A 57,671-nucleotide genomic window follows, 5' to 3' on the forward strand; every position below is an offset into this window, starting at 1 on the left:
ACAAGGGCAGATAATACCGAGGAGATAGAAAAGATTATGGCAGCTGCCATTAAGATTTTTCGACGTCCGAAAATATCGCCTAAATATCCAGAAATACCAACTCCAATAATACCTCCAACCATAATACTTGAAATTACGAACCCTTCCATAAATGGTGATAAACCATACAGCTCTTGCAAGAAACCGATAGCTCCTGAAATAACAGCTGTGTCATATCCATATAGAAGCCCAGCCATTCCGGCAGCCATTGAAATGACAGCAATATACCAGACTGAATGTTTCATTACACTTTGCTGATTTCCCATTGTTCTTCCCCCTTTGTATACTTAACAATAATAAAGAGAAAACGCTTTCTTTGGAGTTGATTCTATAATTTATACGTATAAATGTCAATAGATAAAAAGTATGCATACAAAAAAACACCTATTAAAAAATAGATGTTTAATCTCTTATTTCTTTTGTTGATTCTCTGATGACAAGTTCTGGTGGGTATACAATCGATTCTACTTTTTTTGTAAGAGGTGCTTCAATAAGTTTTAAAATCATATTTGCTGCGTCAATTCCCATCTGTTCTTTTGGATGCTTTATCGTTGTCAATTTAACGTCTACAATCTTTGCGACCTGAGAGTCGTCATATCCAACAACTGATAAATCTTCTGGAATACTCAGGCCTAGTTCCTTAGCGATGCTCATCACAGTTAAAGCAACTTGATCGTTGTAGCATACAATACCAGTTGGACGATTTGAACTTGTTAAACTTGCTTTAATACGCTGGGGTAACTCTTTCTTTTCCTCGTTTGTTCCATATGTAATAAAATCTCCTGGAACGGCTAGAGAAGGATTTTGTTGATAAGCAGAAATAAAGCCATTCATCCGTTTTAACCCTTGGTGATCATCCGTTTTGAAAATTCCAAGGATTTTACGATGTCCAAGTGATAGCAAATGCTCAGTTGCCATATATCCGCCTTTTGTATCATCCATCATCAGCGAAGGGAAATTTGTGTCTTGATATGTAGAGTGAATCATAACACAAGGAACATTGCTTTTTTCTAAGTTTTTATAAAATCCAATGTTTTGACTAGGATAGGAGCTTTTCGTTGGCTCTACAATAATGCCCTCAATTGGATGCGAGAGTAAATTTTCTAAGCTTTTCCGTTCTAATAAAATGTCGTGATGTGTACTAGAAAGTAAAAGTGAAAAAGAATGTTCTGACAAAACTTTTTCAATGCCGACAATAATGCTTGGGAAAATATAGTCAGCAATATGAGTCGTTAGGACAGCAATTGTTTTGGTGAGTGTTTGAGTTTCCTGTTTTTCTCGCCAATTTGCAACATACATTCCGCCGCCTTGAATGCGATATAGATAATGTTCTACTTCTAAATCTCCAATCGCTCTACGGATAGTATGTCGACTTACATGAAATTTTTCCATAAGCTGTGTTTCAGTTGGTAATTTATCATGCGGGGAAAACTTATCACTCATAAGCCACGATTTAATTTCGTCTTTTACAGTTTTATATTTTGGTTGCATTGTAATCCCTCCATCAATCTTACTAACATCATAACCATTTTATAGGCTTCATACAAGAAAAGAGAAAATCGATTTATGAAAATAAATACTCATGAAAATAACAATTTTTATATTTGCACGTATAAATACTATAGTTGATTTATAGAAATCTCTTACATTGAAAAGGTGGTATAAAACAGGGAGCGAGCATTCAAATGGAGTTGATTTTGAAACTTTATTAACTCACTATCGAAGGAAAATCGTGTCTGAATGGGTAGTATCAAAGATTATATGAGTTTTAGATGAGAATGAGGAATTTTATATAAAAAGAAGTAGGGGCGATGAATAAAGAAAGATTTTGTTCATCGCTTTATTTTGTGAAAAAATATAAAGGAGAAGAAAGCATATTTAAATATGAAGAAAAGCGGAATTTTATGCTTTTATATTTAAAGTGAAAGGAAATATTTCTTATAGAAACCGAAACAAACATTCGATAGAATAAAAAGAATAGAGGTGACAAAAATGAAGCATAAAAAATCTTTAAAAGAGTTAATTGATAGATTAAGAAAGAATGAAAACATTGCCTATTGGCATGAAATTGAGCCAAAAGAAGCTAAAACAGTGAAAATGCCCGAAAGTATTGATGAGCGCATTAAGAGAGCACTGAAAAAACGAGGTGTTGAAGAGCTTTATACACATCAAGCAACAGCATATAAGGAGATTCAAGATGGGAAAAGTATTGTAGCTGTCACACCAACAGCTTCAGGGAAAACTATGTGTTATAACTTACCTGTTTTGCAGTCAATTGCTGAGAACGAAGAAAACCGAGCACTCTACCTTTTTCCGACAAAGGCGCTTGCTCAAGATCAAAAAAGCGAGCTTAATGAAATCATTGATGAGATGGGAATTGATATTAAAAGTTACACGTATGACGGTGACACATCTCCTCAAATACGGCAAACGGTTCGAAAAGCAGGGCATATTGTAATTACAAATCCTGATATGCTTCATTCGGCTATTTTACCTTATCATACAAAATGGGTCTCTCTTTTTGAGAACCTAAAATATATAGTAATTGATGAACTTCACACATACCGAGGTATTTTTGGCAGTCATGTTACAAATGTTATCCGAAGATTAAAAAGAATTTGCAACTTTTATGGAAGTTATCCGCTCTTTATATGTACATCTGCAACAATTGCCAACCCGCTTGAGCTCGGAGAAGGGCTCACGGGAGAGAAGATGACGTTAATTGATAATAACGGAGCGCCAAGCGGAAGAAAACATTTTGTTTTCTACAATCCTCCCATTGTGAACAAGCCGCTTAATATAAGAAAAAGTGCAACAGTTGAAGTGAATGAACTTGCCAAAGATTTCTTAAGAAATAATATTCAAACAATTGTGTTTGCAAGAAGTCGAGTGCGAGTTGAGATTATTTTAAGTCACTTAAAGGAGCTTGTGAAACGTGAGCTTGGACCAAAGTCGATCAGAGGATATCGAGGAGGTTATTTACCGAAACAGCGCCGAGAAATTGAAAGAGGCTTAAGAACAGGAGACATCATGGGGGTTGTGAGTACAAACGCTCTTGAGCTTGGTGTAGATATCGGTCAGCTTCAAGTGTGTGTTATGACGGGGTATCCTGGAACAGTTGCAAGTACATGGCAGCAGGCAGGAAGAGCGGGGAGAAAGCACGGAGAGGCACTCATTGTAATGGTTGGAAGCTCTGCTCCCATGGATCAGTACGTCATCCAGCATCCAGACTATTTTTTTGAACGTTCACCTGAGTTTGCGCGCATTAATCCCGATAACTTAGTTATTTTAGTTGATCATTTGAAATGCGCAGCATACGAACTTCCCTTTAGAAAAGGAGAAGTTTTTGGCGGAGTTGAGATTGAAGATGTTTTAGAATTTTTAGTGGAGGAAAGAGTGCTTTACGAGTCAGGAGAAAAATGGTACTGGGCTAATGAGTCCTTCCCCGCTACAAATATTAGTCTTCGTTCAGCATCACAAGAAAATGTTGTGATCGTGGATATTTCTGAAACTGGAAATCGACAAATTATTGGGGAAATGGATCGCTTTAGCGCTATGACTCTTCTTCATGAGGAAGCTATTTATCTTCATCAAGGTATTCAATATCAAGTTGAAAAACTTGATTGGGAAGAAAAGAAAGCATATGTGAGAGAAGTTGACGTTGAGTATTTTACAGATGCAAACTTAGCGGTTAATTTAAAGGTGCTTGAAATTGACGAAAGCATAGAAAATAAGCATTCAAATGTTCACTATGGAGAAGTAGCGGTTAATGCAATGCCAACGATTTTTAAGAAAATCCGCTTAAGTACGTTTGAAAATATTGGATCAGGACCAATTCATTTGCCGGAAGAAGAGCTTCATACAAGTTCGGCATGGTTTGAGCTACAAGATGTAGGAAAATTTGAAGAAAAAGCACTAGAGCAACTTTTAGCAGGTATTTCAAATGTCCTGCGTCACGTTGTACCTATTCATGTTATGTGTGATCGCAATGATATATATGTTGTTCCCCAAATTAAAGCAACATATACAGGGCTGCCAACAGTCTTTTTGTATGATCGATATCCAGGGGGAATTGGACTTAGTGAAAATGTATTTAAACGATTTGCTGAAATTAAAGAAGCAGCAAAGGATCTTATTGTAAGATGTCCATGTGAAGATGGCTGTCCGTCTTGTATTGGAACAGAAATTGATACCCAAAACGCTAAAGAAAGAAGCTTAGAGCTGCTTGATTTATTATAGAAGGTTACTTAATCGGAGTGAAAAAAATGTCACTTAAAAACAAACTGGCACGAATGAAATCGCATTTGAATGTAGAAGAGGGAAAAGAAAAACCAAAATTGCGCCCTCCTGTACAAAGTATTCCATATCTGGACGAATGGGAAAACTTTAATACGACTGTTTACAAGGGAACAGAAGGATTTTGTTTAATTCGAGAAGTAAAATACCCGCTTGATTATAAACATGGCTTATACACATTCAAGGAGCTTACTCATGTCATTGAAGGATGGAATGCAACGGATTATCATCATCCGTTATCATCAAAAGGATATAGTACAAGTGAACTCTTTTTCTTTGACACTGAAACAACAGGGTTAAGCACTGGAGCGGGCACCACGATCTTTTTGCTCGGATATGCGCGAGTTGAACGAGATGGAGTTATTTTTCGTCAGCATGTTTTACCAGATCAAAGTGGGGAAATTGCTTTTTATGAGAGTTTTTTACAGGAAGTGAACTATGAAGCTCTTGTTACGTATAATGGCAAATCTTTTGATTGGCCAATGGTAAAAACGCGTCATACACTGCTTCGTGAGCATCTGCCAAAGCTTCCTTCATTCGGTCACTTTGATTTACTACATGCTTCAAGACGGTTATGGAAGCGTAAGTTAGAATCTGTCAAGCTTGTTAATGTTGAGAAAGAAATTTTAAATATTGAGCGTCATGATGACATCCCGGGTTTTTTAGCACCAATGATTTACTTTGACTATGTGGAAACAAAAAAAACTGAGGGTCTTATGAAAGTAATGCAACATAATGAACAGGATATTTTGTCGCTTATTACGCTTTACATTCATCTATCAAAACATTTGTTGCAAAATGTTGATAGAACCTCTACAGAATCATATGAAGTAGCAAGGTGGTACGAAGCGCTTGGTGAAAAGGAAAGAGCAGTACGTCAATATGAAGAAGTAATTGATGGAGAGGACGAGGAAGCAGAAAAGGCGCTGTTTGCCTTAGGAATCCAGGCGAAGCGTGAGAAAGAGTGGGAAAAAAGTCGAGGATATTTCGGGAGAATCAAACGAACAAGAAAACTCATTATGCAAGCTCAAATTGAACTTGCTAAGCTTTATGAACATCAATTTAAAAAAATAAAAGATGCAACTTTTTATGCCGAAAAAGCGTATAGTTATATAGACGAAACAACAAATGAGCGTCTAAAACAAGAGCTTGAGAAAAGGTTGAAAAGATTGCGGGAAAAGGTTGCTCTGTAGCGCTTTTAAAAGGAATCACCGCCTTGTGAAAATGTAATAAAATATTGCTTGCTCATGTGATTTAGACTTGCTAAAATATTGCCATATCAAAAGAAAATAGAGAAAGATGGAGAGGTTTCAATGAGACAGATTTTACTAGTGTCTTTTTTTGCACTTGTTGGTTTAACTGTTGTTATATTCAGTAGTTTGAAAAATATAAACATGCTGTTTATGTGAAAAACTACTGAAATTAGGTGTTTATATTAGTACATGTAGTCCCCTTTCATCATAAGTTAGTATTGTACCAACAGAAAGGAAAGGGGAAATGAAAAATGTTTAAAAATCATTGTAATCGTCCGAAAGTATTGCCACCAATTGTTCATCCAACAAAATGTTGTACAACAAACAGCTATGAAGAAGTGATCGTACCACACATTCACCCATCGCACACAACACATGTTCATCACACAAATTTCAAACATCAACATTACTTCCCGCATACTCAGTCTACTGAAAATGTGGTAACGAACCAGCAATTTAACTACGGACAACGCCCTCCATACGGACAACGCCCTCCATTTGGAGGCCGCTTCTAGAAAAGGGAGAAGGAACTAGATCTAGTTCCTTCTTTTACATAGATAGGAGGATAAGCATTGAGTCATGTTGTAACGATAACAGGATACAAGCCGTTTGAGCTTGGCGTGTTTTCTTCTTCGCATCCTGGTATTGATTATATAAAAAAAGGAATAAAGAGACGCCTTTTGTCATTTATTGAACAAGGAGGCGAATGGGTCTTAATAAGTGGTCAGCTTGGTGTTGAGCTTTGGAGCGCTGAAGTTGTGCTCGATTTGCAACTTGAATATCCCGACTTAAAACTAGCGATTTTAACTCCTTTTCTCCATCAAGAAGAAAATTGGAATGAAGAAAATAAAGAGTTTTATGAGTTTATTTGCGGAAGCGCTGACTTTTTTGATAGCATTTCAAAAAAGAAATATGAAAGCCCAGCTCAGTTTAGAGCAAAGAATCAAATTTTTATGGCGAAAAGCGACAGTATGATTATTGTTTATGATGAGAATAATGAGGGAACACCACAGTATATGTATAAACTTGCTCAAAAGAAAGCAGAAACAGGAAATTATCCGATTGATGTCATTACAATGGATGATTTGCAGGAAATTGTTAATGAAGACAGTTATTAGCTTTTTGTAACATTTCTGTAAAAGAAAATTGACAAGTGCCTCATTTTTTGAAAAAATAGAGGCAAGAGTTCTTTACTAATTTAAAGAAAAACGTTCGCAAGAGGCACTACATAGCGATCCGGTACAGAAAGCAGTTATCATGAAAAGGGTTATGTATGAGGTGAAAAAATGATTTCAGATAAAATTCAGTTAACGGCAAAGGAAATTTTAGAACAAGATTTTAAAACAAGTATGCGTGGTTATAACCAAGAGGAAGTTGATCAGTTTTTAGACACTATTATTAAAGACTATGAAAACTTTCAGCAGGAGCTAGAAGCTTTGCGTCAAGAAAACAATCGTTTGAAACGTCAGTTAACAGAGATGCCAAAACGTTCAGCTCAGCAGCCTAGCAGCCAGCCACAGACGGCAACACAGCCACAAGCAGGTACAACAAATTTTGATATTTTAAAACGTCTTTCAAACTTAGAAAAACACGTGTTTGGCAGCAAGTTATACGATTGATGGTAACTTTAACAAAAAAAAGAAGTTGCAAAGTGCGGTTATTTTTATTATACTAAGCTTTGTCGCTATTCATGATGGCGTTTTAGGTAATCGCTGCATTACTTTGATAATGTAGAGGAAAGTCCATGCTCGCACAAGCTGAGATGCTTGTAGTGTTCGTGCCTAGCCAATTCATAAGCTAGGGTAGCCTTATAAGGGCTAACGGCGGGGAAATAACCTAAGTCATTCGATATGGTTGGAGTACTCTGAAAGTGCCACAGTGACGTAGTCTCCCTAGAAATAGGGAGAGTGGAACGCGGTAAACCCCTCGAGCGAGAAACCCAAATAATGGTAGGGGCATCTTCCTAAAGGAATCAAACGGAGGGAAGGACGAAAGCTACATGCTTTCGTAGATAAATGATTACCACCTGAGTACGAGGCTATATAGCCGTTTGCAGTACAACGGAACAGAACATGGCTTACGAAACGCTATTATGAACGGCTACACTGTAGTTTAAATAATTTCATTCCAACATCAGCTCTCCTAGCGTGGATTACTAGGAGAGTTTTTTTGTGGGAAATATTTTGATATGATATGAATGACTGAACATAATGAGGATGTGAACAATGAAAAAGCAATATACGCTAATTGCAACGGCTGCAATGGGAATTGAAGCAATCGTTGGTAAAGAAGTACAAGAATTAGGATATGAAGCAAACGTAAAAAACGGTCAAGTTGTTTTTAAAGGAGACGAGCTAGCTATCGCTCGTTCAAACCTTTGGCTTCGAACAGCGGATCGTGTGAAAATTAAAGTTGGTGAGTTTAAAGCAACAACATTTGATGAGCTCTTTGAAGGAACAAAAGCACTTGATTGGGGACGCTTTTTACCTGCTGATGCAAACTTTCCTGTGAGTGGAAAATCAGTAAAATCAAAGCTTTTTAGCGTTTCAGACTGTCAAGGTATTGTGAAAAAAGCCATTGTAGAGAAAGTGAAAAGCCATTATAGTGTAAGAAGCGGATGGCTTGAAGAAACAGGACCGCTCTTTAAAATTGAAGTTTCTCTTTTAAAAGATATTGCAACAATTACAATTGATACGTCAGGTGCTGGATTACATAAGCGCGGCTACAGAACAGGACAAGGGGAAGCTCCGTTAAAAGAGACGCTTGCAGCAGCTCTTATTAAACTTACAACATGGCATCCAGATCGTCCGTTCATTGATCCGTTCTGTGGGTCTGGCACAATTCCGATTGAAGCAGCTCTTATCGGTCAAAATATTGCTCCAGGTTTTAACCGTGAGTTTGACTCAGAGCAGTGGCCATGGATGTCACAGGAAGTATGGGATAAAGCACGCGAAGAAGCCGAAGATCTTGCAAACTATGATCAACCGCTTGATATTGCAGGATATGACATTAACCACAAAATGATTGATATTGCAAAAAATAATGCCATTGAAGCAGGTCTTGGAGATTTGGTTGAATTCAAGCAAATGCAGGCAAGTGACCTCACGTCAAACAAAGAATACGGAGTTATTGTGGCGAATCCTCCGTACGGTGAACGTATGCAAGAGCGCAAGCAAGTTGAACGTCTCTATGAAGAGATGGGTATATCTTTTAATAAACTTGATACATGGAGCGCATATATTATTACGTCACATAAAGGATTCGAACAGTTTTACGGAAAACAAGCAACAAAGAAACGCAAATTGTTTAATGGCTTTATTGAAACAAATTATTATCAATATTGGGGGCCGCGTCCACCGCGAAAGCCTCAATCATAAAATAAGGGTTGAAAAAGCAGTGCTTTTTCAACCCTTATTTTTATTGATCAGCCGGAAAAACAAGGCCAATTTGTTTTCTAATGTCTGTTAAAACTTTTGCTGTGATAAGTGAATTTTTATGGGAATTCACTTTTGACTCTAAATGCCCTTCCTTAATGAGCGTTAAGAATTCTTGGGTTTCAGCATACATTGCTTTTTCATTTTGCTCTACGCTAATATCTTCTTGTTCACCATTACGGTAATAAATGTGTGCTTTTTTCGGCGTATGAATTTCATCAATTACCATGTTTCCTTCTTCACCTTGAATTTCAGAAGGAAGAGAAGAATTGGTGATTTTAGAGTACGTAATAACAGCTTCCATATCTTCGTATGTAAGAATGATGCTTCCTTGTCCATCAACCCCTGAAGAAAGCATTGTTGCTTCTGCTTTTACGCTTTTTGGTTGCCCAAAGAGGACAACGAGAGGATAAAGGCAGTATACGCCAAGGTCCATAAGTGCGCCATTTGAAAACTTTGGATTAAATGCGTTTAAGACAGTTCCTTCTTTAAATGCATCATAGCGTGATGAGTACTGACAATAGTTCCCAACATAGCGGCGGACAGTCCCTAGTTTATGGACATTTTCTTTTATGTTTAGGAATGTTGGTAAAAGCGTTGCTTTCATAGCTTCCATAAATACTACTTTTTGTTCTTGAGCTGTTTTAATCATATTTTCTACTTCTGCTGCATTTGAAGCAAGGGGTTTTTCACATAAAACATGAATACCGTGCTTCATACAAAGAATAGCCTGGTCATGATGAAAAGAGTTTGGGCTTGCAATGTAAACTGCATCAATTTCATTGCTTTTTGCCATTTCTTCAATAGAAGTAAAGGTAAAAGAAGCACCTGTTTTATGAGCAAATTCGCGCGCTTTCTCTTCTGTTCTTGAATAGACAGACGTAAGAGAGAAATCATCGAGTTCTTTAGCTGCATCAATAAAACGCTCTGTTATCCAGTTGGTCCCAATAACGCCAAATCGTATCATTTTTGTTCCTCCTTCAACTTTCTATAGTAAGTATATCCTTTTATGAAAAAGACGACAATAAAAGAAGGCATAGAATGAGAATCCTTGAATATAGTAGAGGTATTCATGAAAAATATAAGGAGGAATGCTTGAATGAAAGAACGTATCAATTTTTCTCTCATCCAGCAAGCGTTGGAGAGAAGTTACAATGAGTTAAACGGAACAGGCGAAATGTCGGAGATTACAGCAACTGAGTTTGCGAATGCGAGAGAAGATTTACTTGCTGCTCAAAACTATGAAATGCTTGTTGGAAAACGATATTCCTATTATATCTCACATAAGTAAGTAGGGATGCTAAAATCAGCATCCTTTTTTTGTTTTATGATACGATAGGAATAAGTAACCAAAAGGAGTGTGCAGTGAATGGATATAAATAAACGAAAAGAGGAATTTCACGCATATGTTGAGAAAATGGGAGGATATGAAGAAGCTGTAAACGTAATGTATTGGGATATGCGAACAGGAGCTCCGAAAAAAGGAGTAAAGCAACGTTCTAACGTTTTGGCTATGCTCTCAAGCGATATTTTCTCAATGTCTATTTCAAATGAAATGGCGGGGTACATAAAGGATTTAGGAGACGAAGAAGTTAAAAAAGAGCTTGATGCTATTACGCTAAAAATGGTTGAAGAATGTAAAAAAGACTATGAGCAAAATCAAAAAATTCCAGAGCAAGAATATCGTGAATATGTAATGCTAACTTCTGAAGCAGGAAGCATCTGGGAAGAAGCAAAAGAGAAAAGTGACTTTTCTCTTTTCGAACCGTACTTGGAACAAATTGTAGCCTTTAATCAAAAGTTTGCAGAGTACTGGGGATATGAAGGGCATAAATATAACGCACTTCTCGATACATACGAACCAGGCGTTACAGTAGAAACGCTTGACCGTGTTTTTGGAGATTTAAAAGAAACGCTTTTAACTCTTTTACAAAAAGTCCAAAAAGCCGAGTCTCCTAAAACAGATTTTTTATATGAAGCATTTCCAAAGGAAAAACAAGAAGCATTTAGCTTAGAAATATTAAAAGAGCTTGATTATGATTTTGAAGCAGGCCGCCTTGATGAAACGGTTCATCCCTTTGCAATTGGACTTAATCCAGGAGATGTGAGAATTACAACCAAATATGATGAAAGTGACTTTCGCGTTGCTATTTTTGGAACCATTCATGAATGCGGACACGCCGTATATGAACAAAACATTTCAAAAGAGCTTGTTGGAACAAATCTTTGCACAGGAACGTCAATGGGAATTCATGAATCACAGTCTCTTTTTTATGAGCTTATGATTGGACGAACAAAAGCATTTTGGGAGCGTCATTATGAAGCATTGAAAGAACATGGAGGCTCTCAATTCCAAAAGGTCAATCTTGATGAGTTTTATCAAGCGGTAAATGAAGTAAAACCGTCACTTATCCGCATTGAAGCGGACGAATTAACGTATGTTCTTCACATTATTATCCGCTATGAAATTGAGAAAGCACTAATAAACGGAGAAATCGAAGTGAAAGACTTACCAACAATTTGGAATGACAAATATGAAGAATACCTAGGAGTTCGTCCAGCACACGATGGAGAAGGAGTGCTACAAGACGTACACTGGTCTGATGGAAGCTTTGGTTATTTTCCTTCTTATGCTCTTGGCTATATTTATGCAGCACAGCTAAAAAATGCACTTGTAAAAGATCTCCCAGACTTTGAAGAACGAATTCAACAAGGAAAAGTGACTGAGATAAGAGCATGGCTGACAAAACATATTCACCAATATGGAAAATTAAAAGATCCATTAGAATTATTAAAAGCAGCAACAGGAGAAGGATTAGAAGCTCGCTATTTAGTTGAACATTTAACAGAAAAATATAGCAAGCTTTATAATCTATAAAAGAGCAATAAAAAGAAAATTAAAATAATGACGAATATTCAAGCGTAAAACCTTTGTGAAAGTTCGACTTTTTTAAAATACCCTCTTTTCATAGGGAAGAATAGCTGTTATAATTCAACATATCATCTTAATAAAATAAGATTCATATGTATTGTAACTCATATAATTGCGAGAATATGGCTCGCTAAGTTTCTACCGGATTACCGTAAATAATTCGACTATGAGTAGGCAGCACGTTTTTTAATTTGCACAAAGGTTTTTTTAGGTTTCTTTGTGTAACGTCTAGAGAGTCATTATGAGCTCAGGACATCCGGTGCGCTACTCGCAAAAAAGAGAAGCGTTTATCGGAAGTTCTGGGCTCTTTTTTATTAACAGACTATGGAGGGTAACTCATGAAAGCTTTACAAGAAAAGATTGAAAAAGAAGGCGTTATTTTATCTGAAACAGTACTTAAAGTAAACTCATTTTTAAATCATCAAATTGACCCATTTCTTATGCAAGAAATCGGTAAGGAGTTTGCAAAGCGATTTCAGAAGGATGGAATTACTAAAATTTTAACGCTAGAATCTTCAGGTATCGCTCCATCAATGATGACAGCACTTGAACTGAACGTCCCGCTTGTTTTTGCTCGTAAAAAGAAATCATTAACATTAAATGAAGGTGTACTAACAGCGAAAGTTTATTCTTTTACGAAACAAGAAGAAAATGAGATTACCGTATCAGGAGAGTTTCTTCATAAAGATGACCGTGTACTTGTTATTGATGACTTTTTAGCAAATGGGCAAGCAGCACTTGGTTTAATTGATATTGTAAGAGAGGCAGGGGCAGAGTTTGTTGGCCTTGGCATTGTAATTGAAAAAGTATTTCAAAACGGTGGGCAAATGTTGCGTGAAAAAGGGATTCGAATTGAATCACTTGCACCAATTCGTTCACTTGAAAATGGCGAGGTTTCATTTGCTAAAGAGGAGGAGCTTGTTCGATGAATAACTGGAAAGTGTTCTCACTAGGCTTTCAACATGTTCTAGCGATGTACGGTGGAGCCGTTGTTGTACCCCTTATTGTCGGGGGAGCACTTGGATTAACAAGCGCTCAACTTACGTATCTTGTGGCTATTGATTTATTAATGTGTGGGGTTGCGACGCTTCTCCAAGTTTTACGAACAGGATATGTTGGAATTGGGTTACCGGTTGTCCTTGGGTGTACTTTTACAGCCGTCGGTCCAATGATTGCTATTGGCACTTCATACGGCATTCAGTCTATTTATGGTTCAATTCTTGTCGCAGGTCTTGTTGTTATTGTGATCGCCCAATTTTTCGGTAAGCTTGTGCGCTTTTTCCCTCCTGTTGTAACAGGATCTGTTGTTACGATTATCGGTATTACGCTTATTCCAACAGCCATGCAAAACCTTGGTGGTGGAGATGGAAGCAAAGATTTTGGTGCTCTTTCAAACATTGTATTAGGATTTGGTGTTTTACTTTTCATTCTTTGTATTTACCGTTTTGCAAAAGGGTTCCTTCGATCTGTTGCTATCTTGCTTGGTCTTGTTGGAGGAACTGTTGTCGCTTATTTCATGGGGAAAGTGGATTTATCAGCTGTGGCAGAAGCCTCTTGGTTCCATATGCCTCACTTCTTTTACTTTGGAGCTCCTGAATTTAATATAACAGCTATTATTACAATGGTTCTTGTTGCAATTGTAAGTCTTGTTGAGTCATCAGGAGTTTATTTTGCACTTGGCGACATTTGTAAAAAAGAAATTTCTGAGAAAGATCTTGCAAACGGATATCGTGCAGAAGGTCTTGCGATTCTTTTAGGAGGACTTTTCAATGCTTTTCCATACACAACTTATTCTCAGAACGTGGGAATTATCCAACTTTCAGGTATTAAGTCACGTAAAGTTATTTTCACAGCAAGCGGCATTCTAATTGTCCTTGGTTTTGCTCCAAAAATCGCAGCCTTTACAACAGTAATTCCAAACCCTGTTTTAGGGGGGGCGATGATTGCCATGTTCGGAACCGTAATTGCATACGGAATTAAAATGTTAAGTACTGTTGATTTTGCAGCTCAAGAAAACTTACTTGTTATCGCGTGTTCGGTAGGTATGGGTCTTGGTGTAACGGTTGTTCCAGATCTTTTTGCTAATTTACCGCAAAGTTTGCAAATCCTAACAAGCAATGGAATTGTAGCTGGAAGCCTTACAGCAATCGTATTAAATATTTTCTTTAATATTATTAAAGTTCGCAAAGCTCAAAATGTAAAAAGTTTGCATGAAGAGAGAGTTGTTTAACTAAGAAAAAACCCTAGCTTCTCTAGATAGAAGTTAGGTTTTTTTTTTTTTAGTTTAACAGGAATTTTTTGTATAAAAACAACCTTCTAGAAGAAAGATAAAAGTATTCTATGAAGGAGGTGGGTTCATTTGCCAAAAGTCATCTCAGTAGGGGTCGGTACACCACCTCATAAACTTTTACAAGAAGAAACACTCCGATTTGCACGAGAAATGTTTTCTTCTTCTTTCTCAGATATTGAGCGCCTTCTTAAAGTATTTCAAAATGGCGATATTAAAACCCGTTATTTCGCACAGCCGCTCGATTGGTACAAAGAAAATCATACCTTTGAAGAGAAAAATGAAGCTTTTATTCATAACGCCGTAGAGTTCGGAATAAATGCTATTAAAGAGTGTATAAGGGAAAATGAGTTTCTGGAAAAAACGGTGCCAGTAGAAGAAATTGATGCAATTTTTTTTATTTCAACAACAGGGCTTTCAACGCCGAGCATTGAAGCACGTATTATGAATAGGCTTCCTTTTTCTCCACATACAAAGCGCATACCTATTTGGGGGTTAGGCTGTGCTGGAGGAGCCTCAGGATTAGCGCGCGCATATGAGTATTGTCTTGCATATCCAAAAGCAAAGGTGCTCCTTTTATCTGTTGAGCTCTGCAGCTTAACATTTCAGCGTGACGATCAATCAAAAAGTAATCTTGTAGGAACGTCACTTTTTTCAGATGGTGTAGCATGTGTGCTTCTTACAGGAGATGAAGCAACAGGAATACATAGTAAGAAAAAAAGACTTCCTTCTATTAAGGGAGTAGAGTCAACACTTATGCCAAATTCCGAAGATGTGATGGGCTGGGATATCCGTAATAACGGGTTATATGTCGTTTTTTCAAGAGATATTCCTTCTATCGTTCGCTCGTGGCTTGGTGATCAAGTAAAAGGTTTTTTAAAGAAATATAGTCTTACTGAGCAGCATATCAAGCATTTTGTCGCTCATCCAGGTGGGAAAAAAGTATTAAAAGCATATCGAGAAACGCTGAACTTTAGTGAAGAAATGACCGAAATATCTTCTCATGTGCTTCAAAGTTTTGGAAATATGTCATCAGCAACTGTTCTTTATGTATTGAAAGAATTTTTACAAAAAGAAATAATTGAACAAGACTACGGAATTGTAACAGCACTAGGACCTGGGTTCAGCTCTGAGCTGCTTCTCCTGAAATGGGAGGTATAAACAATGTTTTTATTTCTTTTTCTTATTGTACAGCGTCTTGCTGAGCTCTTTGTAGCAAAGCGAAACGAGCGATGGATGAAGAAAAAGGGAGCAATTGAGCATGGCCAAGAACATTATCCACTTATGGTCGTTATTCATCTTCTATTTTTTGTTTCACTTGGTGGAGAAGCTTTTCTATGGAGGGAATTTCAAGGTCAGGTAATTGGTTTCCTTTTTATTTTATTTGTAGCTGTTCAAATTATTAGGGTTTGGGCTTTAGTTTCGCTTGGACGCTTTTGGAATACAAAAATTTTGATTTTAAAAGATGCAAACGTTGTATTAAAAGGGCCTTATAAGTACATTAAGCATCCGAATTACTTTGTTGTTACATGTGAATTCTTGCTAGTGCCGCTTATTTTTCATGCTTATGCAACTCTTGTTGTATTTTCGTTATTGAACCTGTGCATCTTATCTGTTCGAATCAGCGCTGAAGAAGAAGCATTAGAGAAGTGGACAGATTATGAAAGTGCTATGGAAAATAAAGGTCGCTTCTTCTTTTTTCGAAAAAGAGTGAATATTGATTAAAAAAGTAATTGAAAATGATTATCTTTAATGATACACTACTGATAAAGATTATCACTATCAATGTGAGGTGTTAACAATGTTAAGCATGATCATTGCAGGTGTTGTTGTAGCGTACGGTGCTGTAGCAACTTATATGTTAAAAGGTGTAAAGAAAGCACAGAAACAGATCCAATAAGAAAAAAGGCGAAGCAGATGCTCGTCTTTTTTTGTTTGTCCAAAAACTGTCTATTTTTCGTATAAATTTTCTGAAGAATCATTTAAAATGAAAGAAGGAAAGAGAAATAAAAGGGCAACTAGCCTACATAACGACAGTTTGATTTTACAAAAGGGGTATTGTGATGGTTATGGAAAAACAGCAGATTGAAAGATCTTTACAAAAAAAGTTAATGACAGCATACGCATTTTTTCAAGGACGAGAAGACAAAAGAAGAGTTGAGAAAATAAAAGATTTAGGAAGAAAGTTAGAAGAAAAAACATTTACCGTTGCATTTTGCGGTCATTTTTCAGCAGGTAAATCAACAATGATTAACAAGTTGATGAACCAGGAACTTTTGCCTTCAAGCCCGATCCCAACAAGTGCTAACTTAGTGAAAGTAGTGAAAGGTGCAGAACATGCAACAGTGTACTATAAACACGATGCTCCTGTTCGTTATACGGCTCCATATGACTTTGAAGCAATTAAACAATTTTGTAGAGATGGAGATGCGATTAAGGAGATTCATCTTTCAACAGAGAAGAGTACGCTTCCAGATCATGTTGAACTCATGGATACGCCTGGGATTGATTCAGCAGATGATGCCCACCGTGTTGCAACAGAATCTGCCCTTCACCTTGTTGATGTGATTTTTTACGTGACTGATTATAATCATGTGCAATCTGAAGTGAACTTTGATTTTGTTAAAAAGTTGCGTGAACAAGGAAAAACAGTTTATTTAATCGTTAATCAGATTGATAAACATCGGGAAGAAGAGCTCACGTTTGAGCAGTTTACTCATTCTGTTAAAACATCCTTTCAAAACTGGCGGGCAGAGCCAAACGGCATGTTTTTCACATCCTTAAAAAAAGAAGACCATGAAAGAAATGAGTTTGTTCTTGTAAAGCGAACACTCCAAACCATGTTTCAAGATTATGAAGAGCTTTTAAAGAACTCTGTGCAAAATACGCTACAAGCTTTAATAGAAGAATATATAAAAGAAGTGAGTGATGAGAAAGAAGAGGCAAAAGAAGAACTTTCTCTCGCGTTAGAAGAGATGGGAACAAGTGAAGCCCTTCCGTTTCGTAATATGATTCAAGAAACGAATGAAATGTTGCTGGAAAAAGAGCAAGAGCTTGCGGTATTTGAGGAAATGATTCGTAAAGAAATAAGTACGCTAGCTGAAAATGCGCAGCTTATTCCATATGAAGTAAGAGAGAAGGGGCGAGAATATTTAGAAAGTATTCAACCTCAGTTTAAAGTAGGTTTTCTTTTCTCGAAACAAAAAACAAAGGAAGTTCAAAAGCAGCGGCTTCATAATTTTGTAGAGGCTCTTAGAGAGAAAACAACAGCAGAGCTTGTTTGGCATATTACGCCCCTTCTTCATAAGCGGATGCGAGAAGAAGAGCTTTTTTCAGAGGAGCTTGTAGCAAAAATTGAAGGCTATGACATCGTGATTACAGAAGATGATATAAAAGGTATTGTAAAAAGCGACGTTGGCATAACAAATGAGTATATTTTAACGTATAGCAACGATGTCTCAACATTTATTAAAACAAAGGCTAAACAAAAAACATATCCTATTTTGTCCCAGCTAAAGCAAATGAAAGAAGAACAGCATAAGGAATGGCGAAATGGACAAGAAGAAAAACTTTTACAATATAAGAAGGCTGCAAAGCTCAAAGAGAGCGTTGGACATTTTCTAGATCGTAAGGAAGAAGATATTATCGAAGCAAGGCTTATTCAACGAGGCGAACGTTTTCAAGAAGAACCTGACTGGAGCCTGTTAATTCAACATGAGGAACATCCTGTTGTCAAAGAAGGGCTGAAAGCTTTTCAAGTTACGAAAGAAATGATGCCTGTTGAAGAGGAGATAACAGAGAGCCAAGAAAGTTATTCTATGGAGCAAACGATTGTTCATCTTGATAAAACAGTAGAAGCATTAGAGCCGTTTCCGCCGCTTGAGAAATTTATTCTTCCGTTGAAAAAGAAGATGGAAGCACTTGGTCAACATTCGTTTACAATTGCTCTTTTTGGAGCGTTTAGTGCAGGTAAATCGTCTTTTGCAAATGCTTTAATTGGTCAAAAACTGCTTCCTGTGTCACCAAATCCGACAACAGCGACAATTAATAAAATTTTGCCGCCAACAAAAGAACACAAACATGAGACAGTAAGAGTCCACGTAAAAAGTGAAAAAGAGATGTTTAGCGATATTTCCGCTTCCCTTCATATGTTTGGAATCAACCCGTCTTCTTTAGATGAAGCATTAGATAAGATTAAACAGTTAAAAATAACAGAGAAACTAGAAGGAAAAGAGCGTCTTCATTATTCGTTTTTGCAGGCGGTTGGTCGCGGCTATGAAGAGATGAAAAACCACTTTGATACTGTTTTAACGGTTTCGATTGAAGAATTTCCAAGCTATGTTGCAAATGAACAAAAATCTTGTTTTGTGGATGAAATTGAGCTTTATTATTCATGTGCTTTAACAGATATGGGGATAACGCTTGTTGATACACCTGGAGCTGATTCTATTAATGCCCGCCACACAGGCGTTGCTTTCCAATATGTAAAAGATGCTGATGCACTTCTTTTCGTTACGTACTATAATCATGCATTTTCTCGGGCTGATCGGGAATTTCTTATTCAGCTTGGTCGCGTTAAAGACATTTTTACGCTTGATAAAATGTTCTTTGTTATTAATGCAGCAGATTTAGCTCACGATGAGAATGAACTGCTTGACGTAAAGCGCTATGTTTATGAACAATTGCTTCAGTATGGAATTCGGAAGCCGCGCCTTTACCCACTTTCAAGTCATCGGGCATTAGAAAGCGGAGTAGAAGATGAGCAGTTTAATCAGTTTTGGACTTCTTTCTCTCACTTTATTAAAGAAGACTTAACAACAATGGTAACCGAATCAGCTTATGAAATTGTAGAGAGAGCGTACAAAGCGCTTCTTGATTTAAAAGAGCTTAGTCGGAAATCTAAGGAAGAAAAAAGAGAGCGACTTGCTCACATTGAAAAAGTAAAGCAAGCCCTTCATTTAACAGTTCAACAACTTAAGTTTGAAAGCGAGCAAAAACGAATTCGTCAAGAAACAGAAGAGCTTGTTCACTATGTAAAACAGAGAGTGATGATGAGGTACTATGACTTTTTTAAAGAGTCGTTTAATCCTTCTGTTTTAAAAGGAACCAAAAAGCAAGAACAAGAGAAGCTTCGAGGTTGTTTAAACGAGCTTCTTGAATTTCTTCAATTTGACTTTGTACAAGAAATTCAAGCAACAACACTAAGACTTGAAGCTTTTTCAAGTAAGCTTATTTATGGAGCGCATGAAGTTGTACTTCAGCGAATGAAGGAAATTCATGATTCATTTGCGCCTGCTCCAATTTCTATTCCAAAGGCTAAGGAAGTTAAGATTTATAAACCTTTCGAGCAGCAACATGACAGCTATGAAAAAGCCTTATCTCTTTATCGAAATGCGCGCACATTTTTCGAAGGAGACGAAAAGAAAAAAATGGTTGATGAATTGAAAAAGCCACTCTTAGAGGAAATGGATGAAGCAGGGATGAAGCAGACAGATTTCTTTAATCTCTACTATGCACAATGGATTAAAGACACGCTGTATTATTATCAGCATGAAATGAATACAAACGTTGAACAGCATATTTACAGACTTCAAAAAAGCTTAACAACTCCTGTTGATATAAGAGAAATTGAAAAGTCTGAAAAAGAACTAAGTGCGATTTTAACTCAAAGTCGCTATAATAAAGAAGACAAACAGTAAACAGCTAGAAGCATGTAGGAGGAATTAAGATTGAGCGTACACAAAGCCATTACAAAACACTCACAGTCACAGCATGAAAAGGTTAAAAAATTTGCTGAATTAGAAAGCATGAGAGAATTTGAAATTGATCAAGCTGTAAGCAAATGCAGAAATGGTGAAACATTTTCAGTTGATGCTATTAATGCGGTAACGAAAAGAATTAACGAGCTTGCGAAGAAAGGGATTGTGCCAACGCGTAAGTTAGTGACGAAAGAAATGGTAAAGGAATATGTTGAACGGCTAGAAAAGTAAAGCGAAAACTTGGCTGTTTTTTCACCATTTGCTATCTATAAAAAAGCGAGTAGTTCTCCATAATAAAGATGTGCACAACATTTGCACAACGATAAGGGGGAGATAGCAATGGGTCGTACGAAAAATGCTAACCGAAATGCTCAAATTAACAACAACAAAAAGGCACAGAAGGAAGAGTTTGCTTCTGAAATGCCAAGTATGCAACAAAAGAGCAAGAGCAGTATGAACAGCCGCTATGCGGAAGAATTCGCTTCTCAATATAACCCAAGTCCTGAGTATAAAGCGCGTCTTGATAAAGACAAAGCGCAAAAATATGCCGAAGAATACTCAGCTGAAAAAACGCCAAAAGGTGGAAGTAAGAAACACCGATTTGCTTCTTACGCAGAAGTGGAAGCTGAGAAAATGAACGAAGGCATTCAAAAGGATAAATAACAAAAAGCACCGCAAAAATGCGGTGCTTTTATTATGAACGAACAATCGCTTGACGAGCAAGCACATCGGCCGTTTTGTTTTGTTTTTCAGGAATCCATTTAATGAAAAAAAGATCAAGCTGATCAATTAACTGAACAGCTTCTTCTAAGAGAGGGGCATAGAGCTTATTCTTCACATATCTTGTATCAATCGCTTTTTCAACAAGCAGGGAATCTGTTTTACATGAGACTGTCTTAAATCCTTTATCAATGCAAACTTCAAGTGCTTTAATAAGAGCATGATACTCAGCTTCATGGTTTGTCATATGAGGAAGAGGGAAAGAAAAACGATGAACATCACCTTGTGTTTTAATAAAAACGCCTGCACCAGACGGACCTGGATTACCTGCGCTTGCACCATCAATAAATATCTCAATCATAAAGTATCCCTCCTTTTGTTCACAAAAATTATAGCATATAAATTTACGGAACGTATAAGGAAGAAAGCAGGAAAATATATTTTTCTTAAGAATAAGAAGAGAAGCGGTTGCAAAAATTATGAATAAATCAGAAAGTAGGTTTGAATTGATTAAACAAAAAACAAGTGATACGATAGTCGTTGTACTTTAACGAACTGTCAAAAAAGAAGTTAGTAGGAGGAGAGAAGATGGACTTTCAATTACGATGGACGTATAAAAGTCATGGAAGAAATCTTGATTTTCAATCTGCATTTACAAATGGTAAAGAAGCTCTCCTCATAGCGGAAGATCTTCTGAAAACAGGGCGATTAAAAGAAATTACATTTGTAGATGAAATGGATCAATCATGGACATTAAAAGAGATGAAGAAGCTTTTACAAGAAGTGAAAGAACAGCCTCACTATGTGAAAGCTTATTTTGATGGCGGATTTGACCTTTCCACTAAAAAAGCTGGCGTTGGAGCTGTTATCTATTATAGACAAAATGGAAAAAATTATCGTTTGCGTTCAAGCACTTCTTTTGATGAACTTGATTCAAATAATGAAGCTGAATATGCAGCTTTTCACTATGCAGTAAAACAGCTAGAGGAACTTGGTGTACACCATCTTCCAGTCACGTTTTTAGGAGACTCAAAAGTTGTGTTAAAGCAGCTTGCTGGAGAATGGCCATGCTATGAAGAAAGTTTTAATCGATGGCTCGATAGAATTGAAGAAGCGTTAAAAGATTTGCATATTAAACCAACGTATACACATATTGCTCGAAAAGAAAACGAAGAGGCTGATACCCTTGCTGCTCAAGCGATGCATGGAAAAGAGATATCAAGTACGTATGAAATCGAGTAAACAGGAGATGAAAAAATTGAATCGTAAGGAGATATTGGAAGAGCTTACTCATCTTTCAGATTATTATTGTGAAGGATGTTTAATCAAAAAAACGCTAAATAAAGAAAAAGGGAAAAAGCACGCTCAAACTTTTTGTATAAAGCAGTGTACAGTAGGAGAGAAGCTTCAGAAGTACGGTGAGTTACTTATGACAGAGCCTGCTCGAAATAAACAATAAAAAGCTGACAGACATCATTGTTCTGTCAGCTTTTTTGATTATATCTTGGCTGCATTTAGCTGTTGTTCGCACTTTTGAAGCGTTACTTCACAGCGTTGTAAAAAAGCTTCATCAACCCCTGTTGCACTGTTTCTGGCACTTTCAAGCTGCGCTTTGGCAGATGACAGAGCTTCTGTTGCTTCTCTTAAACGTTCAGGGTCCATATTTCGCGTTGCTGCCCCAACAATATTTTTTGTTGCTTCTACAGCTGCATTTGTTGCTCCAAGATCATTATACCCTGTTGTTACATTATCATTTGAAAAGCGTTCCACTATAACCGCCTCCACTTTTATATTTTTAGTTGTTCACCTTATAGATTGATTCGTTCGGACTAAAAATATGCAGAAGCTCTTTTATTCCTGAAGGTCGTGTTTATAAATGAAACCCGTTATTAGAAGATTAACTTGCCGCCAGTTTAGTGTTGGAAGTTCATGAAAAGCATCGTGAATAAAAAATACGTCTGAAGTGAGCTCATCGTAATAATGGTGATAATGACTCGTAATGTCATAGCGTGCTCCATACATAGCAAGAATAGGCCATGAAAATCGATGGAGATCATGAACAATATTGAAGCGATATGATTCAACATAAAATTGGTGCCAAACAGAAGGGTTTGCTTTTTTCATATGCTGCAGAAGCTCATTTTTAAATGCTCTATCTCTAGTGTGTGCAAGTGAAATTACGTTGCTAACAAAAGAAGGAGACTTTTTTATAAAGTGAAGACCTAAGAGATGTTCCCATTGAAGAGGTCTTGTATTTACAATTGGGAATCCTCCTGTGAGAATCAGCCCTTTTACACGCTCAGGGTAAAGAAGGCAAAACTGCTGAGCAACTGTTCCACCACATGAGTAGCTACAAAGGATTACTTTTTCAATGCCTAATACATCTAATAGTTCAACTAGCTCTTCAGCATACGTACTTAACAATCCGTATTTTGTATAGCTCGGATTTTCGCTGTCTCCGCATCCTGATAAGTCAGGCATAATAACGCGAAACTGCTTTGCAAGCTCCTTTTGATAATAAAACACTTTGCGCCCCATACCAGCAGGATGAAGAAAAATAATAGGGACGCCTTTTCCTTCATCCTCAATGAATAATTTTGTATCTTTCACATGATAATAAGGCATTGTAAACTCCTCTATTGAAATGATTTCACTTTTTAATGAATATCATTAGTTTGAGCAAGTTCTTCCGCCTTATACAAAGGAGTATTGTTGTATAGAGTTATGAAAGAGCTGCTTTTGGTTTCTCTGCCGTATCAGCTTTTTTAATGCGGGAAAAGCTGATGCGAAGAATAGCAAGAACGCGAACAGAAAGAAGAATAATCACAAGCGCTAATACGTCAGAAAAATATTGCTCCCGCCAAAGGTAATAGTGAAAAGAGCTTCAGCAACATATGTGGCAGGGAGAATGGCGCTTATTTTCTCATAAAATAATGGAAGCATTTCGCGAGGTACCATAACGCCTGCACTAACAAGTTGGAGAGACAGTAAAATAATGTTAAAAATCATTCCTCCTGGTCCAAATAAAACAATGGAAAGCTGTGTAAGAGATACGAAAGTAAGAAAGGCTAAAAATAAAAAGAACCATGTATAAAAAAGTGAAATATGCGAAGTTATACTGTAACAAGACATAAGCAAGATCGCAATTGTTGCCATGCATACAGAAAGAGTGACATTAATAATCTAACGTGCTCTAAAAAGAGACCATTTTGAAAATTGGTTTTTTAGAGGTTATATTAACCACTTTCTTACATAATTTCTTCAAAATAAGAGAAAATAGAAAGCGGAAGTAAAAAAAGGAGGGAAAGTAATGAAAGAAAAGCAGAAACAAAATAATGAGAAATTAACATCTGAGCTTGATGTAACACATGAACAAGTAAGCGATTCGTATATGGAAGGCGCTGTAAGCGAAGATACGTTTAATAGTGACGAAAGAAACGACCGAAAAGCCTAGAATATTCTAGGCTTTTTTAGAGGAGATTTTTATATAGTTCTGTTACAAGAGGTCCATATTGCCCTGTCTTAAATTCATCACCTTCAAAAATATTTAAAGATTTTAAAGGGTCTTTTAGAGGAGAATGCTTCTTATTTGTAAGAAGGACAACCGTCAGTTCATGTGCTGGATCAATGATTGTTAGCGTGCCGGTCCACCCTGTATGACCAAATGCAGAGGAACTTGCATGCTCTCCAAACATATACTTCATATCTCCGTTGTTTAAACGCCATCCAAGACCATAAGAAGGATTTTGCTGTGAAGGGGTAACAAACGTTTTTGCAGTGCTTTCACTAAATACCTGTTTTGTTCCATATGAACCATTGTGATGCATAATTTCTACCAAAACGGAAAGCTCATCAACGGTTGAAAAAAGGCCTGCATGCCCTGAAACACCATCCATAGAGTAAAAGGCTTTTTCATCATGAACTTCACCTTGAAGTGTATGTGTTCGAACATTTGGAAAATGAATAAATCCATCTCGTGTATTACCCATTCGCTCTGTTGCTGCAAAATCAGAGCGAACATATCCCTTTCTTAGAGGGTTAAATAATGTTCGAGTTAAGCCTAGCTTTTGAAATATCTTTTTTTCTACAAATAAATCGAGCGTTTGACAAGTTAATTTTTCAACAAGAGCACCAAGCAACATATAATCTAAATCACTGTAGAGGTGTTGAGTATGTGGTTCATAAGAAAGCGGCGTTTTAAGAATATGCTCAATCGTTGTTAAACGATCTCGTGAATATAGATCTCCAGCTTTTTCACGAATATAGTATGGAAAATCAGCTGGAAATCCTGCGGTATGCTGCAAAAGATCGATAATACGTACGTTTTCTTTGAAAGAAGGAAAGTAGAAAGAGAGAGGAGAGAGCAGATTTAGTTCTCCTTCTGTTACGAGTTTTTGTAATGCAAAGTTTGTAGCATACATTTTCGTGTTTGAAGCAAGATCAAATAATGTCTGATTTTTAAGCTTTGGAGGATGTGAAAGAAGCTGCTTTTTTTCATACTTCTGTTGATATCCACACGTTTCACGGTAAATTTCTTTTCCTTTTTTCTTTACAAGCAAAGAACCCCCCGGAAATCCTTTCTCCACATCTTTTTTAATCAAGTTCTCCATATTCTCACATCCTTTTTATTCCTTTTTTCTAGTCTATCATAGTACTAAAAAAAGTTAACTTTTCATAGATTATGATTATGCGTTATAAAGTGTTTTAATTTTCAAAAAAAAGGTTATTAAGATTAAGAGTTGGAAGTTTGTTCAAAAATCGTAAAATATGTTTTGATAGGGAGGAATAAGATGAAACATAAAACAGTAGTAAAAGAACATCTTGCAGAAAAATATAAAGAGGTGCGAGTATGCACGGAAAAAATTGTAGCTCCGCTTCAAACCGAGGATTATATTATTCAAGCAGGACCTGATGCAAGCCCTCCAAAGTGGCATCTTGCCCATACAACCTGGTTTTTTGAACGATTTGTTTTAAAAGAATATAAGACTACATACGAATCACTTAACGATCAATTTGACTATCTTTTTAATTCATACTATGAAACAGTTGGAGAATTTCACCCTCGAGCGAAAAGGGGAGTTCTTGCTAGACCGAGTATTGAGGAAGTAAAGCAATATCGATATTACGTTGATGCACATATGAAAGAACTTTTTGAAGAACTAACAGAGGAAAATAGAGATAAAGTTCTTTCTATCGTTGAAATCGGACTTCAGCATGAGCAGCAGCACCAAGAACTTCTTTTAACAGATATTAAATATAACTTTTTCACCAATCCTCTTCTTCCTGCATATATTAGTCAAACTACAGAAGAAAATGGAAAAAGGAAGGAGATGTCATTTATTGAAATAGAAGGAGGACTTATTGAAGTTGGACATGGTGATTCTTCATTCTCATTTGATAATGAACGCCCTCGCCATAAAGTATGGTTAGAGCCTTACCGAATTGCTGATGCGCCTGTTACTAATCGAGAATATATAGAATTTATCGAAGATGGAGGGTATGAACGACCAGAATTATGGCTTTCAGACGGATGGGCTCATATCAAAAAAGAAGGATGGAAACATCCTTTATACTGGGGAAAAGATGGTAATGAATGGAGTATTTTCACTCTGCACGGACAAAGCGCTTTGAATTTAGATGAACCTGTTTGTCATGTGAGTTTCTATGAAGGAGACGCATTTGCGCGTTGGCAAGGGAAAAGGTTACCAACGGAGCAGGAATGGGAACATGCTTTTAGTGGAATAGAATGTGAAGGAAACTTTGTTGAAAACAACTTTTATCATCCAAATTCACAGTATAAAGGAAACGGTCCGCTTTATAAAGGATATGGAGACGTGTGGGAGTGGACGCGAAGTCCATATGTACTATATCCAAAAAGCAAACCTTTAGAAGGGGCACTTGGAGAATACAATGCAAAATTTATGTGTAATCAAATGGTGCTAAAAGGCGGTTCTTGTGCAACTCCTCACAGCCATATCCGTCCAACATATAGAAACTTCTTTCAGCCAGAAAAACGCTGGCAATTCACGGGTTTCCGCTTAGCGGAGGACATATAAATGACAAGTGTAAAAGCGATGGAAAAATCATTTTATAAAGATGTTTTGACTGGATTACGCTCAGTTCCTAAAAGATTAGAACCTAAATATTTATATGATTATCGAGGTTCAGAGCTTTTTGAAGAAATTACAAAGACTCCAGAATATTATCCAACACGTACAGAAATGAGAATTTTAAAAAAAGAGCTTAATAGTATTTCTGACTATATTGGGGATGAGGCAGCATTAATTGAATTTGGAAGCGGAAGCAGTGAAAAAATCAAATTTTTATTGCATCATTTGAAAGGCATTAAAGAGTATGTGGCGATTGATATATCAGAAAGCTTTTTACTACAGTCTGTAGAGAAATTGAAGAAAGAACATCAACATCTTTATGTGCATACTGTTTGTGCCGACTATACAGTGCCTTTCTCTCTTCCTTCTTTAAAAGCGAAAAAGAAAGTTTTATTCTTTCCAGGTTCAACAATTGGAAACTTTGATAAACAAGAAAGGAAGACTTTTTTAAATAGAATGTCTACTCTGTTAACAAAAGGAGACGGTTTTATCATTGGAGTAGATTTGAAAAAGGATGAAAAATTGCTTCATTCCGCCTATAACGATGCCAAACAGGTAACACGAGCCTTTAACTTAAATTTACTTCAGCGGATGAACCGCGAGCTTCTTGCTAATTTTATGGTGGAGAATTTTGAACATAAAGCTTTTTACAATCATGAAGAAGGTCGAATTGAGATGCATATTGAGAGCTTGAAAGAGCAGCTTGTTACAATTGGTGAAGAAGAAATCTCATTTCAAAAGGGAGAGACAATTCATACAGAAAGCTCTTATAAATTTTCAGTGCAAGAATTTCAAAATCTTGCGAAGGAAGCGAACTTTATCCCGAAAAAAGTATGGACAGATGAAGAGAATTTATTTAGCGTTCATTATCTCGAAGTGAAAGCATAAAAAAGACAGCCAAGTGGCTGTCTTTTTTATGCTTATTTTACTTCTTGAGGCACTTCTAGGCCAAGGCCTTTTGCAATGCGTGTTCCAAAGTCAGGATCAGCTTTATAGAAATGCCCAATTTGACGAACTTTAATTTCTTCTTTTTCAACAGGTGTCATTTCATTCACGATTGTTTGGACAATGCGATCTTGCTCTTCTTTACTCATTAAACGGTAAAGATCACCTGCTTGTGTGTAATGGTCGTTATGATCATATGCTACGCTTTCAGCAATACCTGAAACAGGGAATGAAGCCTGCTTGTTTTCAGGTGATTCTGTTGGACCATTATAGCTGTTTGGCTCATAGTAAACAGAACCTTTTCCATTGTCATCAAAGCGCATTTGACCATCGCGCTGATAGTTTTTCACATCTGTACGTGGACGGTTGATTGGAAGTGCTTGGTGGTTTGCGCCAACGCGATAGCGATGTGCATCATGATAAGCAAATAAACGTCCTTGAAGCATTTTGTCTGGTGATACGTCAACACCAGGAACAAGGGTGCCAGGAGAGAATGTTGCTTGTTCTACTTCTGCAAAATAGTTCTCTGGGTTACGATCCAGTACCATACGGCCCACTTCAATTAGTGGATAGTCTTTTTGAGACCATGTTTTTGTAACATCAAATGGATCAAAGCGATATGTGTTCGCATCTTCAAGCGGCATAATTTGAACGTAAAGTTTCCATGCTGGGAAATCTTTATTTTCAATCGCATTAAATAAATCTTCTGTATGGTAATCAGGATTTTCACCAGCAATTTTTGTTGCTACATCTGGATGAAGGTTTTTAACACCTTGTTCTGTTTTGAAATGATACTTAATCCAAACTCCGTCACCATCTTTATTTGTCCATTTGAATGTATGACTTCCGAAACCGTGCATATGACGGAACGTTGCTGGAATTCCTCTGTCACCCATTAAGTATGTGACTTGGTGAAGCGATTCTGGTGATAAAGACCAGAAATCCCATACGGCTGTTGGATTTTTTAAATGTGTTTGTGGATGCCGCTTTTGTGTATGAATGAAATCAGGGAACTTAATAGCATCACGAATAAAGAAAATAGGCGTATTGTTTCCAACGATATCGTAGTTTCCTTCTTCTGTATAAAACTTAACAGCGAATCCGCGTGGGTCTCGTACTGTGTCAGCAGATCCATTTTCACCTGCAACAGTTGAAAAACGAATAAATAGTGGCGTACGTTTGCCGACTTCTGATAAAAAGTCTGCTTTTGTATATTTTGTTACATCATTTGTTACTTCAAAGTAGCCGTGTGCTCCTGCACCTTTAGCATGAACAACACGCTCTGGTACACGCTCTCTATTAAAATGTGCTAGTTTTTCTAGCAAATGAACGTCTTGGATAAGCGTTGGACCTCTTGAGCCTGCTGTAATTGAATTTTGGTTGTCTCCAACAGGAGCTCCCCAACTAGTTGTAAGATTATTATTGTTATTCCCCATACTAGATTCACCTCATATTTATAATATAAATAGCTTAATATCATAATAACATCTATCAATAAAAAATCAATACTTAATTATAATTATTATAAATAAATATTTTGTATAAATTATTAAAGGGTAATCTTGGAAAGAAGAAGGGGGTAAAATAAAAAGAGCTTACAACAAAATAAGCCCTTTTTATTTATTCTAAAGCATTTCTTATCAGTTTAAAAATTTTAAGTCCTCTTTTATAATAATTATGGTTTTAGCACAACTTTAATGCAATTATCTTGTTTGTTATTAAAAATATCGTAGCCGTGTGAAGCTTTTTCTAATGGAAGGGTATGCGTAATAATTTGGGTTGGATCGATTTCTTCTTTAATAACTTGCTCGTACATTTTCGGCATATAGCTTCTTGCATGTGCTTGTCCCATTTTTAAGGTAACATTTCTTGAAAAGAAGGGACCTAGTGGGAACATATTGTACAAGCCACCATATACGCCTGTTAGTTGAACAGTTCCGCATTTTCTTACTGCTTTTGTGGCAATTTGAATAGGACCTATTGTTCCACCTTGTAGCTTTAGTTTTTGTTCTACATATTCAAAAGGAGATTTTTTTCCATCCATTCCAACGCAGTCAATGACAACATCTGCGCCACCCTTTGTAAGCTCTTTTAGTGTTTCGCCCATATCATCATACTGAGTAAAATCAAACGTTTCTGTTTTGTTCATTTTTTTAGAATGATTGAGGCGGTAATCAAAGTAATCAATGGCAATCACGCGCTCCGCTCCTTTTTGCCATGCGAATTTCTGAGCCATAAGCCCTACAGGACCGCATCCTAGCACAATAACAGTATCCCCTTTTTTTACCCCTGCATTTTCGACACTCCAATAGGCGGTTGGTAAAACGTCTGATAGAAACAGAAGTTTTTCATCTTCAAGCTCACAGCTTTCTGGAATTACAAAAGGCGTATAATTTCCGAAAGGAACGCGTAAATATTCCGCTTGCCCGCCAGGATAGTTGCCAAACTTTTCGGAGTAGCCAAAAAGGCCTCCAGAATCATAGTGAGGATTTGAATTATCGCACTGACTTTCAAGGTGATTGTCACAGTATGGGCAGCTTCCACAAGCAACTGTAAAAGGAATGACAACTCTGTCTCCTTTTTTTACTTTCGTCACCTCTGGTCCAATGTCCTCCACAATCCCCATTGGTTCGTGTCCGATAACATATCCAATTGGAAGCGGGAAATTTCCTTGATAAAGGTGCAAATCAGACCCGCAAATTGCTGTTGATGTAATTTTAACAATAACATCTTGTGCATCTTGAATTTTTGGTGCTTCCACTTCTTTTACGGCAATTTCTTTTTTTCCTTGATATGTGACAGCTTTCATATATAACCTCCACAGCTCTCTTATTGTCTTATTTATCGTTCTCTTGGCCCGCGTAAAATATAAGCATACTTTTACATTAGATTTTTTACTTTTAGGAAGAAAGAAAAAAGTGAAGACCTCACATAAACTTGTTATAGTTCGGGCATATTGAAAAGGGGAAATTTTCAACTGCTTTTAAAAATAAAAAAGGGGTGCTTTGTTTGTACTATTACAAAGAAGGATTAATTAATGAAATTAAACCGGATAAGCCAGATCCAGCAGCAGCAAAAGTACTACAAGAAACTCTTGGTGGTCATTATGGTGAAATGAGAACAATGATGCAGTATTTCTTTCAAAGTTCAAATTTTCGAGGAAAAGAAACACAGTTTAAAGATTTAATGCGCGGCATTTTCTTAGAGGAGATTGCTCACGTTGAGCTTGTACAAAATACAATCAATGCTCTTCTTGATGAATCGGGCGGTGAAGGAGTTGGAGCACAAGGAGAGGATCGTGCCCCTCTTGATGAAGCAATCAAACATGCTAACCCTCATCACTATATTATGGGAGCACAAAGCTCTCTTCCTGTTGATGCAGGTGGAAACCCTTGGAACGGATCATGGGTATACAGCCACGGAAATTTAATAGCTGATCTTCTTGATAATGTTGTATTGGAATCAACGGGGGTTTTACAAAAAACCCGTATTTATGAAATGAGCTCAAACCAAACGTTTCGTGAAACGCTTGGATTTTTAATTGTACGGGATAATGCTCATCAAAATGCATTTACAAAGGCTCTTGAGACGCTAGGTGTAAATTGGGGGAAACTTTTTCCTGTACCGAACTACGATATTAATAAGTATCCAGAATGTCGTAAGTTTGTTGAGATGGGCTATCATAATACGCAGTTTAACTTTAGGCTTGATCCAACGAGAATAGGGGAAGTGCTCCAAGGACAAGTTCCAAGCCGTAATGGTGGAGAAATGACAGTTACAGATCCACCACAAGAATTCCCAGCACCAATGCTTCCAGAGATGCCGAATGAGCATAGTCCTGGTTTAGGCGATATGAATGCATAAGGAAATCTTCAGAAATGGAAAATGAACTGCACGGAAGTTCTTCAACAGAACGGTTTATTCCTGTTACATCTGTCCAAAGTGGAGAAGGAATTGAAGTTACCCCTGATCTTTACAGTTATACAACCCAAATTGTGAACGTTTGCTTTATCGGAGGAAAAGGAGACGAATTTGTTCTTGTTGACGCAGGGATGCCGAAGTCAGGTCAAAGCATTATTTTAGAAATAGAAAATCGTTTTGGCTCCAATGCCCGTCCAAAAGCTATTCTTTTAACCCATGCTCATTTTGATCATGTTGGAGCACTTCTTGAGCTTCTTCGCCATTGGGATGTTCCTGTTTATGCACATAAAGCTGAACTTCCATATCTTCAAGGGGAAAAAGATTATGAACGTCCAGATCAAACAGTTGAAGGTGGAATGGTTGTTAAAATGTCTCCGCTGTTTCCAACAGAGAGCATTAACATAAGCTCCCGCGTTTCTCCTCTTCATGATGACGGGTCTATTCCAGAACTACCTGAGTGGGAATGGATTCATACGCCAGGTCATACAGAAGGGCATGTTTCGTTCTTCAGAAAACGAGATAGAGCTCTTATTGTAGGAGATGCGTTTATTACAACAAAGCAAGAAAACTTATTTGACGTGATTACGCAAAAGCTAGAAATAAGCGGACCACCGAGATATTTAACAACAGACTGGAAAGCGGCGAAAAAGTCTGTTGAACATCTTGCTTCCCTTCATCCTGAAGTAGCCATAACAGGTCACGGTAAACCTGTAGAAGGCAAATGGTTAGCTGAACATTTAGCTTTATTAGCACGGGATTTCGATCGAATAGCCCTCCCTGACTATGGAAAGTATGTTGATGAGTAAGTATCGTAAGCACAATCTTTTTGTAAAAGATTGTGTTTTTTTCTTTTGAGAAATTTTATTATAGCCCTAATGAACAACCGTATACAATGATATAATCTTTGTATACATAATTTTTAAGAAAAGAGTGGAAGAATGATTTTTTTCGAAGTAATTTTACCTGTTATTCTCATTTTCTTTAGTGGCTATATGATTCAAAAGATTTTTAAGGTTGATATTAAACCCATTTCAACCATATCCATTTATATTCTAATGCCAGCGCTTGTATTTCAAACTTTTTACACAACGCCACTTGATAGTAATTTATTTTATATTGTGATTACATCAACGCTTATTTTTGTAGCATTAGTTGTTGTAAGCATTGTAACTTCTCGCTTATGTAAACAAGATACAGAACAGGAAAGTGCTCTTATTTTAACATCTGCTTTTGCAAACAGCGGGAATTACGGAGCACCGATTGTTCTCTTTGCTTTTGGGCAGGCTGGTATGAACTATGCTGTTCCCCTTATGGTGTTTCACTCCATTTTGATGAGCGTTTTTGGTGTGTATTTTGCAGCTAGAAGTCAAGGAGGAATAAAACTTGCCGTGAGAACGGTTCTAAAACAGCCAACAAACTATGCTATTCTTCCAGCTGTTTTGCTGCAAGAATTCCATATCTCTATTCCTGATAATTTTTATGCAAGCATTGAGCTTGTAGGTAACTGCTGTATTCCAGTTGTGATGATTATTTTAGGCATGCAGCTTGCAGACGTAAATGCTAAAAAGCTCGAATGGGGAAATATTAGTATTGCAAGCGGCATTCGTCTTATTGCTTCTCCTATTTTAGCTTATCTCATTTGTCTCATGTTCCCAATGGAGCCGCTTTTACGAAACGTAATTGTCATTATGGCTGCAATGCCATCTGCTGCAACCACGGCAATGTATGCTATTCAATTTAATACAAAGCCACAGTTTGTTTCAAGCGGAACGTTAATTACAACAGTGCTTAGTTTTGGAACGTTGACGTTTTTACTTAGTATTTTGCATTAGAATAGAGAGAGATTTTATACAAAGTATAAGCTGAGTAAAGTAGGTTAGCTAAATAGATAAGTATAACTCCATTTTGAATTTATCATGACTTCTTAATTTATAAAGGTAGGTAACAAAGGCATACTAATGAGGATTTCCTCTTTGTATGCCTTTGTTTTTTATGACCAATTTCGCAAATAAAGCAATACTTAGGAAGAGTAGAGAAGGGTTTATAAAGTTCATAAAATACGTTATAGACAGATAGTTTTAAAATTATGAAAAATAAAATAATATATACTTATAAAAAATAATGATATTGACATTTATACGTACGAATAATATATTTGTTTTAAGAAAGCGCTTGCAAATTATAGAGAGGAGTTAATAGCTACCTTTAGTTGTATGTAACCTGCTTATTTTTAACAATATACAGAAATTACAGATAGGGCGAAAACTTGTTTGATTAAAAACTGAGAATTTTAAAAACACATTAGTCTGAATATTTTGTCCATTATTGTTTGATATCTAAATGTAGAGGAGATGGCGTGATGAATACACGTAAAACTTATAAAAATCCAATTGTAGAGCAACGAGCAGATCCATGGGTATATAAGCATTGGGATGGATATTATTATTTCACTGCATCAGTTCCTGAATATGATCGTCTTGAAATTAGACGTGCAAAGTCTATCGAGGAACTAGGGGAAGTTAAGGGAGTGACTGTATGGAAGAAACACGAAGAGGGACCAATGAGTGCACTGATTTGGGCACCAGAACTTCATTATATTAAAGGAAAATGGTATATCTACTTTGCAGCAGCAAATACAGACCAACCTATAAATGGCACATTCAATCATCGTATGTTTGTCATTGAGAATGAAAATGTCAATCCAATGGAGGGAAATTGGACGGAAAAAGGGCAAATTAAGACAGATTGGGAGTCATTTTCGCTAGATGCTACAACATTCACTCATAGAGATGTTCTGTATTATGTATGGGCTCAAAGAGATGTAAATATTAAAGGGAATTCTAATCTATACATTGCGGAAATGGAGAACCCATGGACAATTAAGGGACCTCAAGTGATGCTTTCAAAACCTGAATTACCATGGGAAACAATAGGTTTTTGGGTAAATGAAGGTCCGGCTATCCTTAAACGCAATGGAAAAATTTTTATGACGTACTCAGGAAGTGCTACAGACCACAACTATTGTATGGGATTATTAACGGCTGATGAAGAGAGTAATTTGCTAGATCCTAAGTCATGGATTAAATCCCAAAATCCAGTATTTAAGAGTGCTCCAGAGAATGGACAATATGGGCCTGGTCATAATAGTTTTACAGTTTCTGAGGATAACAAAGAAGATGTTCTCATTTATCATGGCCGGAATTATACAGATATTAAAGGTGATCCACTATATGATCCTAACAGACATACACGTGCCCAAATTATTAAATGGACAGAAGAAGGGGTTCCTCATTTCGGAGTACCTGTTCGAGACGCAGAAGAAGTTAAATCTGAACACTAAACAAGATCGTGAGTTTTCTATAGATGTTAATAGAAAGTGTTAAAAGATTTCTCATAGCCATGAACTCTTTTTGAATGACTGTATGCATTTCTATAGAATGTAGAGGAGATTTTATGATGAATATTCCTAATCGAGGCTTTTGGAACTTTGGGGGGTTATTCTTTTTCTATTTTATTATTTGGGCCATTGTTTTAGGGTTCTTACCACTATGGTTGGAAGATGTAGCAGGACTCAATACAAGTGAGACAGGCATTGTTTTCTCATCTATGTCTTTAATTGCCTTATGTTATCAACCATTTTTTGGGGTTATTTCAGATAAATTAGGGTTTAAAAAGAACTTGTTTTGGGTTGTTGTTGTTCTTCTAATGTTTATGGGTCCATTTTTTAACTTTTTATATGTACCATTGTTGCAAACGAATATATTTGTGGGAGCTATTATAGGAAGTGCCTATCTTAGCGCTGTCTTTTATGCAGGAGTAGGTGTTGTAGAATCCTATATAGAGAGAGTTAGCCGTAATAATGGGTTTGAGTATGGTCGTGTAAGATTATTTGGGTCCATTGCCGGAGCAACGGCTTCATTGATTGGCGGTATGATGTTTGTAAGAAATCCTAATTCTATCTTTTGGTTTGCGTCAGGAGCAGCAGTTTTTCTTGCCATCCTCCTGTTCACTGCAAAAGTCAAAGGGAAAGATTTAATAAAACCAACAAATCCTAAAAGTAGTGAAATAAACAAGAGAGCTATTGTTTCTATATTTAAATTAAAAAACTTTTGGTTTCTTTCGCTCCTTATTGTTGGAACTGCAGCTATATACGATGTATTTGATCAACAATTCCCTAACTACTATGTTCAATTTTTCTCCTCTAAAGAGATAGGTACAGATATATTTAGTAAACTAGTATCCGTTCAAGTCGGACTTGAAGCTATTCTAATGATTTTTGCTCCTGTTATAGTTAATAAGATAGGCGCTAAGAAAGGCTTGATTCTTTTTGGAATCTTAACTTTTGTTCGGATTTTTGGCAGCGCTGTAGCTTCGGAGCCTATATTGTTATCTGTATGTCGGCTAATTGCAGCTTTTGAAATGCCGCTATTGTTAGTTTCCATTTTTAAGTATATTACAGGAGTATTTGATGTTCGTTTTTCAGCAACCATCTATTTATTAGCTTTTAATTTTGCTAAGCAAAGCGCTGTTGGTATTTTCTCTTCTATCGCTGGAAATATGTATTCATCTATGGGATTCCAAAATACCTATTTTTTCTTAAGTGCTATTGTATTAATAATCACGGCAATTTCTTATTTCACTTTAACAGACGATAAGAAAATGCAAGTAAGAGTTCAAGAGCCTCTTTATACGTCAACAAAATAACGATATATTCATGAACTCTTTTTAGTAACGTGTAAATGAATGTTTTTTTGGAAAAAGTAATAGGATTGTTGACTGTGTAATGAATGAGCAAGAATATGGATGCGTTTTCTTCAGGCTAAAATATTTTAAATGTTAATCATTCACTTTAATGTAGATGTAAATGTTACAAGGTCTTTGTTTTTATAGAACAAAGGCCTATTTTTATTGATATTTAAGTTATAAATATAGATGTAATAGGTAACTAACTTATAGAAACAAATATCTTCTCATAAGGAAGAAACTCAATGCTTCTTGTTATGTTAATGTGATAAAATTAAATTCTTATGTGACTTACACCATTGTTTTAAAGAATAAATGATTGATTATAAATGATGCTAGAGTACAATACTCATTAGTTTCTAAGTTTACAACGCATCTCACTAATCATTTACAATTAACAAGTAATGAAATAGGAAAAATAAAATGTAAGGTGATTATTCAAATGAAATTAATATTAGCAGAGAAGCCGTCTGTCTCTAAAAACATTGCAGACGCGCTTAAAATAAAAGGACGTGGGGATGGATATTTTGAAGGAAATGGCTATATTGTCACATGGGCATTCGGTCATTTGCTTCAACTTTATGATGCAAAAGACTACGATGATAAGATGGCAACATGGAAGATGGATAACTTTCCGTTCATTCCAAGCGTTTTTAAGTATAAAGTGAAAAGCAGTCCAAAGAACCGTGATAAGCCGGATAGTGGAGCAAATAAACAGCTGAAGATTATTAAAAGTTTGATGAGAAGACAAGACGTTGAGGCTATTATTTCAGCATGTGATTATGATCGTGAAGGCCAAGTAATTGGAGATAGTATCATTTATAACTTAAAGCCAACAAAGCCTGTTTATCGTCTTCTTTTAAATGAGTGGACACCTGCTGAAGTTTTAAATGGACTAGAGAATGTAAAGCGAAATGAAGAGTTAAAGCCACTTCAAGATGCAGGGGTAAGTAGACAATGGGCAGACTGGGCAATCGGAATTAATTTAACGTCTGTTGCAACACTTAAATATCAAAAAGGAAAAGGAAAAGCGCTTAATATTGGACGCGTTCTTTTACCAACTTTGAAAATTATTTACGATAGAGATAAAGAGATTGAAAACTTTGTTCCTGAAAACTACTATAAACTTCAAGCAACGTTCGGAACTGAAAAAGGCGAGAAGTATGATGGAACTTATTTTGAAGGAAAAGAAGAGAAGTTTAAAAGCAAAGAATCATTAGAAGAAATTGAGAGAAAGCTTGAGAATAAAAAGGGACTTGTTCATAAGAAAGACGTGCAAAAGAAAAAAGAGTATCCACCGTTCTTATTCAATCTTTCTAATTTACAAGGTTATATCACAAGTAAATTCAAAGGGTGGACATCTGATAAAGTATTAAAAGTTGCGCAGTCTCTATACGAAAAAAAGTTTATTACGTATCCAAGAACGTCAAGTATAGCTCTTGAAGAAAGCCTTGTTGGGAAAACAGCAAAAGTGCTTGAAACACTAGCAGCAGATCTTCCATATAAAGACGAAGTAAAGTTTGTAAAATCAAAACGTGTTTTCAATAATGCAAAAGTAGAAAGTCATAGCGCCATCATTCCGACATATGTAAAACCGAAAAAGTTAACAGGTGATGAAGAAAAAGTTTATGAGGCAGTGAAAAACAGATTTATTATGCAGTTTATGCCTCTTGCAGAGTATGAAGAAACAAGAATTGAAACAAAAGTGAAAGACGTGGATTTAAAAGGTCTTTTTGTTTCGAAAGGAAAAGTTCAGCTTGTTGAAGGATGGAAGAAAGTGGAGCGTATTCAGTCTAAAGACACGATGCTTCCTCTTGTTCAGAAAGGAGAAGATGTTGAGTTAGTTGCGCATGAAGTCACAACTCATACGACAAAGCCTCCAAAGCAGCATACAGAAAAAACGCTTTTACGTCTTATGGAAACAGCAGGGAAAAATGTTGATGGAGACGATGAAGAAAGTGTGAGTGCTGTTTTAGATGGTTTTAGTATTGGTACACCAGCAACGCGGGCTGAAACGATTAAAAAGTTAAAAGACGTTGGCTATATTGAAGGTCAAAACAAAAACCTTGTCACAACAGAGCTTGGTCGCAAGCTTGTTGAAACATTTCCGATTCAAGATTTGTTTAATCTAGACTTTACAGGACGACTCGAAAAATCACTGTTTGATATTGAGAAGAAACAGTTTACAAAAGACGATTTCTTGAAGCTAATTTTTGACTTTACCACAAAGTCGGTTGAAACGATTAAAAATGAGAAAGATGTAACAATTAATGAAGTATCGTCACAGCGGAAGCCAAACGAAGTGCTTGGCAAATGTCCTGTTTGTGGACACGGAGTAATTGAAGGGCAAAAAGGATTTGGCTGCAGCAATTGGAAAAGCGGCTGTAAATTTGTAATTTGGAAAAATGATAAATTTCTAAGTTCAATGAAGAAAAAACCAACGAAAACGATGGTCAAAGCGCTTTTAAAGAACGGCATTGCGCCTGTTAAAGGGCTAACAAGTAAAAAAGGCAATAAGTTTGATGCGATGCTACGCTATGAGAAAAACCCGGATAATGATTATTATAGCTGGAAGATGGAATTTAATAAAAAATAAAAAAGAGGCAACTTCAGTTGCCTCTTCTTTATTCAAGATTGGCGTGTTTTCCATACATTTTGTTTGTATCAAGTTCTTTATAATGCATAAATCGGAGAATTAGTGCATCGAAAAAGAGAAGCATTATTTGTTCAAATAGAGAACCCATTGGCTGAATCGTTTCGTGATGCCTTCCATCTTGATCTTTTGGAGCACCTGGCAATGTGACTGTCGTGTCTGCCATTTTCCCAATCGTTGAAAGAGGAGAAAGGGTAACAGCTGCGAGTGTGCCACCGACCGTTTTGGCTTTTTCCCCAATGGCTGTTAATGTTTTCGTTTCACCTGAGCCTGTACAAAGAATGAGTAGATCATCTTTTTCAAATGTAGCAGTCACTGTTTCGCCAACAACATATGCATCAATCCCCATATGCATCATTCGCATTGCAAACGATTTGGCTATAAATCCAGATCTGCCAGCACCTGCAACAAAAACTTTTTTTGCTCCTGTAATATGACGAAAGAGCGTTTGGGCTTCATCATTTGAAATCAGTGGTGCAGAGTGTTCAAGCTCTTTCACAATTTTATTAAAATAGTGAATAGTATTCATTATTTAACCTTTGTTAATAAGTTCTTTAATGTTTTTGGCGGCAGCATGTTTGTTGTCTTGTGTTGCAATACCTCCGCCAACAATAACAAGATCTGGCTTTTGTTTAATGACTTCAGGAAGCGTTTCTAGCTTAATGCCGCCTGCAACAGCTGTTTTTGTATTTTTAACAACGTTTTTAATTGTAGCAAGATCTTCAAATGAATTTTTTCCAACTGCTTGTAGGTCATAGCCTGTATGAACGCAAATATAATCAACGCCAAGTTCGTCAAGTTCTTTAGCACGAGTTTCGATATCTTTAACAGCAATCATATCTGCTAAAATTTGTTTTCCACGTTTTTTCGCTTCTTCAACAGCTCCTTTAATAGACTGATCTTCTGCAGCGCCTAAAATTGTAATAATGTCTGCTCCAGCCTCAGACGCTTGAGAAACTTCATAGCCTGCTGCATCCATAATTTTAAGGTCTGCTAACACTGTTAAGTTTGGAAATGCATTTTTCATTTCTTTCACAGCTTTTAATCCTTCATTGATCACAACAGGTGTACCTATTTCAACAATATCAATATGTTCTTCAACTTCTTTTACGACTTCAATTGCTTCTGGAATATTTACAAGATCTAAAGCTAATTGTAATTTCATGTGTAGATTCTCCTTTTTCTTTTAAATTTGATGGATAATGTGAATGTGGTAGTGTCTCCAGCTGTTTTACATTTACTAACACTATGTTGGCTAGTATACTAGGTATATTATTCTTATGAAAGTACGCACTTTGAAATCATATAGTGTCTAAAAGTATACTATGAGAAAAGGGATGGTGGGATAAATTGCCGAATTTTGCAGAAAAAACATTTAATTGTGAAAAGGAACTAACGCTAGCTGTTATAGGTGGAAAGTGGAAGATGCTTATTTTATGGCACTTAGGAAAAGAAGGAACAAAACGATTTGGAGAATTAAAAGCTCTTATGCCAGGGATTACGCAGCGCATGTTAGTGAACCAGCTTAGAGAGCTTGAAGCACACTTTATTGTACACCGTGAAGTATATCCTGTTGTGCCTCCAAAAGTAGAATATTCTTTAACAGAACACGGAAAAAGTTTGATGCCAATTTTAGATGCGATGTATGAATGGGGAAAAGATTATATGGAAAATGTATTAGAAAAGCATGAAAGCTAGCAGGATACCCTTGCTAGCTTTTGGAGTTTTATTGTAATTTGTATACTTCTCTAAAAAGTTGTTCTTTTATGGTAGAAAACTCGCTATCATTGAGCAGGCTAGGTGTGCTCATAATATCAAGCGGAATAAAATCCTCACCTTTTTGAAGTGGAGGCTGCATGTAAGGAAAATCATTTTTATGAAAGCCGAGGTTTTCATAAAAACGAATTCTGCGCTCTGTAGTATCGTCACAGCAAGGTTCCACTTCAAGAATTGTAGGCTTATTTGTTGATTGCAAATGGTCATGAATAAGCAGTTTGCCTAATCCTTGACCACGACAAGAAGAGGAAACAGCGATATGTTCAATAAATGAAAAGCTAGGAAACTGCCAAGAAGCTAGAAAAGCTACAATATCGCCATTTTCATTTTCTTTTGTTTTGATGCTGTATTGTTCATGATTAAGAAGCTTTAGCTGTCCTTCTCGAGTTCGTCGTTCTGATGGTGGAAAAGCCGCTTCCATAATAGAATATACGGCATTAAAAGTTTGGATATTCATTGCTGCTCCCTCTTTTATTGATGATTTGTAATCACAATTTTTAGATGTTGAAGATCATTATTAATGTGCTCTTTCATAAGCAGCAAAGCTTTTTCTTCATCACGATTTTTAATAAGTTCAAAAATCTCTTCATGTTCTTTTACAATGCGCTGACATCTTTGTTCTCCTTCCATGTTCAGCTTTCGATAAAAGTAAGTAAGAGACTGAAGATCGTTAATTTGTTTTTGGAGGCGCTTGTTGTTTGTAGAACGTCTAATAATTTGATGAAACTCCGTGTTTAAATGAAGCATCTCTTTGCTTCCTTTTTGATTATCTTTTAAGTTTCTAATTACTTCTCTTGACTGCTTCAAGTTCTCTGAAAGTTTTTTAATATCTTCGTCTCGTGCATGACGGGCTGCTAATGAAGCTGCAAGTGATTCAAGTGCTTTACGGCATTCATAAATATCTTCAACGTCTTTTAACGTTGGTTCATAGACTGTCACTCTTGATTTTTCGTCTGTTACTAAAAGTCCTTCTTGTTCAAGAGCTCGGATTGCTTCTCTGACAGGACTTCTACTAATTTCAAATTCACGAGCAATTTTGGTTTCATAAATGCGTTCTCCTGGCTGAAAAACTTCTTTGAAAATCATTTCTTTCAGTGATTTGTACACTTGCTCATGATAAGAAAGCGATTTCTTTATTGAATACGTCATGGCCATTACCTCACATTCATTACGTACAGTTCCTCTATTATATTATCAGAAAACAGCAAGGATAGGAAAAAAGAATACAAGAAATATCGCAGAGAATAAAGAGAAAAGATGAGGAAGGGAGAGTGAATATACCGGAATTTTACTGGACCTTTACATTTGTATTACATCTTAATCAGAAGCGTAGTTCTTTATTGGATGAGGGAAATAGTTATGATAGAGTTTAAAAGCTAACACGCAAAAAAGAAAAGGTGAGAAAGATGTTTGGATTTCTTTGGACGATTTTCGGTTCAGCTGTTCCACCGTTAGTTGCGACGTCTATTTTGTATGTTCTTACCCTTTCTTTTCTAGAAAAAAAGAGGGAAAAGCCGTTTAAGGTAAGCCGTTTCTTTCTAAAAAGTGCACTTGGCATAAGTACTATCTCTATTTTATTTATCACGATGTATCCGACAGGCTATAATTATGGAGATGCACGAGTGCTTAATGTTGAACCATTAAAAGGGATGTACAATTTGCTTATGTATTCAACAGATTCAAATGTCACAATAAGCAACTTGGGATTGAATATTTTGCTTTTTATGCCGTTTGGCTTTTTTCTTTTTCTCTGTTTGAGAAAAAAAGCGTCCCTTTTTAAAGTCACTTTTTATGGAATGTGTTTGTCCTTTGCTGTAGAGCTATTTCAATATATTTTCCCGATTGGAAGATCAACAGACGTCGATGACCTTATTCTCAATACAGTGGGGACATTTATAGGAGCTAGTTTAGCTAAAATATTAAATGCTATGCTTTCTTCGTCTACAAAAGAGAAATTAGGAAAAAAACTCAATTTACTGATGAAATAATTTAGAATGGAAAGAGAGAAAAAGTGTTGGAGTTATCTGAAAATAGTAAAATCAATTGACTTTTTCTCTCTTTCCTATTACAGTATGAAAGAATGTTTGTAAAAACGCTAAAATGATGAGAAATATTTTTTCTGTTTATATACAAAGTATTACAATTGTTCTTCTTTCTCCTTAAGAAGAATTTTTTTATTGAAAAAAGAAAGAGGGGATAACAACATGAAAAACTCAAGAGGAAATCCTCTTGCTTTATTGCCGCTTGTGATATTTCTTGGTCTTTTTCTCGGTTCAGGTATTATTACAGGAGATTTTTATAAGCTTCCTGTCCTAGTGGCCATCCTTATTGCCGCTATTGTAGCCTTTCTATTTAATCGAAAAGAAAGTCTAACAGATAAAGTAGAGAGATTTTCTAAAGGAGCAGGAAACTCGGATATTATTGTAATGGTTCTTATTTTTATTCTAGCGGGGGCCTTTTCACAAACTGCTCAAGAGATGGGAGCTGTTGATGCAACAGTTAATATGGCTTTATCCATTCTTCCAGCAAATCTTATTCTTGCAGGTTTATTTGTAATAGGGGCATTTTTATCGCTTGCAATGGGAACTTCAGTAGGAACAATTGCTGCTCTTGGTCCAATTGGTGTAGGGATTAGTAGCCAAACAGATATCTCTTTAGCTCTTGTCATGGCAACCGTTGTAGGAGGAGCGATGTTTGGGGATAACTTATCGTTTATTTCTGATACAACCATTGCATCTGTTCGTACACAGCAAACAAAAATGAAAGATAAGTTTAAGACGAATTTTTTCATTGTATTGCCAGCAGCTATTGTAACAATCATTGTTTTGACTGTAATGACACTTGGAAATCATACGTCTATTGGCGAGCATGATTTTGAACTTATTAAGGTTCTGCCTTATCTTGCTGTTCTTATTGCCGCCCTTTTAGGTGTAAATGTTTTGGCTGTATTAACAGGAGGCATCATCATTACAGGAATGATAGGGATGTTAACGTCTAGTTATAATCTTGAGGAATATTTTTCAGCAATTAAAGACGGTATTCTAGGAATGTCTGAACTTGTCATTTTATCGATGCTTATTGGAGGAATGGTTGAAGTTATTAAATATAATGGAGGAATTCATTATCTCCTTCATGTTCTTACGAAAAACATTTCTTCCAGAAAAGGAGCGGAATTTGGAATTGCCGCTCTTGTTAGTTTAACAAATATATCTACAGCAAATAATACGATTGCAATTCTTTTTGCAGGTCCTCTTGCTCGTAATGTAGCAGACCAGTACGGAATTGATCGTCGTAAATCAGCGAGTATTTTAGATATTTTTGCTTGCTTTGTACAAGGGCTTATCCCGTATGGAGCTCAAATGCTTGCAGCTGCTCAATTTGCTTCACTATCACCAGTTGAGATTTTACCTTATGCCTATTATCCATTTTTAATTGCGGTTTGCGGTATTGTTGCTATCTTAATAGGTTATCCACGTTTCTCTTCGAAAGGAAAAGAAGTGGGGGAATAGGCGTTTCCCATAACATTAATGTATAGGATAATAAAAGAGGGCTTTTCTGAGTGAAAAGCCCTCTTTTAGTTCAAATAAAGGAGAAGGAAGACATGAAAGCTATTTTATTCGTGCTTGCTGGTTCATGCAGCTATGGAATTTTATCAACCATTGTGAAAATCTCTTATTCAAAAGGATTCGGTGTTGAAAATGTAATTGGAAGTCAGATGTTAATTGGTGCGGTGCTTCTGTGGGTGTTAAATTTATTTTGTAAGCGTAATCGTTTAACATGGAAACAAAAGATGAAGCTGATTGCTGTTGGATGTTTCACATTTTCAACGAGCGTGCTTTATTATAATGCTTTAAAAACCATTCCAGCTTCAATTGCTATTGTTCTTCTTTTCCAATTTACATGGATGGGGATTTTGTTAGAAAGTATTTTTGCTAAAAAACGACCAAGTGCTCGGTACGTTGTATCCGCTCTGTTTCTTTTAGGAGGAACAGTGCTAGCTGGTGCTTTGCTAGAAGGAAAAGGACTTCAATTAGATCCAAAAGGAATTGCACTTGGGCTTCTTGCTGCATTGTCTTTTGCTTTATTTATTTTTTCTAGTGGCAAAGTAGAAGTGAGTGTACCGCCTATTCAGCGCAGTGCTTACATGAGTATTGGAGCAGTTGTGTTAACATTTATTGTCCTTCAGCCAACTTTTGTGTTTGACGGAGATTTAGGGGAAGGACTGTGGCTGTGGGGAAGCATGCTCGGTCTTTTTGGAGCATGCTTGCCACCGTTGCTTTTTGCACTTGGTATGCCTAAAGTGGATCCTGGAATTGGAAGTATTTTAGGAGCTGCAGAGCTTCCAACAGCTGTTATTTGTTCAGGGATCTTTCTTCATGAGTCTATTTCATCCTTACAGTGGACAGGATTAATTCTTATTTTTGTGGGGATTGCTTATCCACAGTTTAAAGGGGTCACAAAAACTAAAATAAGACAGCAAATGTAAAACCACGCACTTGGCGTGGTTTTTTGTTATCTTTTACGATGAAGCTTCTTTTCTTTTGTTTTGCTTGATTGATCTTTGTTATGTTTGTTTCCTTTGCTATTATCACCGCTCGTGATTTCTTCTCCTGATTCAACTAAATAGTGCTGAAGTTTTGGAGAGTTTTGATTCATGCTGCCTTTGTTTGGTTTTTTAGTCATCTAAGGACACTCCTTTTAGAATAGAGGTAGTTGATCGAGATTATTATCTTTTCGATTATCAGGGTTGCTTCTTATATAAGTTTCCCCATCTTTTCCTTTAAATGCGCTGACGTTAGCAATTGAACCTGCTAAAACTTCTTGCAGAGCTTCTTCATATGAAAGCAAAGAACCATCGGAAGTTTTGAATGCTGTCAGATCTCCATCAGCATTTTTTTGCACAGCAACAAACTGTTTTTGTTCCATAAACTTTCCTCCTTCTTTAATCTTTAATATTTGAGTCATCGATAAATTTATGTATTATAAAAGAAAAGGGAGAGAAAGAGGAGGATACAGAGATGGAGAAACAATTTAAATGGCATGAAATATCGAAAGAAAAATGGGACAATCAAGCAAATATATGGAATAGCAAAAGTAAAGAAATGTGGGAAACAGGAAGCAGGAGTATTGTAATTCCAACAATTGAGAAGTTCGCACAAAAAGGTGAAAAATATCTTGATGTTGGCTGTGGCGATGGATTTGGTTCTTCTCTTTTACATAGCAAAAATATAAATGTAACAGGAGTTGATTTGTCTTCTAAAATGATTGAGAAAGCAGCAGAGCTTTTTGGACAAGAGGGATTGAATTTTGTTCAAGGTGATTTTGCCTCTCTTCCTTTCGGAGACGAAGAATTCGATGGAGCAATGGTCATTAATGCATTGGAGTGGACAGAAACTCCACTTTCTTCTCTACAAGAATTAAAAAGAGTATTAAAAAAGGGAGGAAAGGCTTTTGTTGCAATTTTAGGGCCTACAGCAGGGCCAAGGTCAAACAGCTATGATCGCTTGTATGGAAAAGACGTGATTTGCAACACAATGATGCCGTGGGAATTTGAACGTATGTCTTCTGAAAATGGATGGGACGTTCTTGATGGTTATCCTGTTTATAAGACAGGCGTACAAAAGAACGAAGCTGACAAACTTTCTCGGCCACTTCAACAAGCCTTATCCTTCTTTTGGCTTTTTGTGCTAGAAAAAAAGAAAGAGCAGTAGATGCTCTTTCTTTTACTGATGTAATGCGGCCAAGCGGTTCTTTCAATTCCAATTGTAAGGCGTTTCTTGATAAACATAATAGTTAAGCCAATTCATAAATAAAAGATTGGCATGTGAACGCCATGTTTTAAGCGGAGAGCTTGCAGGGTCATTGTTTGGGAAATAATGACGTGGGACTTGAATTTCCAGTCCTTTTTGGATATCTCGGTCATATTCTTCTTTTAACGTTTGGACATCATATTCAGGATGTCCCGTTACAAAAATAAACTTCTCATCACGAGACATCATTAAATAAGCGCCTGCTTCTTCTGATGAAGAAAGAAGCTCAAGGTCAGGATGCCTTTTGACTTCTTCTATATCTACATCTGTATGACGTGAATGAGGAGAGAAAAATAGATCATCAAACCCTCTGAGCAGTTTTACTGGTTCAGCAATGGAAGTATGAGAAAAAACACCTGCACACTTTTTATCAAGAGGGATTTTATCAATTCCAAAATGATGGTAAAGCCCAGCTTGTGCACCCCAGCATACGTGCATAGTAGAAGTGACGTTAGTTTTACACCAGTCCATAATTTCACAGAGCTCGTGCCAGTACGTAACGTCGCGAAATGGCATATGTTCAACAGGAGCTCCTGTAATAATCATCCCGTCAAATTTTTGATGCTTAATCTGTGGGAACGTTGAATAAAAGCGCTCAAGATGAGTTTTACTCGTTGTTTTTGCTTGGTGTGTTTCAGGATGAATAAGCGTTATATTCACTTGAAGAGGAGAGTTTCCAAGCAGGCGTAAAAATTGAGTTTCAGCCTTTTCTTTTTGAGGCATAAGATTTAAAATGACGATATTTAATGGACGAATGTCTTGAGTGAAAGCTCTTGTTTCATCCATTACGAAGATCCGCTCGCTTGTAAGTATTTCTTTTGCCGGAAGATCAAAGGGGATGTTAATCGGCATGGAATATCCCTCCTGTTTCTAAAAATCTGAAAAATTGCAATAAATCTATTATAAGAACAACTTCAAGAAGTTTCAACAGAAAGTGTGAAAAATATTGGATAAACGACTATATAGGTAGTTTCATCTCTTGAAAAAAGGGAAAAGAAAAAGAAAGCTCGTTGACCTATAGGAGGAAATAAAGATGAACATTTATCAATTTTCAGCTCAAAATATAAAAGGTGAAGAACAGTCACTAGAGCAATATAGAGGAAAAGTGATTGTTGTGGTTAATACAGCAAGCAAATGTGGATTTACTCCACAGTTTGAAGGTCTTCAAAATTTATATGAAAAGTATAAAGACCGCAACTTTGTCATCTTAGGTTTTCCTTGTAATCAATTTGGTGGGCAAGAGCCTGGAGGCGAGGAGGAGATTCAATCGTTCTGTCAGCGTAACTATGGGGTTGACTTCCCAATGTTTGCAAAGGTAGATGTTAAAGGGGATAATGCTCATCCGCTTTTTCAGTACCTAGCTGAAAAAGCACCAGGTATACTAGGTTCGAAAGCTATTAAATGGAACTTTACAAAATTTTTAATTGATAAGGACGGTGAGCCTGTTCAACGATTTAGTCCAAAAACGGCTCCGAAAGATTTAGAGCATGATATTGAACAGCTTTTAGAAGAAAAAACAGATGTTGTACAAGAAAGATAAAAAAGAAGCGGCGCTATAATGCCGCTTCTTTTTTTAGTTAACGCTTCTTTTTCCCACATGAACAGGATGGTTTTTGTGGGTAATGCTGAGGGTATTGATGCTCAGGCATCATTTGGTTACCTTGGTGAGGCATGTTGTAAGGAAGTTGTTGATGATGAGGCATTTGCATATCATAGTCTCCCATTGTGTGATGAGGCATTTGCATGTCATAATCTCCCATTGTGTGATGAGGCATATCCATATGCTGTGGTGTCATATCATACGGCATATTCATCATATGAGGTTCATGTCCCATATCGTAGTCTCCCATCACTTGCTGATCATCCATATGCGGCATCATGTTGTAGTCCATCCCGTCATATTGTTCAGGCATATTGTGAGTACCCATCATATGATCATGTGGCATGTTGTAAGGCAATTGTTGTGTAGGATGTGTCATTGGCTGATGGCAAGGCATATGGTGCATGATTGGCTGGTGACAAGGCATAGGTTTTGGCATTGGCATACAACAGTGGTGATTTCTATGTCGAAACATTTTGTCAGCTCCTCAGTAGTTTGAATTCGTACGTTAGTATCCTATGTAAAAAAAACAAAAAGAGATAATCGTCTAAAAAAAATCCGCAAGTGCCTATCCTTTTGAGGCACTGTGTTAAAATAGGGGAGAAGAAAAGTACCGGAGGAGAAAATGAACGAACAAGAAAGAGTAAAAACGGTAGAAAAATTTGTATGCTCCGTGTTGAAAGATGATCGAACTGGTCACGATCTAGAACATGTTTTTCGCGTGAGACGGCTTTCTTTATACCTTGCTGTTCGTGAAGGAGGTAACCGGGAAATCATTGAGCTATCAGCACTCCTTCATGATTGTGCAGACCCAAAACTTGTTTCTTCAGAAGAGGAAGCATACAAGCGTATTGATGAGCTTCTTCGAGCTTGTGAGGTCCCTACGAATGATGTTAATCACATTATTCACATCATTAAAACCGTCTCTTTTAAAGGGGGGAACGAGGAGTCCCCTACTACAATAGAGGGGAAAATTGTTCAAGACGCAGATAGACTTGACGCTATTGGGGCGATTGGAATTGCAAGAGCGTTTACGTATGGAGGGGCCAAAGGTCATGTTTTGTTTAAAGAGGACGAGATGCCTAGAACAGCGATGACAGAAGATGAATATCGTCACAATCCGTCAAGCGTTATTGGACACTTTTATGAAAAACTTCTCCTTTTAAAAGGAAAGATGAACACCAAAAAGGCAGTTGAGCTTGCAACAGATCGTCATCGTTTTATGAGGACGTTTTTAGAGAAATTTAAGGAAGAATGGAATGGTACAAATGAAGATGCTAACAGTTGAAAACATGACAAAAACATATGGAGAAAAGCTTCTCTTTAACAATATAAGCTTTACAATTAGTGAACGTGAGCGCATTGGTATTATCGGTGTTAATGGAACAGGCAAATCAACGCTATTAAAAATTATTGCAGGCCTTGATACAGACGATCAAGGAGAAATCTCTCATTCAAAAGATTATACAATTAGTTATTTAGCACAGCATCCGGAAGTTAATGAGAATTTGACAGTTATTGAGCAAGTATTTACGAGCAGTACTCCAATGTTTGAGCTGCTGAAAAAGTATGATAAAGCTCTCTATGATCTTGAAAAGCATCCAGAAAATGAAGGACATCAAGAAAATCTTTATGCTCTTCAACAACGAATGGATGCAATGAATGCATGGGACACAAATGCAAATGTTCAAGCTATCTTATCTAAGCTTGGTATTCATGATGTTCGTCAAAAAATGGGCAACTTATCAGGAGGGCAAAAAAAGCGAGTAGCTCTTGCTCAATGCTTAATTGAAACGCCTGATTTACTCATTTTAGATGAGCCAACAAACCATCTTGATTATGAAGTTATTGGGTGGCTGCAAGATTATCTTGTACGATATAGCGGGGCTGTTTTACTTGTGACGCATGATCGCTATTTCCTTGATGGCGTTACAAACCGCATTTTTGAACTACATGAAGGAAATATATACACGTACACAGGAAACTATCAATCTTTTCTTGAAGGAAGAGCACAAAGAGAAGAAGAAGAGCGCCAAAGTCAGGCAAAGCTTCGCAATCTTTACCGCAATGAACTAGCTTGGATTAGACGTGGAGCTAAAGCACGTTCAACAAAGCAAAAAGCACGCATTCAGCGCTTTGAAGATATTGAAGGGCGTCTTGATCATAGCCAAGATGATAAACTTTCAATTAGTTTATCAGGAAGTAGACTTGGTAAAAAAGTAGTGGAGTTTACAGAAGTGAACAAATCCTTTGGAGATCGTTTGCTTATCAAAGATTTTTCTCATATTATTCAAAGAGGCGACCATATTGGTATTGTAGGATATAACGGAAGCGGTAAATCAACGCTTTTAAATATGATTGCAGGGAAAACTCAACCTGATCATGGGGAAATTGAGCAAGGCCAGACAGTGAAAGTTGCTTATTATACACAAGAAAGTGAAGAAATTGATCTTAGCCAGCGTATGATTGATTATGTAAAAGAGGGAGCGGAAGTTGTTCAAACAACAGATGGAAAAACTATTTCTGTTTCTCAAATGCTTGAACGTTTCTTATTCCCAACTCATACGCACGGCACACCAATTCGAAAGCTTTCAGGAGGAGAAAGACGTCGCCTTTACCTTCTTCGTCTTTTAATGACATCACCAAATGTCCTGCTACTTGATGAGCCGACAAACGATCTTGATACAGAAACACTTACAGTTCTTGAAGACTATATTGAAGAGTTTCCTGGCGTTGTTATTACTGTTTCACATGATCGCTACTTTTTAGATAAAATTGCGCACTACTTATTTGTTTTCAAAGGAGAAGGAGAAGTTTCGACATATCTTCGTTCATATAGTGAGCTTTTAGAAGAAAGTACAAAAAAGAAAACGGTTCAGAAACAAAAGCCAAAAGAAACGACTTCACAAGAGAAAAAGAAACGCCGCTTGTCTTACAATGAAAAACGAGAGTGGGCGGAGCTTGAAGAAAAAATACCTGAGCTTGAAACAGAGCTTGAAACTGTCGCAAGTGACCTTGCTGAAGTTGGCACAAATTATGAAAAAGCTCAAAAGCTTATGAACCGTGAACAGGAGTTGAATGAGCAACTTGAACAAGCAATTGAGCGCTGGGCAGAGCTTTCAGAGCTTATAGAAGAGCTGAACGGGTAAGTGTGTTACAATCCCCTTAAGAAGTAAAAAAAGGAGCAGTGGAAACATGAACATTAAGTCAATTGAACCTACACCAAGTCCAAACACGATGAAAGTCACGCTTGATAGTGAGCTTCCAGCTGGTAAAAGCAACAACTATAATGGGACAAACGTTGAGCAAGCACCAAAGATTATTCAAGATTTGATGGAAATTGATGGCGTGAAAGGCGTTTATCATGTAGCTGACTTTTTGGCAGTAGAGCGTAATGCAAAATTTGATTGGAAAGAAATCTTACCAAAAGTGCGTGCTTTATTTGGTGAAGAAGTAGAAGGTGAAGAAAAACAGGATAAAGTTGATGAGCATTTTGGTGAAGTGAACGTTTCTCTTCAACTTTTCAAAGGTATCCCCATGCAGATTAAGCTAACAGATGGAGAAACGGAAAAGCGTGAAGGTCTGCCAGCTCGATTCAAAGAAGCAGTTGTGAAGGCTCAGCGAGAAGATGACAACGTTGTACTTGAACGAAAATGGAAAGATCATGGAGTTCGCTATGGTGATCTTGAGGAAATCGCAAAGGAAGTTGCAAGTGAAATTGATGCTGCATATCCAGAGGAACGCTTAGAAGAACTTGTTAGCTCTTCACAAAAAGGAGAAACAAAATCAGCGGTTGTAGAACGTAAAAGCTATAAGGTTACGCTTGAAATGTTTGAAGATGAAGATTGGACAAAGCGCTATGCACATTTAGAACAGATGGATCCAACTATTGAAGATCTTCCTCTTTTAAACAAAGCATTAGAAGACAGCAAAGTGTCAATTCGACGTCTTGCTACAGTTTATCTTGGCATGATTGAAGAACAAAGCGTGCTTCCATATCTTGATAAAGCATTAAAAGACAAATCTGTAACGGTTAGAAGAACAGCAGCAGACTGTTTATCAGACTTAGGATTTGTAGAAGCTATGCCTGCAGCGATAGAGGCATTAGAAGATAAAAGTAAATTAGTTCGCTGGCGTGCAGCTATGTTTTTATATGAAGTTGGAGATGAAAGTGCCTTACCAGCTTTAAAAGCTGCTGAAGATGATCCGGAATTTGAAGTCAGTATGCAAATCAAACTTGCTATTGAGCGTATTCAAGGTGGGGAAGAAGCAAAAGGTTCTGTTTGGAAGCAAATGACAGAAGCGCGTAAACGCTAGAGAGTAAAGGGGAGTTCCCCTTTACTTTTTTTATTATATAAAAATAATAAAGCGCTTCCGTAAGAGGATAGAAAAGAATGGAATGAACTGTTTTATATTAACAGAAAAATTATATAAAATAAAAAATTGAGAATATTATTGCAATCACTCTTAAAAAGTACTATATTATTTAACAATAACAATTGATTTGGGGGACATTGTAGTGAAAAAAGATTTAAGAATTAAAAGTAAAGTGATTAGTGACGATGTGAAAAAGGCACCTAACCGTGCCATGCTTCGTGCGGTTGGTTTTAAAGATGAAGATTTTAAAAAACCAATGATTGGGATTGCTAGTACGTGGAGTGAAGTAACGCCATGTAACATTCACATTGATGATTTGGCAGTTGAGGCAAAGAAAGGAGCTCGTGAAGCTGGAGGTGCTCCAATGATCTTTAATACCATTACTGTTTCCGATGGAATTTCAATGGGAACAGACGGTATGAGATATTCTCTTTCAAGTCGTGAAGTAATTGCTGATTCTATTGAAACTGTAATTGGGGCTGAAAACCTAGATGGCTACGTTGCAATTGGAGGATGTGATAAAAACATTCCAGGCTGTATGATCTCAATTGCACGTACAGACGTACCAGCTGTTTTTGTATACGGAGGAACGATTGCTCCTGGAAAACATAATGGAAAAGACATTGACATTGTTTCTGTTTTTGAAGGAATTGGTCAATACAATAAAGGTGATATTGACGGAAAAGAACTAAACAAAATTGAATGTAATGCATGTCCTGGATCTGGTTCATGTGGTGGTATGTATACAGCAAATACAATGGCATCTGCTGTTGAAGCTCTTGGAATGAGCTTACCTGGAAGTTCTTCAAACCCAGCAGAGTCGAAAGAAAAGTCAGAAGATTGCTATAAAGCAGGACAAGCTGTTTATAACTTGCTTGAAAAAGGCATATATCCAAAAGATATTATGACAAAAGAAGCATTTGAAAATGCGATTACAGTTGTAATGGCGCTTGGTGGTTCTACAAATGCTGTACTTCACCTTCTTGCAATTTCTCATTCTGTTGGGGTTGATTTAACAATCGAAGACTTTGATCGTATTCAAAAGAAAGTACCACATATTGCAGACTTAAAGCCAAGTGGAAGATACGTGATGCAAGATCTTCACAACATTGGTGGGATACCAGCTGTTATGAAAATGCTATATAAAGCAGGTTATCTTCACGGAGATTGCTTAACGGTAACAGGAAAAACGCTTGCTGAAAACTTAGAGGAAGCACAAGATCTAGCAGAAGGACAGGACATTATCGTTCCTCTTGATCAGCCGCTACGAAAAGACGGCCCACTTATTATCTTAAAAGGAAATCTTGCTCCAAGTGGTGCTGTGGCAAAAATGTGCGGAGTAAAGGTAAAAGTCCATACAGGCCCTGCGAAAGTATATGATTCAGAAGCAGAAGCAACAAAAGCAATTGTAGATGATGAAATTAAGGAAGGCGATGTTTTAGTTATTCGCCATGTCGGACCAAAAGGCGGACCAGGGATGCCTGAGATGCTTTCCATTTCTTCAATGCTCGTTGGAAAAGGACTTGGAGAAAAAGTAGCGCTTCTAACAGACGGGCGTTTCTCAGGTGGAACACATGGACTTGTTGTAGGGCACATTGCGCCTGAAGCACAAGTTGGAGGCCCAATTGCTTTGCTGCAAACAGGTGATGAAGTCACAATTGATTCTATTGCTCAGACCGTATCAATGAACGTTTCAGAGCAAGAATTAAAAGCACGCCGTGATGCTTGGACACCAAAACCCCTTCATACAAAAGGCGTATTAGGGAAATATGCACACCTTGTATCATGCTCATCAGAAGGAGCTGTAACAGATAAATTTGAAAAAACAGCAAAAAAAGAGACAACTTTTTCAAAATAATATAAGGAAGAAACCTTGGCACTGCTGAGGTTTCTTTTTGAAATGAATAGTAAAAATATTGTCGAATTTAGCGCAAGCTCGTTGATTTTTTGCCCTCTTTTATAGTATGCTGTTACCGTCAAGGAATAAGGAGGAATGAATTATGTCAATGGCATATGAAGAATATATGCGTCAACTTGTCAAGCCGATGCGTGAGGAGCTTGTTCGGGCAGGTTTTAGTGAATTGACAACAGCTGAAGAAGTAGAAGACTTTATGGAGCATGTTGAAGGAACAACGCTTGTTGTTGTAAACTCTGTTTGTGGATGTGCAGCAGGTCTTGCTCGTCCAGCTGCTACGCAAGCTGTTTTGTATAGTGAAGTAAAGCCAGATCATCTTGTAACGGTTTTTGCAGGACAAGATAAAGAGGCAACAGCTAAAATGAGAGAATATTTTACAGATATTGAGCCTTCTTCTCCATCAATGGCGGTGCTAAAAGGAAAAGAAGTTGTTCATTTTATTCCTCGTCATAACATTGAAGATCATGCGCTTGAAAGCATTATGGAAAATATTATTACAGGACTAAATACACATTGTAAGTAAGCGGGAAAGAGTGTCTAGTGACACTCTTTTTTGACGTTCAAAATACATGTAAGGGACGAAAGAGATGATTGTGACAACTGCTGGACGAACAAATCAAGAGATGATTGAACGGGCTTATAAGATCTCAAAGGTCCTTAAAGTTCCGTTTGAAGAACGAAGAAAGCGCTCGATATCAAAGCTTAGAGACGAGAGGGATTGTAACATTCTCGTCGTTGGAAAAGAAAGACTTGAGCTTTTTTATAAAGAGAGTAGTGAACCTTTTTTCTTTCATCCTAATTCAGCCATGTTTCGTGCAAAACGTTGGATAAAAGGAGAGAGGGATCCATTTTTGGAGGCTGTAAATCTTAAAGAAGGAGATTCATTCTTAGACTGTACGCTTGGCCTTGCCTCTGACAGTACTATGGCAAGTCTTGCTGTTGGAGAAAGAGGAAAAGTCGTTGGAACAGAAGGCAATCGCTATGTTGCTTACATTGTAAAAGAAGGATTAAAAAGCTGGGAAACATCTATTGCTGAATTGAACCTTGCAATGAAAAGAATAGAAGTAATCGCAGAAGAAAGCGAAAAGTATTTGATTTCCTGTGAAGATAAGTCGTTTGACGTTGTGTATTTTGACCCGATGTTTCATCAAACTGTGGAAGAATCAGCAGGAATTGAAAGTCTTCGTCCGCTCGCTCTTCACCATCCTGTGACAAAAAAGATGGTGAAGGAAGCGTGCCGAGTTGCAAGAAAAAGAGTTGTTTTAAAAGATCATTTCAGAAGCCCTCTTTTTAATACTTTAAATTTTGATGTTCATAAACGAAAAACGGCTCTTTTCCACTATAGTGTAAAAAACCTACTCAAAATTGAGCTTTAATCAAAAAGTGTAAGGGTAATATTATAGACGAGAACAATACACAATGAAATGACAAGAATAATATCCACTTCATTCATCTCCTTTTTACATAGCATTTCACAAAAGAACTCTTTTTAAAAAAAATGAAACTTTTAGCCTAATTCAACCGTTATATGAAAAAGTAGAAATATTGCAAAGATTTTAAGAGAGTTTTCACCTTCATTACTTTTGTTAAAAATCTGAAAAGTTTAGGAGACTCTTTTTAAAAAATGATAAAATAAAGAAAAAGTATGTTCGGAGTAGTGGTGCATGTCGTAAAGAGGGGGAGAAAGTGTATGCCAAGATGGTTGCGAAAGACGTTTATTGTGTTAATTACGGTGTTTACGTTTGGCCTTGTTAGTCCGCCAGATTACTTGTATATAGACGATGTAAAAGCGGACAAGCCTGAAAAGCAAAGTTATATTGAAGATGTAGCAATTCCATATAGTGAAGAAACCTCTTATTCTTATAGTCCACCTCTTTCAAAAGAAGACTTTGTAACAAATGCTTTAGCTGAAGCAGAAAGTCAGTCATTTCAAAAGTTTGGAACCAAAATTTCACCTGTTATTGAAGAGGAATTTAGAGAAGCAATTCTACCAAAGATTGAAGAGGCTTTAACAGAGGTATCAGAACAAGCTGACGAAGTAGAGTTGTCCAACTTAGGAATTACCGAGTCTCCTTCTGGAGGATATGGAGAAAAAATTTTTAATGTATATAATCGGGAAACAGGAGAAGATATCATTCGTTTTCACGTTAGAAGAGATCATCCGCCAAAAGACGGGTATTGGTTTAACTTTCATTATCATAAAAGTGAAGACGGCTTTCAGAAACATTATGATTTAGGGAAAATTTATTGGAATCAAAATATGCCGCCAAAATGGCTAAATTAAACATCGAAGAAGCGTCGTAGAAATACGAACGCTTTTTTTATTGCGCCCTTTTTACCTTATCTTTTTCATAGAAAAAGAAAAAGCGGTATGCTACACTAAAATCTATATTAAATGGCTTTTGAAAAAGGTTAAAAAATAAGATAAAATAAACGTGCTCTTGGAATCAAAAGGATATTCAGTTTTTACATATGTTGAAGAAACAAAAATGGATGGAGAAGTGAGGAAGAAAGATGAACAGTTATCGCCAAAAAAAATTCGAATATGTAACACATAGATATCAAAATAGAGGAAGACTGCTTATTAGTTGTAACGACAAACCAGGGATTGTCGCAAAAGTGTCTCAGTGGCTTTTCGAGTGTAAAGCAAACATTGTTGAATCAAATCAATATTCAACAAGTCATACTGATGGTCTTTTTTTTATGAGAATAGAGTTTGAATGCCCTGATTTTCAAAAGCGTTACAGCGAACTTAAGAAGTCATTTCATGAAGTTGCTTCATCTTTTGAAATGGACTGGCAGCTACAATCAGCTTCAAATCGCAAAAAGACAGCGATCTTTGTTTCTAAAGAAGATCACTGCTTACAGGAACTTCTTTGGAACTACGAGCGAGGAGAGCTTTATACAGATATAGCGATGGTTGTTAGTAACCATGAAACAATGCGAGAGTTCGTAGAAAGCAAAGGCATTCCTTTTCACTATATTCCAGTTACAAAAGAAACAAAGCCAGAAGCAGAAAAAGCACAGCTTGAACTTTTAGAAAGCAACGAAATTGATTTTGTGATTTTAGCTCGCTATATGCAAATTTTATCTTCTGATTT

The 57,671-nt window shown here is 36.8% G+C and carries 58 protein-coding genes, 1 other RNA gene and 1 riboswitch (2 of these 60 running past the window's edge); of the genes, 41 read left to right on the forward strand and 18 right to left on the reverse strand.

Features of this window, described 5'->3' with window-relative positions:
* Positions 1–305, reverse strand: partial view of a sugar porter family MFS transporter gene (locus B9N79_RS14970; protein ID WP_040058205.1) — the beginning only. 1,093 nt of this gene lie to the left of the window's left edge; the window shows 305 of its 1,398 coding nt (coding positions 1–305); the start codon lies at positions 303–305; the stop codon falls past the left edge of the window.
* 136 nt (positions 306–441) lie between these two features.
* Positions 442–1,530, reverse strand: coding sequence for a GntR family transcriptional regulator (locus B9N79_RS14975; protein ID WP_019393122.1), 1,089 nt, complete (start codon positions 1,528–1,530; stop codon positions 442–444).
* A gap of 501 nt (positions 1,531–2,031) precedes the next feature.
* Here B9N79_RS14975 and B9N79_RS14980 point away from each other — a divergent pair.
* The 7 genes from B9N79_RS14980 (at position 2,032) to B9N79_RS15010 (ending at position 8,965) form a co-directional block, all read left to right on the forward strand.
* Positions 2,032–4,278 (forward strand): DEAD/DEAH box helicase, encoded by a 2,247-nt coding sequence (locus B9N79_RS14980; RefSeq protein WP_046216790.1) that lies wholly within the window; start codon positions 2,032–2,034, stop codon positions 4,276–4,278.
* Between the two features lie 26 nt (positions 4,279–4,304).
* A complete protein-coding gene (locus B9N79_RS14985) occupies positions 4,305–5,528 on the forward strand; it encodes a ribonuclease H-like domain-containing protein (RefSeq protein WP_040058203.1) in 1,224 nt (407 codons plus the stop codon).
* 311 nt (positions 5,529–5,839) lie between these two features.
* Positions 5,840–6,103: a spore coat protein gene (locus tag B9N79_RS14990; protein WP_040058202.1), complete on the forward strand. Its 264-nt coding sequence runs from the start codon at positions 5,840–5,842 to the stop codon at positions 6,101–6,103.
* Between the two features lie 57 nt (positions 6,104–6,160).
* A complete protein-coding gene (locus B9N79_RS14995; protein ID WP_040058201.1) occupies positions 6,161–6,706 on the forward strand; it encodes an SLOG family protein in 546 nt (181 codons plus the stop codon).
* A 168-nt stretch (positions 6,707–6,874) separates the two neighbouring features.
* Positions 6,875–7,207: a cell division regulator GpsB gene (gene gpsB, locus B9N79_RS15000; protein WP_019393128.1), complete on the forward strand. Its 333-nt coding sequence runs from the start codon at positions 6,875–6,877 to the stop codon at positions 7,205–7,207.
* Between the two features lie 78 nt (positions 7,208–7,285).
* An RNA gene (gene rnpB, locus B9N79_RS15005) (RNase P RNA component class B) lies at positions 7,286–7,673 on the forward strand.
* 140 nt (positions 7,674–7,813) lie between these two features.
* Positions 7,814–8,965, forward strand: coding sequence for a THUMP domain-containing class I SAM-dependent RNA methyltransferase (locus B9N79_RS15010; protein ID WP_040058200.1), 1,152 nt, complete (start codon positions 7,814–7,816; stop codon positions 8,963–8,965).
* A gap of 40 nt (positions 8,966–9,005) precedes the next feature.
* Here the strand turns inward: B9N79_RS15010 and B9N79_RS15015 are convergent, their stop codons facing one another.
* Positions 9,006–9,989, reverse strand: coding sequence for a Gfo/Idh/MocA family protein (locus B9N79_RS15015; protein WP_040058199.1), 984 nt, complete (start codon positions 9,987–9,989; stop codon positions 9,006–9,008).
* A gap of 132 nt (positions 9,990–10,121) precedes the next feature.
* On the opposite strand from B9N79_RS15015, the gene B9N79_RS15020 reads away from it, so the two are divergent.
* From B9N79_RS15020 to B9N79_RS15060, 9 genes are all read left to right on the forward strand, one after another.
* The gene (locus tag B9N79_RS15020; RefSeq protein ID WP_019393131.1) at positions 10,122–10,313 is read left to right on the forward strand and encodes a DUF3921 family protein; all 192 of its coding nucleotides are present in this window, start codon (positions 10,122–10,124) and stop codon (positions 10,311–10,313) included.
* Positions 10,314–10,391: 78 nt separating this feature from the next.
* Positions 10,392–11,900 (forward strand): carboxypeptidase M32, encoded by a 1,509-nt coding sequence (locus B9N79_RS15025; protein ID WP_040058198.1) that lies wholly within the window; start codon positions 10,392–10,394, stop codon positions 11,898–11,900.
* A 138-nt stretch (positions 11,901–12,038) separates the two neighbouring features.
* A riboswitch (purine riboswitch) is annotated at positions 12,039–12,141 on the forward strand.
* Between the two features lie 151 nt (positions 12,142–12,292).
* Positions 12,293–12,883, forward strand: coding sequence for a xanthine phosphoribosyltransferase (locus B9N79_RS15030; RefSeq protein ID WP_040058197.1), 591 nt, complete (start codon positions 12,293–12,295; stop codon positions 12,881–12,883).
* On the forward strand, positions 12,880–14,184 hold the full coding sequence (locus B9N79_RS15035) for a nucleobase:cation symporter-2 family protein (protein WP_040058196.1): 1,305 nt from the start codon (positions 12,880–12,882) through the stop codon (positions 14,182–14,184). Before B9N79_RS15030 ends, B9N79_RS15035 begins: the two co-directional genes overlap by 4 nt.
* Before the next feature lie 129 nt (positions 14,185–14,313).
* Entirely contained in the window at positions 14,314–15,402 is a 1,089-nt protein-coding gene (locus B9N79_RS15040) for a type III polyketide synthase (RefSeq protein ID WP_046216791.1), read from the forward strand.
* Between the two features lie 3 nt (positions 15,403–15,405).
* Complete coding sequence (locus B9N79_RS15045; protein WP_019393136.1) at positions 15,406–15,966, forward strand: isoprenylcysteine carboxyl methyltransferase family protein; 561 nt, start codon at positions 15,406–15,408, stop codon at positions 15,964–15,966.
* Positions 15,967–16,304: 338 nt separating this feature from the next.
* Positions 16,305–19,940, forward strand: a complete 3,636-nt coding sequence (locus B9N79_RS15050; protein ID WP_048896722.1) for a dynamin family protein — start codon at positions 16,305–16,307, stop codon at positions 19,938–19,940.
* 30 nt (positions 19,941–19,970) lie between these two features.
* A complete protein-coding gene (locus B9N79_RS15055; RefSeq protein WP_019393139.1) occupies positions 19,971–20,231 on the forward strand; it encodes a YpbS family protein in 261 nt (86 codons plus the stop codon).
* A 108-nt stretch (positions 20,232–20,339) separates the two neighbouring features.
* Positions 20,340–20,663 carry a hypothetical protein gene (locus B9N79_RS15060; RefSeq protein WP_019393140.1) on the forward strand — a complete coding sequence of 108 codons (324 nt, stop codon included), beginning with the start codon at positions 20,340–20,342 and terminating at the stop codon, positions 20,661–20,663.
* A 31-nt stretch (positions 20,664–20,694) separates the two neighbouring features.
* On the opposite strand, the gene B9N79_RS15065 is transcribed toward B9N79_RS15060, so the two are convergent.
* Positions 20,695–21,081: a reverse transcriptase-like protein gene (locus B9N79_RS15065; RefSeq protein WP_019393141.1), complete on the reverse strand. Its 387-nt coding sequence runs from the start codon at positions 21,079–21,081 to the stop codon at positions 20,695–20,697.
* 227 nt (positions 21,082–21,308) lie between these two features.
* On the opposite strand from B9N79_RS15065, the gene B9N79_RS15070 reads away from it, so the two are divergent.
* Together B9N79_RS15070 and B9N79_RS15075 are read left to right on the forward strand one after the other, a co-directional pair.
* Positions 21,309–21,962 (forward strand): reverse transcriptase-like protein, encoded by a 654-nt coding sequence (locus B9N79_RS15070; RefSeq protein ID WP_040058194.1) that lies wholly within the window; start codon positions 21,309–21,311, stop codon positions 21,960–21,962.
* 16 nt (positions 21,963–21,978) lie between these two features.
* Entirely contained in the window at positions 21,979–22,179 is a 201-nt protein-coding gene (locus tag B9N79_RS15075) for a zinc-finger domain-containing protein (RefSeq protein WP_019393143.1), read from the forward strand.
* A 38-nt stretch (positions 22,180–22,217) separates the two neighbouring features.
* Here the strand turns inward: B9N79_RS15075 and B9N79_RS15080 are convergent, their stop codons facing one another.
* From B9N79_RS15080 to B9N79_RS26175, 3 genes are all read right to left on the reverse strand, one after another.
* Positions 22,218–22,490, reverse strand: a complete 273-nt coding sequence (locus B9N79_RS15080; RefSeq protein ID WP_040058193.1) for a DUF2564 family protein — start codon at positions 22,488–22,490, stop codon at positions 22,218–22,220.
* An 81-nt stretch (positions 22,491–22,571) separates the two neighbouring features.
* The gene (locus B9N79_RS15085; protein ID WP_019393145.1) at positions 22,572–23,345 is read right to left on the reverse strand and encodes an alpha/beta hydrolase; all 774 of its coding nucleotides are present in this window, start codon (positions 23,343–23,345) and stop codon (positions 22,572–22,574) included.
* Positions 23,346–23,552: 207 nt separating this feature from the next.
* Positions 23,553–23,729, reverse strand: coding sequence for an ABC-2 transporter permease (locus B9N79_RS26175; RefSeq protein ID WP_158512791.1), 177 nt, complete (start codon positions 23,727–23,729; stop codon positions 23,553–23,555).
* 301 nt (positions 23,730–24,030) lie between these two features.
* On the opposite strand from B9N79_RS26175, the gene B9N79_RS15090 reads away from it, so the two are divergent.
* Positions 24,031–24,174 (forward strand): DUF4025 domain-containing protein, encoded by a 144-nt coding sequence (locus B9N79_RS15090; RefSeq protein ID WP_082023622.1) that lies wholly within the window; start codon positions 24,031–24,033, stop codon positions 24,172–24,174.
* Between the two features lie 16 nt (positions 24,175–24,190).
* Here the strand turns inward: B9N79_RS15090 and pbp4b are convergent, their stop codons facing one another.
* Positions 24,191–25,330 carry a penicillin binding protein PBP4B gene (gene pbp4b, locus B9N79_RS15095; RefSeq protein ID WP_019393149.1) on the reverse strand — a complete coding sequence of 380 codons (1,140 nt, stop codon included), beginning with the start codon at positions 25,328–25,330 and terminating at the stop codon, positions 24,191–24,193.
* Positions 25,331–25,510: 180 nt separating this feature from the next.
* On the opposite strand from pbp4b, the gene egtB reads away from it, so the two are divergent.
* Together egtB and egtD are read left to right on the forward strand one after the other, a co-directional pair.
* Entirely contained in the window at positions 25,511–26,776 is a 1,266-nt protein-coding gene (gene egtB, locus B9N79_RS15100) for an ergothioneine biosynthesis protein EgtB (RefSeq protein WP_046216792.1), read from the forward strand.
* Positions 26,777–27,718 carry an L-histidine N(alpha)-methyltransferase gene (gene egtD / locus B9N79_RS15105; protein WP_040058191.1) on the forward strand — a complete coding sequence of 314 codons (942 nt, stop codon included), beginning with the start codon at positions 26,777–26,779 and terminating at the stop codon, positions 27,716–27,718.
* 32 nt (positions 27,719–27,750) lie between these two features.
* Here the strand turns inward: egtD and katA are convergent, their stop codons facing one another.
* Positions 27,751–29,211, reverse strand: a complete 1,461-nt coding sequence (gene katA / locus B9N79_RS15110) for a catalase KatA (protein WP_019393152.1) — start codon at positions 29,209–29,211, stop codon at positions 27,751–27,753.
* A gap of 239 nt (positions 29,212–29,450) precedes the next feature.
* Complete coding sequence (locus B9N79_RS15115; protein WP_046216793.1) at positions 29,451–30,584, reverse strand: zinc-dependent alcohol dehydrogenase; 1,134 nt, start codon at positions 30,582–30,584, stop codon at positions 29,451–29,453.
* 200 nt (positions 30,585–30,784) lie between these two features.
* On the opposite strand from B9N79_RS15115, the gene B9N79_RS15120 reads away from it, so the two are divergent.
* The 6 genes from B9N79_RS15120 (at position 30,785) to B9N79_RS15145 (ending at position 39,035) form a co-directional block, all read left to right on the forward strand.
* On the forward strand, positions 30,785–31,639 hold the full coding sequence (locus B9N79_RS15120; RefSeq protein ID WP_040058188.1) for a manganese catalase family protein: 855 nt from the start codon (positions 30,785–30,787) through the stop codon (positions 31,637–31,639).
* A gap of 14 nt (positions 31,640–31,653) precedes the next feature.
* The gene (locus B9N79_RS15125; RefSeq protein ID WP_019393155.1) at positions 31,654–32,502 is read left to right on the forward strand and encodes an MBL fold metallo-hydrolase; all 849 of its coding nucleotides are present in this window, start codon (positions 31,654–31,656) and stop codon (positions 32,500–32,502) included.
* A gap of 132 nt (positions 32,503–32,634) precedes the next feature.
* On the forward strand, positions 32,635–33,528 hold the full coding sequence (locus B9N79_RS15130; RefSeq protein ID WP_019393156.1) for an AEC family transporter: 894 nt from the start codon (positions 32,635–32,637) through the stop codon (positions 33,526–33,528).
* A 527-nt stretch (positions 33,529–34,055) separates the two neighbouring features.
* Complete coding sequence (locus B9N79_RS15135; RefSeq protein WP_040058187.1) at positions 34,056–35,036, forward strand: glycoside hydrolase family 43 protein; 981 nt, start codon at positions 34,056–34,058, stop codon at positions 35,034–35,036.
* Positions 35,037–35,152: 116 nt separating this feature from the next.
* The gene (locus B9N79_RS15140; protein ID WP_040058186.1) at positions 35,153–36,400 is read left to right on the forward strand and encodes an MFS transporter; all 1,248 of its coding nucleotides are present in this window, start codon (positions 35,153–35,155) and stop codon (positions 36,398–36,400) included.
* Positions 36,401–36,881: 481 nt separating this feature from the next.
* Entirely contained in the window at positions 36,882–39,035 is a 2,154-nt protein-coding gene (locus tag B9N79_RS15145) for a type IA DNA topoisomerase (RefSeq protein ID WP_019393159.1), read from the forward strand.
* 28 nt (positions 39,036–39,063) lie between these two features.
* Here B9N79_RS15145 and hxlB read toward each other — a convergent pair whose 3' ends face one another.
* Together hxlB and hxlA are read right to left on the reverse strand one after the other, a co-directional pair.
* Positions 39,064–39,621, reverse strand: coding sequence for a 6-phospho-3-hexuloisomerase (gene hxlB / locus B9N79_RS15150; protein WP_040058185.1), 558 nt, complete (start codon positions 39,619–39,621; stop codon positions 39,064–39,066).
* A gap of 3 nt (positions 39,622–39,624) precedes the next feature.
* On the reverse strand, positions 39,625–40,257 hold the full coding sequence (gene hxlA / locus B9N79_RS15155) for a 3-hexulose-6-phosphate synthase (RefSeq protein ID WP_019393161.1): 633 nt from the start codon (positions 40,255–40,257) through the stop codon (positions 39,625–39,627).
* A gap of 185 nt (positions 40,258–40,442) precedes the next feature.
* Between hxlA and B9N79_RS15160 the strand changes: the two genes are divergently transcribed.
* Positions 40,443–40,790: a winged helix-turn-helix transcriptional regulator gene (locus tag B9N79_RS15160; RefSeq protein ID WP_019393162.1), complete on the forward strand. Its 348-nt coding sequence runs from the start codon at positions 40,443–40,445 to the stop codon at positions 40,788–40,790.
* A 28-nt stretch (positions 40,791–40,818) separates the two neighbouring features.
* Here the strand turns inward: B9N79_RS15160 and B9N79_RS15165 are convergent, their stop codons facing one another.
* Both B9N79_RS15165 and B9N79_RS15170 read right to left on the reverse strand, forming a co-directional pair.
* Positions 40,819–41,325, reverse strand: coding sequence for a GNAT family N-acetyltransferase (locus B9N79_RS15165; RefSeq protein WP_046216794.1), 507 nt, complete (start codon positions 41,323–41,325; stop codon positions 40,819–40,821).
* 14 nt (positions 41,326–41,339) lie between these two features.
* A complete protein-coding gene (locus B9N79_RS15170; protein WP_019393164.1) occupies positions 41,340–42,017 on the reverse strand; it encodes a GntR family transcriptional regulator in 678 nt (225 codons plus the stop codon).
* A 257-nt stretch (positions 42,018–42,274) separates the two neighbouring features.
* Here B9N79_RS15170 and B9N79_RS15175 point away from each other — a divergent pair, with 257 nt between their 5' ends.
* The 3 genes from B9N79_RS15175 to B9N79_RS15185 all read left to right on the forward strand — a co-directional run bounded on the left by B9N79_RS15175 (position 42,275) and on the right by B9N79_RS15185 (position 45,354).
* Complete coding sequence (locus B9N79_RS15175; protein ID WP_019393165.1) at positions 42,275–42,856, forward strand: VanZ family protein; 582 nt, start codon at positions 42,275–42,277, stop codon at positions 42,854–42,856.
* A 216-nt stretch (positions 42,857–43,072) separates the two neighbouring features.
* On the forward strand, positions 43,073–44,377 hold the full coding sequence (locus B9N79_RS15180) for a Na+/H+ antiporter NhaC family protein (RefSeq protein ID WP_040058183.1): 1,305 nt from the start codon (positions 43,073–43,075) through the stop codon (positions 44,375–44,377).
* 92 nt (positions 44,378–44,469) lie between these two features.
* Positions 44,470–45,354: an EamA family transporter gene (locus B9N79_RS15185; RefSeq protein WP_026009621.1), complete on the forward strand. Its 885-nt coding sequence runs from the start codon at positions 44,470–44,472 to the stop codon at positions 45,352–45,354.
* A 26-nt stretch (positions 45,355–45,380) separates the two neighbouring features.
* Here the strand turns inward: B9N79_RS15185 and B9N79_RS26180 are convergent, their stop codons facing one another.
* Both B9N79_RS26180 and B9N79_RS15190 read right to left on the reverse strand, forming a co-directional pair.
* Complete coding sequence (locus B9N79_RS26180; protein WP_019393168.1) at positions 45,381–45,551, reverse strand: hypothetical protein; 171 nt, start codon at positions 45,549–45,551, stop codon at positions 45,381–45,383.
* Positions 45,552–45,566: 15 nt separating this feature from the next.
* Positions 45,567–45,794: a DUF3892 domain-containing protein gene (locus B9N79_RS15190; protein WP_019393169.1), complete on the reverse strand. Its 228-nt coding sequence runs from the start codon at positions 45,792–45,794 to the stop codon at positions 45,567–45,569.
* A gap of 92 nt (positions 45,795–45,886) precedes the next feature.
* Here B9N79_RS15190 and B9N79_RS15195 point away from each other — a divergent pair, with 92 nt between their 5' ends.
* Positions 45,887–46,579, forward strand: a complete 693-nt coding sequence (locus B9N79_RS15195) for a class I SAM-dependent methyltransferase (RefSeq protein ID WP_040058182.1) — start codon at positions 45,887–45,889, stop codon at positions 46,577–46,579.
* Between the two features lie 42 nt (positions 46,580–46,621).
* Here B9N79_RS15195 and metA read toward each other — a convergent pair whose 3' ends face one another.
* The gene (gene metA, locus B9N79_RS15200) at positions 46,622–47,530 is read right to left on the reverse strand and encodes a homoserine O-acetyltransferase MetA (protein ID WP_040058181.1); all 909 of its coding nucleotides are present in this window, start codon (positions 47,528–47,530) and stop codon (positions 46,622–46,624) included.
* Positions 47,531–47,711: 181 nt separating this feature from the next.
* Between metA and B9N79_RS15205 the strand changes: the two genes are divergently transcribed.
* Positions 47,712–48,218 carry a glutathione peroxidase gene (locus B9N79_RS15205; RefSeq protein WP_019393172.1) on the forward strand — a complete coding sequence of 169 codons (507 nt, stop codon included), beginning with the start codon at positions 47,712–47,714 and terminating at the stop codon, positions 48,216–48,218.
* A 37-nt stretch (positions 48,219–48,255) separates the two neighbouring features.
* Here B9N79_RS15205 and B9N79_RS15210 read toward each other — a convergent pair whose 3' ends face one another.
* A complete protein-coding gene (locus tag B9N79_RS15210; RefSeq protein WP_046216795.1) occupies positions 48,256–48,753 on the reverse strand; it encodes a hypothetical protein in 498 nt (165 codons plus the stop codon).
* Between the two features lie 150 nt (positions 48,754–48,903).
* Here B9N79_RS15210 and B9N79_RS15215 point away from each other — a divergent pair, with 150 nt between their 5' ends.
* The 8 genes from B9N79_RS15215 to purU all read left to right on the forward strand — a co-directional run.
* A complete protein-coding gene (locus tag B9N79_RS15215; protein WP_085118660.1) occupies positions 48,904–49,566 on the forward strand; it encodes an HD domain-containing protein in 663 nt (220 codons plus the stop codon).
* A complete protein-coding gene (locus B9N79_RS15220) occupies positions 49,547–51,427 on the forward strand; it encodes an ABC-F family ATP-binding cassette domain-containing protein (RefSeq protein WP_046217459.1) in 1,881 nt (626 codons plus the stop codon). The genes B9N79_RS15215 and B9N79_RS15220 overlap by 20 nt, the downstream gene beginning before the upstream one ends.
* 46 nt (positions 51,428–51,473) lie before the next feature.
* A complete protein-coding gene (locus B9N79_RS15225; RefSeq protein WP_040058179.1) occupies positions 51,474–52,595 on the forward strand; it encodes a conserved virulence factor C family protein in 1,122 nt (373 codons plus the stop codon).
* A 202-nt stretch (positions 52,596–52,797) separates the two neighbouring features.
* Positions 52,798–54,513 (forward strand): dihydroxy-acid dehydratase, encoded by a 1,716-nt coding sequence (gene ilvD, locus B9N79_RS15230; RefSeq protein ID WP_046216796.1) that lies wholly within the window; start codon positions 52,798–52,800, stop codon positions 54,511–54,513.
* Positions 54,514–54,655: 142 nt separating this feature from the next.
* A complete protein-coding gene (locus B9N79_RS15235; protein WP_019393178.1) occupies positions 54,656–55,093 on the forward strand; it encodes a BrxA/BrxB family bacilliredoxin in 438 nt (145 codons plus the stop codon).
* A gap of 64 nt (positions 55,094–55,157) precedes the next feature.
* Positions 55,158–55,946, forward strand: coding sequence for a class I SAM-dependent methyltransferase (locus tag B9N79_RS15240; RefSeq protein ID WP_085118663.1), 789 nt, complete (start codon positions 55,158–55,160; stop codon positions 55,944–55,946).
* A gap of 314 nt (positions 55,947–56,260) precedes the next feature.
* Positions 56,261–56,854: a YpjP family protein gene (locus tag B9N79_RS15245; RefSeq protein ID WP_019393180.1), complete on the forward strand. Its 594-nt coding sequence runs from the start codon at positions 56,261–56,263 to the stop codon at positions 56,852–56,854.
* A gap of 230 nt (positions 56,855–57,084) precedes the next feature.
* Positions 57,085–57,671, forward strand: the 5' portion of a protein-coding gene (purU, locus tag B9N79_RS15250) for a formyltetrahydrofolate deformylase (RefSeq protein WP_026009624.1). It continues 316 nt past the right edge of the window; 587 of the gene's 903 nt are visible here — the first part of the coding sequence; its start codon is at positions 57,085–57,087; the stop codon falls past the right edge of the window.

Source organism: Priestia filamentosa, assembly GCF_900177535.1.
GTDB classification, from domain to species: Bacteria; Bacillota; Bacilli; order Bacillales; family Bacillaceae_H; genus Bacillus_I; species Bacillus_I filamentosa.

Excerpts from the sequence above, each read along its gene's own strand:
- B9N79_RS15170 (WP_019393164.1), bottom strand. The coding sequence starts at position 42,017 with ATGACGTATTCAATAAAGAAATCGCTTTCTTATCATGAGCAAGTGTAC.
- B9N79_RS15065 (WP_019393141.1), bottom strand. The coding sequence starts at position 21,081 with ATGATTGAGATATTTATTGATGGTGCAAGCGCAGGTAATCCAGGTCCG.
- B9N79_RS26180 (WP_019393168.1), bottom strand. The coding sequence starts at position 45,551 with ATGACTAAAAAACCAAACAAAGGCAGCATGAATCAAAACTCTCCAAAA.
- katA (WP_019393152.1), bottom strand. The coding sequence starts at position 29,211 with ATGGGGAATAACAATAATAATCTTACAACTAGTTGGGGAGCTCCTGTT.
- B9N79_RS15015 (WP_040058199.1), bottom strand. The coding sequence starts at position 9,989 with ATGATACGATTTGGCGTTATTGGGACCAACTGGATAACAGAGCGTTTT.
- B9N79_RS15180 (WP_040058183.1), top strand. The coding sequence starts at position 43,073 with ATGAAAAACTCAAGAGGAAATCCTCTTGCTTTATTGCCGCTTGTGATA.
- B9N79_RS15185 (WP_026009621.1), top strand. The coding sequence starts at position 44,470 with ATGAAAGCTATTTTATTCGTGCTTGCTGGTTCATGCAGCTATGGAATT.
- B9N79_RS15210 (WP_046216795.1), bottom strand. The coding sequence starts at position 48,753 with ATGTTTCGACATAGAAATCACCACTGTTGTATGCCAATGCCAAAACCT.
- B9N79_RS15085 (WP_019393145.1), bottom strand. The coding sequence starts at position 23,345 with ATGCCTTATTATCATGTGAAAGATACAAAATTATTCATTGAGGATGAA.
- B9N79_RS15125 (WP_019393155.1), top strand. The coding sequence starts at position 31,654 with ATGGAAAATGAACTGCACGGAAGTTCTTCAACAGAACGGTTTATTCCT.
- B9N79_RS15235 (WP_019393178.1), top strand. The coding sequence starts at position 54,656 with ATGTCAATGGCATATGAAGAATATATGCGTCAACTTGTCAAGCCGATG.
- metA (WP_040058181.1), bottom strand. The coding sequence starts at position 47,530 with ATGCCGATTAACATCCCCTTTGATCTTCCGGCAAAAGAAATACTTACA.
- B9N79_RS15035 (WP_040058196.1), top strand. The coding sequence starts at position 12,880 with ATGAATAACTGGAAAGTGTTCTCACTAGGCTTTCAACATGTTCTAGCG.
- B9N79_RS15010 (WP_040058200.1), top strand. The coding sequence starts at position 7,814 with ATGAAAAAGCAATATACGCTAATTGCAACGGCTGCAATGGGAATTGAA.
- B9N79_RS15240 (WP_085118663.1), top strand. The coding sequence starts at position 55,158 with ATGATTGTGACAACTGCTGGACGAACAAATCAAGAGATGATTGAACGG.
- B9N79_RS15175 (WP_019393165.1), top strand. The coding sequence starts at position 42,275 with ATGTTTGGATTTCTTTGGACGATTTTCGGTTCAGCTGTTCCACCGTTA.
- B9N79_RS15115 (WP_046216793.1), bottom strand. The coding sequence starts at position 30,584 with ATGAAAGCTGTCACATATCAAGGAAAAAAAGAAATTGCCGTAAAAGAA.
- B9N79_RS15135 (WP_040058187.1), top strand. The coding sequence starts at position 34,056 with ATGAATACACGTAAAACTTATAAAAATCCAATTGTAGAGCAACGAGCA.
- B9N79_RS15090 (WP_082023622.1), top strand. The coding sequence starts at position 24,031 with ATGAAAGAAAAGCAGAAACAAAATAATGAGAAATTAACATCTGAGCTT.
- B9N79_RS14985 (WP_040058203.1), top strand. The coding sequence starts at position 4,305 with ATGTCACTTAAAAACAAACTGGCACGAATGAAATCGCATTTGAATGTA.
- B9N79_RS15205 (WP_019393172.1), top strand. The coding sequence starts at position 47,712 with ATGAACATTTATCAATTTTCAGCTCAAAATATAAAAGGTGAAGAACAG.
- B9N79_RS15070 (WP_040058194.1), top strand. The coding sequence starts at position 21,309 with ATGGACTTTCAATTACGATGGACGTATAAAAGTCATGGAAGAAATCTT.
- B9N79_RS15050 (WP_048896722.1), top strand. The coding sequence starts at position 16,305 with ATGGTTATGGAAAAACAGCAGATTGAAAGATCTTTACAAAAAAAGTTA.
- gpsB (WP_019393128.1), top strand. The coding sequence starts at position 6,875 with ATGATTTCAGATAAAATTCAGTTAACGGCAAAGGAAATTTTAGAACAA.
- B9N79_RS15195 (WP_040058182.1), top strand. The coding sequence starts at position 45,887 with ATGGAGAAACAATTTAAATGGCATGAAATATCGAAAGAAAAATGGGAC.
- B9N79_RS15145 (WP_019393159.1), top strand. The coding sequence starts at position 36,882 with ATGAAATTAATATTAGCAGAGAAGCCGTCTGTCTCTAAAAACATTGCA.
- hxlA (WP_019393161.1), bottom strand. The coding sequence starts at position 40,257 with ATGAAATTACAATTAGCTTTAGATCTTGTAAATATTCCAGAAGCAATT.
- B9N79_RS15130 (WP_019393156.1), top strand. The coding sequence starts at position 32,635 with ATGATTTTTTTCGAAGTAATTTTACCTGTTATTCTCATTTTCTTTAGT.
- B9N79_RS26175 (WP_158512791.1), bottom strand. The coding sequence starts at position 23,729 with ATGATTTTTAACATTATTTTACTGTCTCTCCAACTTGTTAGTGCAGGC.
- B9N79_RS15060 (WP_019393140.1), top strand. The coding sequence starts at position 20,340 with ATGGGTCGTACGAAAAATGCTAACCGAAATGCTCAAATTAACAACAAC.
- B9N79_RS15245 (WP_019393180.1), top strand. The coding sequence starts at position 56,261 with ATGCCAAGATGGTTGCGAAAGACGTTTATTGTGTTAATTACGGTGTTT.
- B9N79_RS15140 (WP_040058186.1), top strand. The coding sequence starts at position 35,153 with ATGAATATTCCTAATCGAGGCTTTTGGAACTTTGGGGGGTTATTCTTT.
- B9N79_RS15025 (WP_040058198.1), top strand. The coding sequence starts at position 10,392 with ATGGATATAAATAAACGAAAAGAGGAATTTCACGCATATGTTGAGAAA.
- B9N79_RS15220 (WP_046217459.1), top strand. The coding sequence starts at position 49,547 with ATGAAGATGCTAACAGTTGAAAACATGACAAAAACATATGGAGAAAAG.
- B9N79_RS15030 (WP_040058197.1), top strand. The coding sequence starts at position 12,293 with ATGAAAGCTTTACAAGAAAAGATTGAAAAAGAAGGCGTTATTTTATCT.
- B9N79_RS15045 (WP_019393136.1), top strand. The coding sequence starts at position 15,406 with ATGTTTTTATTTCTTTTTCTTATTGTACAGCGTCTTGCTGAGCTCTTT.
- B9N79_RS15225 (WP_040058179.1), top strand. The coding sequence starts at position 51,474 with ATGAACATTAAGTCAATTGAACCTACACCAAGTCCAAACACGATGAAA.
- B9N79_RS14990 (WP_040058202.1), top strand. The coding sequence starts at position 5,840 with ATGTTTAAAAATCATTGTAATCGTCCGAAAGTATTGCCACCAATTGTT.
- B9N79_RS15215 (WP_085118660.1), top strand. The coding sequence starts at position 48,904 with ATGAACGAACAAGAAAGAGTAAAAACGGTAGAAAAATTTGTATGCTCC.
- B9N79_RS15165 (WP_046216794.1), bottom strand. The coding sequence starts at position 41,325 with ATGAATATCCAAACTTTTAATGCCGTATATTCTATTATGGAAGCGGCT.
- egtD (WP_040058191.1), top strand. The coding sequence starts at position 26,777 with ATGACAAGTGTAAAAGCGATGGAAAAATCATTTTATAAAGATGTTTTG.
- B9N79_RS14980 (WP_046216790.1), top strand. The coding sequence starts at position 2,032 with ATGAAGCATAAAAAATCTTTAAAAGAGTTAATTGATAGATTAAGAAAG.
- pbp4b (WP_019393149.1), bottom strand. The coding sequence starts at position 25,330 with ATGGAGAACTTGATTAAAAAAGATGTGGAGAAAGGATTTCCGGGGGGT.
- egtB (WP_046216792.1), top strand. The coding sequence starts at position 25,511 with ATGAAACATAAAACAGTAGTAAAAGAACATCTTGCAGAAAAATATAAA.
- hxlB (WP_040058185.1), bottom strand. The coding sequence starts at position 39,621 with ATGAATACTATTCACTATTTTAATAAAATTGTGAAAGAGCTTGAACAC.
- B9N79_RS15190 (WP_019393169.1), bottom strand. The coding sequence starts at position 45,794 with ATGGAACAAAAACAGTTTGTTGCTGTGCAAAAAAATGCTGATGGAGAT.
- B9N79_RS14975 (WP_019393122.1), bottom strand. The coding sequence starts at position 1,530 with ATGCAACCAAAATATAAAACTGTAAAAGACGAAATTAAATCGTGGCTT.
- B9N79_RS15020 (WP_019393131.1), top strand. The coding sequence starts at position 10,122 with ATGAAAGAACGTATCAATTTTTCTCTCATCCAGCAAGCGTTGGAGAGA.